Origin of the sequence: Stutzerimonas kunmingensis (genome assembly GCF_032106285.1) — a bacterium.
GTDB lineage: Bacteria > Pseudomonadota > Gammaproteobacteria > Pseudomonadales > Pseudomonadaceae > Stutzerimonas > Stutzerimonas kunmingensis_B.
Map to the genome: position 1 here is coordinate 115,344 of NZ_DAMCPO010000009.1, position 57,550 is coordinate 172,893.

Annotated in this window: 49 protein-coding genes (1 of these 49 running past the window's edge); 24 read left to right on the forward strand and 25 right to left on the reverse strand. The window is 65.1% G+C overall.

The window, feature by feature from the left end; all coding sequences use genetic code 11:
- A protein-coding gene (fdnG, locus tag RT582_RS09565) for a formate dehydrogenase-N subunit alpha (RefSeq protein WP_313477243.1) crosses the window boundary here: on the reverse strand, positions 1-2,687 show its 5' portion. The gene continues 388 nt to the left of window position 1, outside the view; the window shows 2,687 of its 3,075 coding nt (coding positions 1-2,687); its start codon is at positions 2,685-2,687; its stop codon lies off the left edge, out of view.
- 158 nt (positions 2,688-2,845) lie between these two features.
- Positions 2,846-3,682, reverse strand: coding sequence for an AraC family transcriptional regulator (locus RT582_RS09570; RefSeq protein ID WP_313477244.1), 837 nt, complete (start codon positions 3,680-3,682; stop codon positions 2,846-2,848).
- A 119-nt stretch (positions 3,683-3,801) separates the two neighbouring features.
- Here RT582_RS09570 and RT582_RS09575 point away from each other — a divergent pair, with 119 nt between their 5' ends.
- Positions 3,802-4,230: an organic hydroperoxide resistance protein gene (locus RT582_RS09575; RefSeq protein WP_313477245.1), complete on the forward strand. Its 429-nt coding sequence runs from the start codon at positions 3,802-3,804 to the stop codon at positions 4,228-4,230.
- A 38-nt stretch (positions 4,231-4,268) separates the two neighbouring features.
- Positions 4,269-5,219 (forward strand): alpha/beta fold hydrolase, encoded by a 951-nt coding sequence (locus tag RT582_RS09580; protein ID WP_313477246.1) that lies wholly within the window; start codon positions 4,269-4,271, stop codon positions 5,217-5,219.
- A 130-nt stretch (positions 5,220-5,349) separates the two neighbouring features.
- Here the strand turns inward: RT582_RS09580 and RT582_RS09585 are convergent, their stop codons facing one another.
- The 3 genes from RT582_RS09585 to uvrD all read right to left on the reverse strand — a co-directional run bounded on the left by RT582_RS09585 (position 5,350) and on the right by uvrD (position 9,733).
- Complete coding sequence (locus RT582_RS09585; RefSeq protein ID WP_312917551.1) at positions 5,350-6,192, reverse strand: Tim44 domain-containing protein; 843 nt, start codon at positions 6,190-6,192, stop codon at positions 5,350-5,352.
- A 174-nt stretch (positions 6,193-6,366) separates the two neighbouring features.
- The gene (locus RT582_RS09590; RefSeq protein WP_313477247.1) at positions 6,367-7,470 is read right to left on the reverse strand and encodes a TRAP transporter substrate-binding protein; all 1,104 of its coding nucleotides are present in this window, start codon (positions 7,468-7,470) and stop codon (positions 6,367-6,369) included.
- A gap of 73 nt (positions 7,471-7,543) precedes the next feature.
- Positions 7,544-9,733 carry a DNA helicase II gene (gene uvrD, locus RT582_RS09595; protein ID WP_313477248.1) on the reverse strand — a complete coding sequence of 730 codons (2,190 nt, stop codon included), beginning with the start codon at positions 9,731-9,733 and terminating at the stop codon, positions 7,544-7,546.
- 249 nt (positions 9,734-9,982) lie between these two features.
- Between uvrD and RT582_RS09600 the strand changes: the two genes are divergently transcribed.
- Positions 9,983-12,835 carry an EAL domain-containing protein gene (locus tag RT582_RS09600; protein ID WP_313477249.1) on the forward strand — a complete coding sequence of 951 codons (2,853 nt, stop codon included), beginning with the start codon at positions 9,983-9,985 and terminating at the stop codon, positions 12,833-12,835.
- Here the strand turns inward: RT582_RS09600 and trhP are convergent.
- The 8 genes from trhP to zwf form a co-directional block, all read right to left on the reverse strand.
- The gene (trhP, locus tag RT582_RS09605) at positions 12,832-14,202 is read right to left on the reverse strand and encodes a prephenate-dependent tRNA uridine(34) hydroxylase TrhP (protein WP_313477250.1); all 1,371 of its coding nucleotides are present in this window, start codon (positions 14,200-14,202) and stop codon (positions 12,832-12,834) included. The two genes, RT582_RS09600 and trhP, sit on opposite strands and share 4 nt — an antisense overlap.
- Positions 14,203-14,322: 120 nt before the next feature.
- Positions 14,323-14,541 (reverse strand): YdcH family protein, encoded by a 219-nt coding sequence (locus RT582_RS09610; RefSeq protein ID WP_110778448.1) that lies wholly within the window; start codon positions 14,539-14,541, stop codon positions 14,323-14,325.
- 166 nt (positions 14,542-14,707) lie between these two features.
- On the reverse strand, positions 14,708-16,138 hold the full coding sequence (locus tag RT582_RS09615) for an aspartate kinase (RefSeq protein WP_313477251.1): 1,431 nt from the start codon (positions 16,136-16,138) through the stop codon (positions 14,708-14,710).
- A gap of 154 nt (positions 16,139-16,292) precedes the next feature.
- Positions 16,293-17,201, reverse strand: a complete 909-nt coding sequence (gene thpD, locus RT582_RS09620; protein WP_045666734.1) for an ectoine hydroxylase — start codon at positions 17,199-17,201, stop codon at positions 16,293-16,295.
- A gap of 68 nt (positions 17,202-17,269) precedes the next feature.
- Positions 17,270-17,671, reverse strand: coding sequence for an ectoine synthase (locus tag RT582_RS09625; protein WP_090522665.1), 402 nt, complete (start codon positions 17,669-17,671; stop codon positions 17,270-17,272).
- A 10-nt stretch (positions 17,672-17,681) separates the two neighbouring features.
- Positions 17,682-18,959, reverse strand: a complete 1,278-nt coding sequence (gene ectB, locus RT582_RS09630) for a diaminobutyrate--2-oxoglutarate transaminase (RefSeq protein WP_313477252.1) — start codon at positions 18,957-18,959, stop codon at positions 17,682-17,684.
- The gene (gene ectA / locus RT582_RS09635) at positions 18,956-19,471 is read right to left on the reverse strand and encodes a diaminobutyrate acetyltransferase (protein ID WP_313477266.1); all 516 of its coding nucleotides are present in this window, start codon (positions 19,469-19,471) and stop codon (positions 18,956-18,958) included. The genes ectB and ectA overlap by 4 nt, the downstream gene beginning before the upstream one ends.
- 629 nt (positions 19,472-20,100) lie before the next feature.
- Positions 20,101-21,543: a glucose-6-phosphate dehydrogenase gene (gene zwf, locus RT582_RS09640; protein ID WP_031297446.1), complete on the reverse strand. Its 1,443-nt coding sequence runs from the start codon at positions 21,541-21,543 to the stop codon at positions 20,101-20,103.
- 142 nt (positions 21,544-21,685) lie between these two features.
- Here zwf and hexR point away from each other — a divergent pair, with 142 nt between their 5' ends.
- Together hexR and RT582_RS09650 are read left to right on the forward strand one after the other, a co-directional pair.
- Positions 21,686-22,552 (forward strand): transcriptional regulator HexR, encoded by an 867-nt coding sequence (gene hexR / locus RT582_RS09645; RefSeq protein WP_014822039.1) that lies wholly within the window; start codon positions 21,686-21,688, stop codon positions 22,550-22,552.
- Positions 22,553-22,653: 101 nt separating this feature from the next.
- Positions 22,654-22,866 (forward strand): PA3496 family putative envelope integrity protein, encoded by a 213-nt coding sequence (locus RT582_RS09650; RefSeq protein ID WP_041754611.1) that lies wholly within the window; start codon positions 22,654-22,656, stop codon positions 22,864-22,866.
- Here RT582_RS09650 and RT582_RS09655 read toward each other — a convergent pair.
- A complete protein-coding gene (locus RT582_RS09655; RefSeq protein WP_046618086.1) occupies positions 22,811-23,770 on the reverse strand; it encodes a LysR family transcriptional regulator in 960 nt (319 codons plus the stop codon). The two genes, RT582_RS09650 and RT582_RS09655, sit on opposite strands and share 56 nt — an antisense overlap.
- 239 nt (positions 23,771-24,009) lie before the next feature.
- Here RT582_RS09655 and RT582_RS09660 point away from each other — a divergent pair, with 239 nt between their 5' ends.
- From RT582_RS09660 to RT582_RS09685, 6 genes are all read left to right on the forward strand, one after another.
- Positions 24,010-25,425 (forward strand): acetyl-CoA carboxylase biotin carboxylase subunit, encoded by a 1,416-nt coding sequence (locus RT582_RS09660; protein ID WP_014822037.1) that lies wholly within the window; start codon positions 24,010-24,012, stop codon positions 25,423-25,425.
- 10 nt (positions 25,426-25,435) lie between these two features.
- Positions 25,436-27,253 (forward strand): sodium-extruding oxaloacetate decarboxylase subunit alpha, encoded by a 1,818-nt coding sequence (gene oadA, locus RT582_RS09665; protein ID WP_041015386.1) that lies wholly within the window; start codon positions 25,436-25,438, stop codon positions 27,251-27,253.
- Between the two features lie 199 nt (positions 27,254-27,452).
- The gene (locus RT582_RS09670; RefSeq protein ID WP_042922987.1) at positions 27,453-28,394 is read left to right on the forward strand and encodes a sodium-dependent bicarbonate transport family permease; all 942 of its coding nucleotides are present in this window, start codon (positions 27,453-27,455) and stop codon (positions 28,392-28,394) included.
- Between the two features lies 1 nt (position 28,395).
- Complete coding sequence (locus RT582_RS09675; protein ID WP_014822034.1) at positions 28,396-28,698, forward strand: P-II family nitrogen regulator; 303 nt, start codon at positions 28,396-28,398, stop codon at positions 28,696-28,698.
- Positions 28,699-28,764: 66 nt separating this feature from the next.
- A complete protein-coding gene (glsB, locus tag RT582_RS09680) occupies positions 28,765-29,673 on the forward strand; it encodes a glutaminase B (RefSeq protein ID WP_014822033.1) in 909 nt (302 codons plus the stop codon).
- Between the two features lie 52 nt (positions 29,674-29,725).
- Positions 29,726-30,424: a carbonic anhydrase gene (locus tag RT582_RS09685; protein WP_014822032.1), complete on the forward strand. Its 699-nt coding sequence runs from the start codon at positions 29,726-29,728 to the stop codon at positions 30,422-30,424.
- A gap of 41 nt (positions 30,425-30,465) precedes the next feature.
- On the opposite strand, the gene RT582_RS09690 is transcribed toward RT582_RS09685, so the two are convergent.
- From RT582_RS09690 to RT582_RS09700, 3 genes are all read right to left on the reverse strand, one after another.
- Complete coding sequence (locus RT582_RS09690) at positions 30,466-31,275, reverse strand: substrate-binding periplasmic protein (protein WP_313477253.1); 810 nt, start codon at positions 31,273-31,275, stop codon at positions 30,466-30,468.
- Between the two features lie 121 nt (positions 31,276-31,396).
- Positions 31,397-32,380: an asparaginase gene (locus RT582_RS09695; protein ID WP_044313960.1), complete on the reverse strand. Its 984-nt coding sequence runs from the start codon at positions 32,378-32,380 to the stop codon at positions 31,397-31,399.
- A 102-nt stretch (positions 32,381-32,482) separates the two neighbouring features.
- Positions 32,483-33,904 (reverse strand): alanine/glycine:cation symporter family protein, encoded by a 1,422-nt coding sequence (locus RT582_RS09700; protein ID WP_313477254.1) that lies wholly within the window; start codon positions 33,902-33,904, stop codon positions 32,483-32,485.
- A gap of 169 nt (positions 33,905-34,073) precedes the next feature.
- Here RT582_RS09700 and RT582_RS09705 point away from each other — a divergent pair, with 169 nt between their 5' ends.
- A complete protein-coding gene (locus RT582_RS09705; RefSeq protein ID WP_041015381.1) occupies positions 34,074-34,892 on the forward strand; it encodes a helix-turn-helix domain-containing protein in 819 nt (272 codons plus the stop codon).
- 4 nt (positions 34,893-34,896) lie between these two features.
- On the opposite strand, the gene RT582_RS09710 is transcribed toward RT582_RS09705, so the two are convergent.
- Positions 34,897-35,337, reverse strand: coding sequence for a GNAT family N-acetyltransferase (locus RT582_RS09710; RefSeq protein ID WP_125878197.1), 441 nt, complete (start codon positions 35,335-35,337; stop codon positions 34,897-34,899).
- A gap of 13 nt (positions 35,338-35,350) precedes the next feature.
- The gene (locus tag RT582_RS09715; RefSeq protein WP_125878196.1) at positions 35,351-35,983 is read right to left on the reverse strand and encodes an FMN-binding negative transcriptional regulator; all 633 of its coding nucleotides are present in this window, start codon (positions 35,981-35,983) and stop codon (positions 35,351-35,353) included.
- A gap of 95 nt (positions 35,984-36,078) precedes the next feature.
- On the opposite strand from RT582_RS09715, the gene pdxR reads away from it, so the two are divergent.
- Positions 36,079-37,548: a MocR-like pyridoxine biosynthesis transcription factor PdxR gene (gene pdxR, locus RT582_RS09720; RefSeq protein ID WP_313477255.1), complete on the forward strand. Its 1,470-nt coding sequence runs from the start codon at positions 36,079-36,081 to the stop codon at positions 37,546-37,548.
- A 21-nt stretch (positions 37,549-37,569) separates the two neighbouring features.
- Here pdxR and RT582_RS09725 read toward each other — a convergent pair whose 3' ends face one another.
- Positions 37,570-38,820, reverse strand: coding sequence for a dicarboxylate/amino acid:cation symporter (locus RT582_RS09725; RefSeq protein WP_313477256.1), 1,251 nt, complete (start codon positions 38,818-38,820; stop codon positions 37,570-37,572).
- A 90-nt stretch (positions 38,821-38,910) separates the two neighbouring features.
- Positions 38,911-40,335, reverse strand: coding sequence for an aspartate ammonia-lyase (locus tag RT582_RS09730; protein WP_313477257.1), 1,425 nt, complete (start codon positions 40,333-40,335; stop codon positions 38,911-38,913).
- Between the two features lie 162 nt (positions 40,336-40,497).
- Between RT582_RS09730 and RT582_RS09735 the strand changes: the two genes are divergently transcribed.
- From RT582_RS09735 to RT582_RS09775, 9 genes are all read left to right on the forward strand, one after another.
- Positions 40,498-41,430, forward strand: coding sequence for a LysR substrate-binding domain-containing protein (locus RT582_RS09735; protein ID WP_046618075.1), 933 nt, complete (start codon positions 40,498-40,500; stop codon positions 41,428-41,430).
- Positions 41,431-41,577: 147 nt separating this feature from the next.
- Positions 41,578-44,313 (forward strand): AMP-binding protein, encoded by a 2,736-nt coding sequence (locus RT582_RS09740; protein WP_313477258.1) that lies wholly within the window; start codon positions 41,578-41,580, stop codon positions 44,311-44,313.
- Positions 44,314-44,380: 67 nt separating this feature from the next.
- Complete coding sequence (locus tag RT582_RS09745) at positions 44,381-46,303, forward strand: bifunctional sugar phosphate isomerase/epimerase/4-hydroxyphenylpyruvate dioxygenase family protein (protein WP_313477259.1); 1,923 nt, start codon at positions 44,381-44,383, stop codon at positions 46,301-46,303.
- 171 nt (positions 46,304-46,474) lie between these two features.
- Positions 46,475-48,973 (forward strand): sensor histidine kinase, encoded by a 2,499-nt coding sequence (locus RT582_RS09750; RefSeq protein ID WP_313477260.1) that lies wholly within the window; start codon positions 46,475-46,477, stop codon positions 48,971-48,973.
- A 148-nt stretch (positions 48,974-49,121) separates the two neighbouring features.
- The gene (purE, locus tag RT582_RS09755) at positions 49,122-49,610 is read left to right on the forward strand and encodes a 5-(carboxyamino)imidazole ribonucleotide mutase (protein WP_014822018.1); all 489 of its coding nucleotides are present in this window, start codon (positions 49,122-49,124) and stop codon (positions 49,608-49,610) included.
- A 104-nt stretch (positions 49,611-49,714) separates the two neighbouring features.
- On the forward strand, positions 49,715-50,800 hold the full coding sequence (locus RT582_RS09760) for a 5-(carboxyamino)imidazole ribonucleotide synthase (RefSeq protein WP_023445445.1): 1,086 nt from the start codon (positions 49,715-49,717) through the stop codon (positions 50,798-50,800).
- A gap of 85 nt (positions 50,801-50,885) precedes the next feature.
- A complete protein-coding gene (locus tag RT582_RS09765) occupies positions 50,886-51,137 on the forward strand; it encodes a GlsB/YeaQ/YmgE family stress response membrane protein (RefSeq protein ID WP_003297756.1) in 252 nt (83 codons plus the stop codon).
- A gap of 51 nt (positions 51,138-51,188) precedes the next feature.
- Complete coding sequence (locus RT582_RS09770; protein WP_101276401.1) at positions 51,189-51,725, forward strand: DUF3299 domain-containing protein; 537 nt, start codon at positions 51,189-51,191, stop codon at positions 51,723-51,725.
- 10 nt (positions 51,726-51,735) lie between these two features.
- Positions 51,736-52,419 (forward strand): uracil-DNA glycosylase family protein, encoded by a 684-nt coding sequence (locus RT582_RS09775; protein ID WP_312944106.1) that lies wholly within the window; start codon positions 51,736-51,738, stop codon positions 52,417-52,419.
- Between the two features lie 145 nt (positions 52,420-52,564).
- Here RT582_RS09775 and RT582_RS09780 read toward each other — a convergent pair whose 3' ends face one another.
- Positions 52,565-53,554 (reverse strand): 2-hydroxyacid dehydrogenase, encoded by a 990-nt coding sequence (locus tag RT582_RS09780; RefSeq protein WP_313477261.1) that lies wholly within the window; start codon positions 53,552-53,554, stop codon positions 52,565-52,567.
- A 102-nt stretch (positions 53,555-53,656) separates the two neighbouring features.
- On the reverse strand, positions 53,657-53,881 hold the full coding sequence (locus RT582_RS09785) for a DUF2188 domain-containing protein (RefSeq protein WP_023445441.1): 225 nt from the start codon (positions 53,879-53,881) through the stop codon (positions 53,657-53,659).
- Between the two features lie 119 nt (positions 53,882-54,000).
- Between RT582_RS09785 and RT582_RS09790 the strand changes: the two genes are divergently transcribed.
- Positions 54,001-54,558: a nucleotidyltransferase family protein gene (locus RT582_RS09790; protein ID WP_313238923.1), complete on the forward strand. Its 558-nt coding sequence runs from the start codon at positions 54,001-54,003 to the stop codon at positions 54,556-54,558.
- 21 nt (positions 54,559-54,579) lie between these two features.
- On the opposite strand, the gene RT582_RS09795 is transcribed toward RT582_RS09790, so the two are convergent.
- Positions 54,580-55,008, reverse strand: a complete 429-nt coding sequence (locus RT582_RS09795) for a hypothetical protein (RefSeq protein ID WP_255848356.1) — start codon at positions 55,006-55,008, stop codon at positions 54,580-54,582.
- Between the two features lie 74 nt (positions 55,009-55,082).
- Positions 55,083-56,066, reverse strand: coding sequence for a LysR family transcriptional regulator (locus RT582_RS09800; RefSeq protein ID WP_313477262.1), 984 nt, complete (start codon positions 56,064-56,066; stop codon positions 55,083-55,085).
- Positions 56,067-56,163: 97 nt separating this feature from the next.
- On the opposite strand from RT582_RS09800, the gene RT582_RS09805 reads away from it, so the two are divergent.
- Entirely contained in the window at positions 56,164-57,198 is a 1,035-nt protein-coding gene (locus RT582_RS09805) for an MFS transporter (protein WP_313477263.1), read from the forward strand.
- Positions 57,199-57,550 lie beyond the last annotated feature (352 nt).

The following is a 57,550-nucleotide window of genomic DNA, read 5'->3' on the forward strand; positions in this document are numbered from 1 at the left end:
TCCTCCGCGGTGCCGAACAGCTCCATGTCGTTCTTGAACACCCGCGCGGCCGGATTGCTTATGGCCTGGACGTTATCCGGGTGCATGGGATTGCGGCCAATGGGCGTCTCGAACGGCTCGTAATGCTCGGGGAATGGCCCCTCGTTCATCTTGTCCACGGCGAACAGCCGCGCCACCCCTTCGGGGTTCATGATGAACGGGTTCATGCCTTCCTCTGGGCGCGAATCGACCTTGAAGTCCGGCACGTCGGTGCCGCCCCACTTGGTGCCGTCCCACCACACCAGGCGTTTCTTCTGCGGGTCCCACGGGTCGCCGGCCGGGTCGGCCGAAGCGCGGTTGTAGAGGATGCGCCGGTTGGCTGGCCAGGCCCAGGCCCAGCCCAGCGTTTGGCCCATGCCGTAGGGGTCGGCATTGTCGCGTCGGGCCATCTGGTTGCCGGCCTGGGTCCAGGAGCCACACCAGATCCAGCAGCCGCTGGAGGTGGTGCCGTCGGCACGCAGCAGACCGAAGCCTGGCAGCAGCTCGCCGGCCTTGGCCACCTGCGCTCCGGTCTGCAGGTCGAACACATCGCTCAGGGCCTTTCCGTTGTACTCCTGGGCGATTTCCTCGGCAGTCGGTTCTTCCGGCTGGCGATAGCCCCAGTCGATGTTGAGCAGCGGCTCGGCATAGGCGCCGCCCTCCTTGCGATACAGCTCACGCAGGCGATGGAACAGCCCGCCCATGATCACCACGTCGGTCTGCGCCTGGCCCGGCGGCTCGGCGGCTTTCCAGTGCCATTGCAGCCAGCGGCCGCTGTTGACCAGCGAGCCGTCCTCCTCGGCGAAGCAGGTGGTCGGCAGGCGGAACACCGTGGTCTGGATGCTGGCGGTGTCGACGTCGTTGTACTCGCCGGCGTTGCGCCAGAACTCCGAGGTCTCGGTGGCCAGCGGGTCCATGATCACCAGGTACTTGAGCTTGGCCAGCGCGGCGCTGACCTTGGCCTTGTTGGGGAACGAGGCGATGGGGTTGAAGCCCTGGCAGAAATAGCCGTTGACCTGCCCCTGGTACATCATGTCGAAGACCTTGAGCACGTCGTAGCCGGGGATATCCAGCTTCGGCAGCCAGTCGTAGCCCCAGTTGTTCTCCGCCGTGGCGTTCTTGCCGTACCAGGCCTTCATCAGGCTGACGTGGAATTTCTCGTAGTGCTGCCAGTAGGACAGCTGCCCCGGGCGCAGCGGCTTGGCGGTGCGCTTGGCGATGTAGGCCGCGTAGTCCTGCTCGGCTTCCAGCGGCAGGGTCATGTAGCCCGGCAGCAGGTTGGAGAGCAGGCCAAGATCGGTCAGGCCCTGGATGTTGGAGTGCCCGCGCAGCGCGTTCATCCCGCCGCCGGGCATGCCGATGTTGCCGAGCAGCAGCTGCACCATGGCGCCGGTGCGGATCATCTGCGAACCGGTCGAATGCTGCGTCCAGCCCAGGGCGTACATGATGGTCATGACCTTGCCCGGGGCCGAGGTTTCGGCGATGGTCTCCCACACCTGCAGCATCTTGTCCTGCGGTGTGCCGCAGATGTTGCTGACCACTTCCGGCGTGTAACGGCTGTAGTGCTGCTTGAGCAGATTGAACACGCAGCGTGGGTGGGTCAGGCTCTTGTCGACGCGGGCGAAGCCGTCTTCGTCCAGCTCGTAGCTCCAACTAGCCTTGTCCGTATAGGTACGCCGATCGCCGTCGTAGCCGTTGAACAGACCATTCTCGAAGCCGAAGCCTTCCTTCACGATGAACGAGACGTCAGTGTAGTTGACCACGTACTCGTGCTGGATCTTGTCGTTTTCCAGCAGGTAGTTGATCAGCCCGCCGAGGAAGGCGATGTCGGTGCCGGTGCGGATCGGCGCATACATGTCGGCCACCGAGGCCGAACGGGTGAAGCGCGGATCGACGACCACCAGCCGCGCCTTGTTGCGCGCCTTGGCCTCGGTGACCCATTTGAAGCCGCACGGGTGCGCTTCGGCGGCGTTACCGCCCATGATCAGGATCAGGTCAGCGTTCTGGATATCGGACCAGTGATTGGTCATGGCTCCACGGCCAAACGTCGGGGCAAGACTTGCCACCGTCGGGCCGTGTCAGACACGTGCCTGGTTATCGAATCCCAGAATGCCGAGTGAACGAACCACCTTGTGGGTGATGTAGCCAGCCTCGTTGGAGGATGCCGAGGCGGCGAGGAAACCTGTGCTTAGCCAGCGGTTGACCGTCTGACCCTGTTCGTTGCGTTCGATGAAATTGGCATCGCGGTCGTCCTTCATAAGCCGGGCGATGCGGTCGAGGGCGTCGCTCCACTCGATGCGCTTCCACTCGTTGCTGCCGGCTTCGCGGACCTCCGGATGGGTCAGGCGGTTGGGGCTATGGACGAAGTCGAGCAAGCCCGCGCCCTTCGGGCAGAGAGTGCCGCGGTTGACCGGGTGATCGGAGTCGCCTTCGATGTGGATGATGTTCTGCGCGACGTTCTTGCCGCCGCTGCCCTGGCTGTAGATGATCAGCCCGCAACCGACGGAGCAGTAGGGGCAGGTGTTGCGGGTTTCGCGCGTGTTGGTCAGTTTGAAATGCCGGATCGACTCGGCATACGCCGTCGGTGGGGCCATACCCAATGCCGCCATGCTCGACGCCCCAAGGCCCACACCGCAGACCTTGAAGAACTGTCGACGGTTCATATCCATCGGAGGTTCTCCTTCTTATCAGGCTGGTACGCCGATGCTTTGCCGGCGTCTGCTAAGCAGCTTAGTCAACAATCGGCAAAGTGAAGGACTAATTCCACGTTCCGCTGTGTCTGGCTGCACCGATGAAGGCGCCAGGGTCGAGGCAGGCATTCAGGCATTCAGGCATCGGCGGCCATGGCCAGCTGCTTTTTCCACTCCCGAGGCGAATGCCCGGCGTGCGCCTTGAACGCCCGGGAGAACGCGGCTTCGCTGCCGTAGCCCACTTCGAACGCGATCATTTTGATCGGCCGTCCGCGACGCAGGGCCTTCTGCGCCAGTCGGACGCGCCAGCCCTGCAGATACAGGCCCGGCGTGGTGCCGACGGTCTCGCGGAAGGCCGTGGCGAACACGCTGCGCGACATCCCGGCAACGCTGGCCAGCTCCTCGAGCGTCCAGTCCTGCGCTGGCGCCTCGTGCATCGCCACCAGAGCATTGCGCAGGCGCGGGTGCGCCAGCCCGGACAGCAGCCCACCATTCACCTCGTCGCTTTCCATCAGCTGGCGCAGGACCTGGATCATCACCACTTCGAGCAGCCGCTCGACCAATGCCACGCGCCCACAGCGTTGCTCGAAGGCCTCCTCGAACAGCAGCGAGAGGATCGGCTCGGCGCCCCAGACCTGATCCAGCGGCAGGCAGACCACATCGGCCAGCGCCGAGGCGATCGGGTTGCTGGTGCCGCCTTCGAACGACAGGTTTGCGCAGACCATATCGGCGTTCTGCCCGGGGGCGATGATGAAACGGTGCGTCAGCGGTCGCGGAAACAGTAACAGGCTGGGGCGCTCGACCTGCAGCGATTCCCTGCCATGGCGCACCTCCAGCGTGCCGCTGCGCACCAGGTGCAGCTGCCCGTGCACGCCATCGCTTTGCAGGGTGTTGATGCCGCACAGGGGGCCGGTATTGAACACCTGTGCGCTCATCGGGAAGTGGGTCATCAGCGCAGCGAGCCGGTCGGCCATCTTCGTACTCCTGATCATGTTTTCCGGATTATACGTCTCCAATAGTTTTTTCTGGTGAGCAGAATAGCTCTCACCGGGCAACAACGCCCTGGCCTACCAGCAGAACAGGAACCGTAGCCATGACCCTCGAAAAGATTCTCTACACCGCCACTGCAACCGCCACCGGCGGCCGTGAAGGTCGCGCCAGCTCCTCCGATCAGGCGCTCGACGTGCAGCTGTCCACGCCGCGTGAACTGGGCGGCGCCGGCGGCCCCGGCACCAACCCCGAGCAGCTGTTCGCTGCCGGCTACTCGGCCTGCTTTCTCGGCGCGCTGAAATTCGTCGCCGGCAAGCAGAAGGTCGCCCTGCCGGCCGACACCCGCATCACCGGCAAGGTCGGCATCGGCCAGATCCCCACTGGCTTCGGCATCGAAGCCGAGCTGACCATCAGCGCGCCCGGCATTGCCCGCGACGTGTTGCAGGAGCTGGTCAACCAGGCCCACGTGGTCTGCCCGTACTCCAATGCCACCCGCGGCAACATCGACGTAACCCTGATCCTCGCCGACTGATTCAGCCCACCGTACCTAACTAACAGGAGACACACGCCATGAATGCCATCATCCGCACCTTCACCCTCCCGCTGCTGGCCATCGCGATGCAGCCAGTTTTCGCCGCGCAGCCGGAGCAGATCACGCAACCGACATCCAGTATCGCCAGCGCTCGCACCGCCAGTACCATCACCACGGCCGATGGCGTGCAGCTGTACTACAAGGACTGGGGCCCGAAGGACGGTCCGGTGGTCACCTTCAGCCATGGCTGGCCGCTCAACTCGGATAGCTGGGAATCACAGATGCTGTTTCTCGCATCCGAGGGCTACCGAGTGGTCGCCCATGACCGCCGCGGTCATGGCCGCTCCAGCCAGACGTGGGAAGGCAACGACATGGATCACTATGCCGACGACCTGGCCGCGGTGATCGAGGCGCTGGACCTGAAGGACGTGACCCTGGTGGGCTTTTCCACCGGTGGCGGCGAGGTGGCGCGCTACATCGGTCGCCACGGCACCGAACGGGTGAAGAAGGCCGTGCTGGTCAGCGCCGTGCCGCCGATGATGCTGAAAACCGCGGATAACCCGGGTGGGCTGCCGCTGGAAGTCTTCGACGGCATCCGCAAGGCATCACTGGAGGACCGCGCGCAGCTGTACCTCGACCTCGCCTCCGGCCCGTTCTATGGCTTCAATCGTCCGGGGGCGAAGGTCTCCCAGGGCCTGATCGACAACTGGCGCGCCCAGGGGCTGCAGGCCGGGCACAAGAACACCTACGACTCCATCGCCGCCTTCTCGGCCACCGATTTCCGTGGTGACCTGAAGAAGTTCGACGTGCCGACGTTGGTGATCCACGGCGACGATGACCAGATCGTGCCGCTGGACAGCTCCGGCAAGGCGTCCGCTGCATTGGTCAAGGGTGCGAAGCTGATCGTCTATCCCGGTGCTCCGCACGGCCTGACCGACACCCACAAGGAGCGCTTCAACAACGATCTGCTGGCCTTTCTCAAGGAGTGATGCGCCGGGGCTCTATCGAGCGGCTCGCAGCACCGCGTCACTTGCCGCTCAGAAACGACAAACCCCGCCAGATGGCGGGGTTTGTCTGTGGACTGCGCTAAGGCAGACCAGATTTTCTACACGACGCCGATCAGGCGTTCTGGCGGATACCAGCCACGAGCCAAGGCTGGTTCTCGCCCTGGGCACGTTCCATGCGCCAGCTTTCGCTGAACGGCTCGCCCTGGTCGAAGCGCGAAGTTTTCGCGGTGCCGGTGAAGGTCAGGGTCGCGGTGGTCTTCTCGGCATCGTCGTCGACGCCGTCGAGCTGGATTTGCAGATCGTCGATGTAGGTCGACTGATAGGCATCACCGATCTCGGCGCGCTCCTGCTTGAGGAAGCCCAGCAGCTGTGGGGTGACGAACTCGGAGATCTTGTCCATCTCGTTGGCGTCCCAGTGCTGCTGCAGCGAGAGGAAGTGCTCGCGGGCTGCGGCGACGAAGCTCTGCTCGTTGAACCAGGCCGGGGCATTGATCACCGGAGCGGCGGCGACCGGGGCGGCGCTGCCACCGAAGATGGAGGTCGACGGCTGCTGCGGCATGTCACGCTGCATCGGCGCATGGCCGGCCATGGCAGGCTGCTGCTGGCGACGGCGTGCGGCGAGGAAGCGGAACAGCAGGAACGCGATCAGGCCGAAGATCAGGATATCCATGAACTGGATGCCCTCGAAGCCGTCGCCCATGAACATCGAGGCGAGCAGGCCACCGGCGGCCAGACCGGCCAGCGGGCCGAGCCAGCGCGAGGCACCGCTGGCGGCAGCGGGCGTCTGACGGCCAGCCAGATTCGGTGCGGCCTGGGTCTGCTGGGGCGCCTGGCGGGTCTGGTGGCTGGGCGCCGAGCCGAAGCTCTTGCCGCCGCCGAAACGCTTGGCGTGGGCGTCGAGCGCGAAGGTCAGGCTGATACACAGCGCCATGAAGATGCTAAGCACACGTTGCATTGAGTGTTCCCGCTAAAAAGAGTGGAGTACGCGCGCCATCCTGCCGAGGCAGGCAGGGGTTGGCCAGGGGCAGTATGTTACCGGCTTTTGCTTGCGACCGTTGGTCGCGCCAGGTCAGCGCTGGGCAAGATGCGAAAACGGAGCCTGACGGCTCCGTTCTGTGCTGCAGCGGGTTTAGCGCCAGTTGTACAGCTCCTTCTCGGAGATCTCGTGCATCGGCTTGACCTGTTCCTGGAAGGCTTTCATCGAGGCCCAGATGCGGCCGTTCAGCTCGCTCTGTTCGGCCAGCTCGCCGAGCACCAGCTCCGACTGCTCCTGCATGGCGCCGAGCACTTCGTCGGGGAAGCGCTTGAGCTCCACGCCTTGCTGCTTGAGCTGGTCCAGCGCCAGGGCGTTGTTGTAGACGTAGTCATCCATCATGTCGCGGCTGGCCGCGCGGGTCGCCTCGGTGAGGATCGCCTGCAGGTCCTCGGGCAGGGTGTCCATCGCCTTCTGGTTCACCAGCAACTCCAGCACCGCCTGCGGCTCCTGCCAGCCTGGGTAGTAGTAATACTTGGCGGCCTTGTGCAGACCGAAGGCCAGGTCGTTGTACGGGCTGACCCAGTCGGTGGCGTCGATGGCACCGGTCTGCAGCGCCGTAAACACTTCGCCGCCGGGCAGATTCACGGTGGTTGCGCCGAGACGCGCCAGCACTTCGCCGCCGAGGCCCGGCATGCGGATCTTCAGCCCGCGCAGGTCGTCCAGCGAACTGATTTCCTTGTTGTACCAGCCGCCCATCTGCATGCCGGTGTTGCCGACCACCATCGGCTTCACGCCGAAAGGTGCATAGGCCTCTTCCCAGAACTTCTGGCCTTCGCCCTTGCTCAGCCAGGCGTTCATCTCGATGGCCGACAGGCCGAACGGTACCGAGGTGAAGAACTGCGCGGTGGGCACCTTGCCTTTCCAGTAGTAGGCGGCGCCGTGGCCCAGTTCGGCGGTGCTGCGGGAAACGGCATCGAACACTTCCAGCGCCGGGACCAGTTCGCCGGCCGCATAGACCTTGATGGTCAGGCGGCCGTCGCTCATCACCTTGACGCGATCGGCCAGGCGTTCGGCGGCGGTGCCCAGGCCCGGGTAGTTCTTCGGCCAGGCGGTGACCATCTTCCAGGCGTAGGTCTTGGCGGGTTCGCTGGCGGCCTGCTGGCCTGTGGTTTCGACTTTCTTGTCGTCGTTGCAGCCGGCGAGGCCGAGGGTGGCAAGCAAGGCAGCGGCAGCACCGAACAGATGGCGGCGTTTCATGGGTCGGTATCCTTGGAAGACTCTTCTTATAGGAATGGCTTGTTGGTATGACGGGTTGACGTTAGCGTCAACCTCACAGGGCTTCAAGTTTCGCGTAGCTGAGCATCAGCCATTTGCTGCCCTCGTCCTCGAAATTCACCTGCACCCGTGCCTGAGCGCCGGCGCCTTCGAAGTTGAGGATGGTGCCTTCGCCGAACAGCGAATGGCGCACGCGCTGGCCAAGGTTGAACGGTGTTTCCGGCACGCCGGCGCCGTCGAACAGCGACGAGCCGCTCATGCTCTTGCCGCTGAACGAGCGCGTCACCGTGTTGTTCAGGCGCACTTCCTGCACCAGCGCTGGCGGAATCTCACGGACGAAGCGCGAGACCTTGTTGTAGGTCTCGCTGCCGTACAGCCGGCGGGTCTCGGCATAGGTGATCACCAGCTGCTGCATGGCGCGGGTGATGCCGACGTAGGCGAGGCGGCGCTCCTCTTCCAGGCGGCCGGATTCCTCCAGGCTCATCTTGTGCGGGAACAGGCCTTCTTCCATGCCGACCAGGAACACCAGCGGGAACTCCAGACCCTTGGCGCTGTGCAGGGTCATCAGCTGCACGCTGTCCTCGTGATCGCCGGCCTGCTGCTCGCCGGCCTCCAGCGAGGCGTGGTCGAGGAAGGCGGCCAGCGGCGACTGGACGTCGTCGTCCTCTTCGCTGTAGTTGTCGAAGGCGCGCGCGGCGGAGACCAGTTCCTCAAGGTTTTCCACCCGCGCCTGGGCCTTCTCGCCCTTCTCGTCGCGGTGGTAGGCGAGTAGCCCGGATTCCTCGATGACCAGCTGCGCCATGCTGTGCAGCGGCAGTTTCTCGACCTTCAGCGCCAGGGTGTCGACCAGCTCGACGAAGCCGTTCAGCGCGCTGGCGGCACGCCCGGACACCGCCTTGGTGCCGACCGCCTGGTGCAGCGCGGCCCACATCGACAGGCCCTGCTCACGCGCCAGCTGGCGCAGGCATTCAACAGTCTTCTCGCCGATGCCGCGGGCCGGCACGTTGATCACCCGTTCCAGCGCCGCGTCGTTGTCGCGGGTCTGGATCAGGCGCAGGTAGGCCATGGCGTTCTTGATCTCGGCACGCTCGAAGAAGCGCTGGCCGCCGTAGATGCGGTAGGGAATCTTCTCGCGCAGCAGCGCCTCTTCCAGTACCCGCGACTGGGCGTTGGAGCGGTAGAGGATGGCGATCTCGCTGCGGCTCATGCCGTCGCGGATGGCTTTCTCGATGCTCTCGACCACGTAACGCGCTTCGTCGTGCTCGTTGAACGCGGCGTACAGGCTGATCGGCTCGCCCTCGCAGCCGGAAGTCCAGAGCTCCTTGCCGAGACGACCCTGGTTGTTGGCGATCAGCGCGTTGGCGGCCTTGAGGATGCAGGCGGTGGAGCGGTAGTTCTGTTCCAGGCGGATGGTTTCGGCGTCCGGGAAGTCGGCGCTGAACTGGTGCAGGTTCTCGATGCGCGCGCCGCGCCAGCCATAGATCGACTGGTCGTCGTCGCCGACCACCATCAGGCTCTCGCCGCCCTTGGCCAGCAATCGCAGCCAGGCGTACTGCACGGCGTTGGTGTCCTGGAACTCGTCCACCAGCACGTGGCGGAAGCGCCGCTGGTAGTGATCGAGCAGGCCCGGATGGTCGCGCCACAGGTCCAGGGCGCGCAGCAGCAGCTCGGAGAAGTCGATCACCCCGGCGCGGGCGCAGGCCTCTTCATAGGCTTCGTAGATCTTCAGCTGGGTGGCGAGGAACAGGTCACCGCCTGCCTGGATGTTGCGCGGACGCAAGCCTTCGTCCTTCTGCGCGTTGATCCACCACTGCGCCTGGCGCGCCGGCCAGCGTTGCTCGTCGAGGCCGAGTTCGCGGATCACCCGCTTGACCAGCCGCTGCTGGTCGTCGGAATCGAGGATCTGGAAGTTCTGCGCCAGCTTGGCCTCCTGCCAGTGCGCGCGCAGCAGGCGGTGGGCCAGGCCGTGAAAGGTGCCCACCCACATGCCCTGCGGGTTCACGTGCAGCAGCTGCTCGATGCGCTGGCGCATCTCGGCGGCAGCCTTGTTGGTGAAGGTCACCGACAGGATCGAGTGCAGCGAGGCGCGTTCGACCTGGTGCAGCCACGCGATACGGTGCACCAGAACGCGGGTCTTGCCCGAGCCGGCGCCAGCCAATACCAGCTGGCGGCCAAGCGGCGCGGCCACGGCCTGGCGCTGAGCATCGTTGAGGGAATTCAGGAGGAGAGAGAGATCGTCATGCATCGCGGCATTCTATTGGAAATGCCTGCGCTGCGCTCGCCCTGTGGTCCGTTTGGCCGAGCGCCATGCCTCGCGGCGGGAGTCTGCTTCGCCTTATGGCTTATGCCGGAACTCCGTTGGTCGGTGAGCACGGCCCACAGACCAATTTCCGATGCAGCATGTATGACGCGAGACTAGCAACGTGCCATTATCGGCCGTGTTTTGGTTCCGAGAGAGCCTGATTCGGGTGCAGTTATTACTAGAACAACAGACATGACCGATTCCATTCGAACCGCCTTCCCGGGGGCTGCGACCGCTGTTGCAGATGGGATGGCGCCCTCCGACCACATTGCCGAACGCACACGTTTGCTCTATCTGGGGTCGCGCGTCCCGGCGCTGTTGCTATTGCTCTCGACGCTGATCTGCGGCGTGGTGCTATGGGAGGACAACGGCGGCATCGAACTCGGTGGCTGGATCGGCTGGATGCTCGCGCTGGGCCTGCTGTGGCTGCAGCAGGTCATGGCGTTCGGCAAGGCTAGCCCCGAGGGGCAGGCCGATGCGCACTGGCGCTGGCGGTTCTTTCTCGGCAGCAGCATATGTGCGGTCAGCCTGAGCTATGCAATGGTCGCGCTGATACCCGCCGATGCTTTCGCCACGCAGGCGCTGCTGTACGGTTTGATCGGTTCGGTCGTCGTCGCCGCCAGCGTCGCCTATGGCGTCTGCCTTCCTGCTTTTTTCTGTTTCGCCGTGCCCAGCCTGCTGCCGACCGGTTTGCTGTTGATGACCAGCGGTCATCCGCTGCAGCAGGGTTGGGGGCTGCTGGCGATGATCGTGCTGGCGACCTTGAGCCTGACCGCCTGGCAGATCAGCCGGCTGGTGAACGACGGGCTCGAACAGCGGCTGCACAAGCAGCAGCTGATCGAGCGGCTGGAAACCGCCGGCCGCGAAGCCGACCAGCTCAATCGACGTCTGGCCTCGGAGGTGGAGCAACGCCGCCATGCCGAAAAGCAGCTGCGCAGTGCCTACGATGGCCTCGAGCAGCGCGTCGCCGAGCGCACCGCGGAACTCGCGCAGCTCGCCGAAGAGCTGGGGGAAAGCGAGGCGCGGTTGAATCTGGCGCTGGATGCCAGTGGCCTCGGGCTGTGGGACTGGGATCTGCAGAACAACCATGTTCACCATTCCCGTCTGGAAGTGGTCTTCGGCATCGGCCGGCAGCACCGCTACGACGAGGATGGCTCGCCGTTGCCGGACATCCATCCCAAGGATCTGGAAGGCGTGCGCGCCATCCTGATCGCGCACCTGAAGGGCGAAACCGAGCAGTTTGCCGTCGAGTACCGTGCGTTGCGCGCCGACGGCAGCGAAATATGGCTCGAGGATCGCGGCCGGGTGATCCAGCGCGACGCCGCTGGCCGTGCCCTGCGCATGATCGGCACCCGTCGCGACATCAGCGAGCTGCGCCGCCAGGCCGAACAGCAGCGCCTGGCAGCGACGGTGTTCGAGGCGGCCAGCGAAGGCATGGTGATCATGAACGATCACTACCGCGTGCTGGCGGTCAACGACGCCTGCTGCGCGCTGTCCGGCTACAGCCGCGAGGAATTGCTCGGGCACAGCGTGGCGCGCATCGCCGGTTCGCCGGAGAGTCAGCGCCAGTACCAGACCATGCGTGAAGCGCTGGAACTGCACGGTCACTGGCAGGGCGAGCTGATCGAAACCCGCAAGAGCGGCGAGGTCTACCCGCAGTGGGTACAGCTGCGCGAAGTGCGCGATGCCAACGACAGCGTCACCCATGTGGTCGCGTTCATCTCCGACATCAGCGTGCGGCGCAAGATCGAAGAGCGTCTGCGCTACCTGACCCATTACGACGACCTCACCGGGCTGGCCAACCGTGGCCTGCTCAAGGAGCGTCTGCACGAGGCCTGCCAGCGGGTGCGCCGCAACGGCCGCAACATGGCGGTGCTCTACATCGACCTGGACCGCTTCAAGCTGCTCAACGAAAGCCTCGGGCACGAGGCCGCCGACGCATTGCTGCGCGAGATGTCGCGGCGCATCACCCAGACCCTGGCAGATGCTGACACCATCGCGCGGCTGTCCGGCGACGAGTTCGTCGTGCTGTTCGACGCCTACGGCAGCCTCAGCAGCCTCGCGCATCTGGGCAGCCGGCTGCTGCAGCGAATCCGCAAGCCGCTGATCATCGATGAGCAGGAGCTGGTCATCAGCGCCTCCATCGGCGTCAGCCTGATGCCGGACAACAGCCGTGACGCGGAAGTGCTGCTACGCCAGGCGAACATGGCCATGCAGCAGGCCAAGCATCTGGGCGGCAACACGCTGCAGTTCTTCACCGACCGGCCGCAGGCGTCGAGCATGCAGTACCTGCAGCTGGAGAATCAGCTGCGCAAGGCGCTGGAAGTCGGCCAGCTGGAAGTCTTCTATCAACCACGTCTGAGCTTGGCTGACGATGCCCTGGAGGCCGCCGAAGCGCTGGTGCGCTGGCGTCATCCGCAGCGCGGGCTGGTCGCGCCGGCGCACTTCATTCCGCTGGCGGAAGAAACCGGTTTGATCATTCCGCTCGGTGAGTTCGTCCTGCGCGAGGCCTGCCGCCAAGCACGCCAGTGGCTGCAGGACGGGCTGGCGGAGATTCGCGTGTCGGTGAACCTCTCGGTCAAGCAGCTGCGCCAGGGCAACTTCGTCAGCCTGGTGCGCCAGGTGCTCGAGGAAACCGGCCTGCCGGCGACCATGCTGGAGCTGGAGCTGACCGAGAGCCAGTTGCTGGACGATATCGACAATGCCATCAGCATCAGCGAGCAACTTCGCGCGCTAGGGGTCAGGCTGGCGATCGACGACTTCGGCACCGGCTTCTCGTCGCTGAGTTACCTCAAGCGCTTCCCGGTGGACTACGTGAAGATCGACCGCTCGTTCATCAGTGAGCTGGAGCATTCCAGTCAGGATGCGGCGATTACCCGGGCGATCATCGCCATGGTCCACAGCCTGGAGCGCAAGGTGGTGGCCGAGGGGGTGGAAACCCAGGCGCAGATGGATTTCCTCAAGGCCAACCAGTGCGACGAGATTCAGGGCTACCTGCTCAGCCCGCCGGTGCCGGCCGAGCAGTTCGCCGAGCTGCTGCGCTAACCGCGAGTGGTGCTGCCGTCGAGTTCGCGCATCAGCAGGGCGTAGCGCAGATCGACGTCTTCCGGCACCGGCAGGTAGACCGTGTGACCGTCGCCCGGAGCCACCTCGATGGCTTCGCCGCGCTTGTTCTCCAGCTGCTCCAGGCGCAGGTTGAGGTTGCCCTGCGGCGTCATTAGCTCCAGCCGGTCACCGACCGCGAAGCGGTTCTTTACCTTCACCTCGGCCAGGCCGTTGCGCCGCTCGCCGGTCAGCTCGCCGACGAACTGCTGACGCTCGGAGAGCGAGAAGCCGCGTTCGTAATTCTGGTATTCGTCGTGCACATGGCGGCGCAGGAAGCCTTCGGTGTAGCCGCGGTGGGCCAGCGATTCGAGGGTGTCCATCAGAGACTTGTCGAACGGCCGCCCGGCGAGGGCGTCGTCGATGGCCTTGCGGTAGACCTGCGCAGTGCGCGCCACGTAGTAGTGGCTCTTGGTGCGGCCTTCGATCTTCAGCGAGTGCACGCCCATCTGCACCAGGCGTTCGACGTGCTGCACGGCGCGCAGGTCCTTTGAGTTCATGATGTAGGTGCCGTGCTCGTCCTCGAAGGCGGACATGAATTCGCCCGGACGGCTGCTGTCTTCGAGCAGGAATACCTTGTCGGTGGGAGCCCCGACGCCCAGGGTCGGGTCGTCCTGCGCCGCGACCTGCTGTACGGCAATGGGCTCGTAGAGGTGAACCGAGTTGCCCAGTTCGTTCTCCTTCGCCTCATGGGTCTTGTACTCCCAGCGGCAGGCGTTGGTGCAGCTGCCCTGGTTGGGGTCGCGCTTGTTGATATAGCCGGACAGCAGGCAGCGGCCGGAATAGGCCATGCACAGCGCGCCGTGGACGAACACTTCCAGCTCCATGCCCGGCACCTGTTCGCGGATCTCGCCAATCTCCTCCAGCGACAGCTCGCGGGAGAGGATCACGCGGCTGACGCCCTGGCTCTCCCAGAACTTCACCGTCGCCCAGTTCACCGCATTGGCCTGCACCGAGAGGTGGATGGTCTGCTGCGGGAAGTGCTGGCGCACCAGCATGATCAGCCCGGGGTCGGACATGATCAGCGCATCCGGTCCCATCGCCACCACCGGCTCCAGATCCTTGATGAAGGTCTTCAGCTTGGCGTTGTGCGGGGCGATGTTGACCACCACGTAGAACTGCTTGCCCAGTGCATGTGCTTCGTCGATGCCAAGCTTGAGGTTGGCATGGTCGAACTCGTTGTTGCGCACGCGCAGGCTGTAGCGCGGCTGCCCGGCATACACCGCATCGGCGCCGTAGGCGAAGGCATAGCGCATGGATTTCAGCGTGCCGGCAGGCGACAGCAGCTCGGTGCGGTAGGGGGTGCTCATGGCGCGGGACTCGCAGGGGTATCGAAAGCGCGGCATTTTACTGCGCTTGCCCGGCGATTGCGCGTCGTCTTCGATGGTTGCAGAGCGTGACGGCGCCCCGCGGGGCAGGGCGCCGGGCCGTCAGGCCGCGGATGCTTCCTTGAGCATCTCGTAGAGACGGTCCTTGAGCTGCAGCTTCTGCTTCTTCAGATTCTCCACCTCGCTGTCGGTACCTGGCACGATGTGCGCTTCGATGTTCTTTACGTGCTGGTCGAGCTCGTTGTGCTCGTCGAACAGACGGGCAAAGGTCTTGTTTTCCGCCTTGAGACGAGTGATCAGGTCGCGGTACTCGGGAAACATGGCAACTCCTGCGTTGTGGATGAGCGGGCGAGCCGGTCAGGCGTAAGCCGTGACCGGCCTCTTGTCTCCATAGTCATCCTGCGCGGTGCCGGCGGTATTGATCGGTGTCATGCGTCCAGACAGCAAAACGCCGGGACGAGCCCGGCGTTTCGGTCCTGCACCTGGATCAGGCCGCGGCGATCACGTCGCCGTGGTTTTCCGGCTCGATCAATGCGCGGTGCAGCGCAGCGATCGCGGCATCGTAGTCCTCTTCGTTGACCACGCACTGCATCTCCACCTGGCGGATCGACTGGTGGATCGCCTGGATGCTGATGCCCGCTCCAGCCAGAGCCGCTACGGTCTTCGCCAGGATGCCCTTGACCTTGAGGTCCGAACCGATCGCCGAGACGATGGCCAGGTTGTGCACCGTGACCTCGGCGGCCGGGTACTTCTCCTCGATCAGCTTGGCCGCGCGGTTGATCAGCTTGCGCGAGCCGGAGGCGTAGTAGGTGATGCTGTTGGCATCGGAGTCCTTGTTCACCACGTAGAGCTTTAGCTGCTTGAGCAGCTTGCTGATCTCCATGTCATGGCTGATGTCGCCGAGCATGTCCTGGTCGAACACCTCGATGCCGAAGACGTCCTTGCGCCCGGCGATGATTTCCACGCAGGGCTTCTCGGACTTGTAGTCCTGGCTGATCAGCGTACCGCCGTGCTCGGGCTCGAAGGCGTTCTTGATGCGCAGCTCGACGCCGGCGCGACGCAAGGTCTTGGCCGCGCGCGGATGGATCGCCTCCATGCCGAGGTTCGACAGCTGGTCGGCGACGTCGTAGTTGGTGCGCCCGATGGTCACCACCTTGTCGGCACCGACCAGGTTCGGGTCGGCGGAGGAGAGGTGGAATTCCTTGTGGATGATCGCCTCGTGGGCACCGGTGGCGGCGGCGATCTGGGCGAAGGTGATCTCGCTGTAGCCGCGGTCGTAGGTGTTCATCAGGCCTTCGGCGCAATGCGTGTAGCCGGTGGCGACCACCAATTCACGGTTCAGGTCGAAGCCGGCGAAGTGGCTGGCGATCATCTCCTCGAACGGCAGCGGCGCTTCCTGCTGCCAGCCGGTGAGGTCGGCCAGGCGCGCGTTGACGCCGCGCTGCTTGAGCGCCAGCACCGAGTTGAAGGCGCTGTGCGCTTCACCGAGGGAGGCGAGCATCTCGCGCACCTTCATCAGGTGCTCGGAGAGCTGGAAGTGCCCGTAGGCACAGAGCTTCTGCAGGCTGTGCATGCACTCGCTGGCATCGTCGATGCGCGAGTTGATGAACTGGTTGGCGGCGTGCAGCTCGTACTCGGAGCTGAACAGCTCGGCGTTCTTGCTCAGCATGCGCTGGCGCACGTGCTCCAGCGCCTCGCGCCAGGCGCCTTCGCTCTGGGCGTCGGCGAAGCGCTGATAGACGCCGGGTTCGCCGGTTTTCTTGTGTTCCAGCAGCAGGTTGGTCATGCCGCTGTAAGCCGAGACGACGAAGATGCGCTGGTACAGCGCTGCGCCTTCCCGGCGGCCGATGAAGATATTGTCGAGGACTTCCTCGAAGCGGCTCATCGACGTGCCGCCGATCTTTTCTACGGTATGCATCTTTTTATTGCGTCCGAATCTGGCAGGCCGTTGACGGGCCCGGCGCGGCTGGCGCACCTGTCGATCAACGAGCTGGAAGTGAGTTCATCCCTGGGCCAATAAGCGATCGGCCAAGCCGGGGGATCGGGCCCGTCATCAGACGCGCCCGATCGCCTCAGAGATACTGTTGCGGCTGAATGTCCAGCGGCTTGAAGTTCTCACGCTCGGCGACGAAGGCCGGGCGGGGTTTCTGCTCGCAGAACGGCGGCTGCACGGCATTATCCACGTGGTTGTAGACGTAGAACAGATTGCTCCGCGCGCTGGGTGTGATGTTGCCGTTGGAGCCGTGCATGGTGTTGCAATCGAAGAACACCACGCTGCCGGCCGGGCCGGTGGCGCAGTCGATGCCGAAGCGGCTGGCCAGCTCGCTCAGGCTGTTCTGGTCGGGCACACCGAACTCCTGCTTGCGCAGTGACTTCTCGTAGTGGTTCTCCGGCGTGGCGCCGACGCAGCGCACGTAGTGCTTGTGCGAGCCGGGCATGAGCATCAGCGGGCCGTTGTGCGGCTCGTTGTCGGTCAGCAGGATCGAGCAGGACAGGCAGCGCATGCGCGGCATGCCGTCCTCGACGTGCCAGGTCTCGAAGTCCGAGTGCCAGTAGAACTCCTTGCCGGTGAAGCCGGGCTTGAAGTTCATCCGCGACTGATGCACGTACAGATCACCGCCGAGAATGTAACGGGCGATGCCGGCGGTGCGCTCATCGGCGGCCACGCGGGCGAACAGTTCGTTGTCGCTGTGAATGTCGAACACCGAGCGGACGGCGCCGCTGTCGGGTTCCTTGATGGTCTTGCCGGAGCCGGCGACGGCCGGGTCCTGGCGCATGCGCTCGAGTTCGGCGCGGAATACCGCCACTTCGTCAGCGCTGAACAGGTTGGGGATGACCAGGTAGCCGTCGCGCTCGAAACGCTCGATCAGCTCCGCCGCTATCGGCGCATTCTCCAGGTCGCTGCGGTAGACGACCGGATCCAGGCGTTCCTGCCAGCTGGGCTGGTCTTCCTGGCGCGAGGGATACAGGTCGGCTTGCATAGGGTTCACGCTTACCTCCTTTTCTTGTGATGGTGGGGCGGCTTCATGGCCGCCCCGGTAAACCGGTATCAGACGGTTTCGGCCTCCAGCGGATAGACGCCGCTCTCGTCATGTACTTCCTTGCCGTTGAGCGGCGGGTTGAAGACGCAGGCCATCTTCATGTCCTCGCTACCGCCCCGCAGCAGGTGCTCGTCGTGCTTGTCGAGGATGTACAGCGTGCCGGGTTCGATCTTGTAGATCTTGCCGTCGGCGATGGTCTCGATCTCGCCGTTGCCGCTCATGCAGTACACCGACTCCAGGTGGTTCTGGTAGTGGATGTGCGTCTCGGTGCCGGCGTAGATGGTGGTTATGTGGAACGAGAAACCCATATTGTCGTCTTTGAGCAACAGACGGGTGCTGTCCCAGGTGCCGGTCTTGCTGTGTACCTTGCGGTTGGTCTGCTCGCACTCGGCGAGGGTTCTGACGATCATTGCAAATACCTCAGGAAGCTTGGTTTTCGGCCTGCTCGCTCATCACGGCAGCGAAGGCCTTGTCGAGGATGGCGAGTGCGCGGTCGATCTGCTCGTCGCTGATGATCAGCGGGCAGAGACACTTGACCACTTCGCTGTGGGCGCCGCTGGTTTCGATCACCAGGCCGTTCTCGAAGGCGTGACGGCAGACGGCGGAGGCGATATCGCCATCCGGGCAGCTGATGCCGATCATCATCCCGCGGCCCTTGAGGAACAGCGAATCCGGGCCGTGGCGGCGGACGATGCGCTGCATGCCGTCGGCGATGCGCTTGCCCTTGGCCTTCACGCTGTTGGCGAACTCGTCGTTCTGCCAGAAGTGCTCGACGGCTGCGGCAGCAGTGACGAACGCATGGTTGTTGCCGCGGAAAGTGCCGTTGTGCTCGCCCGGCTTCCACTGGTCCAGCTCGGGGCGCAGCAGCACCATGGCGAATGGCAGGCCATAGCCGGACAGCGACTTGGACAGGGTCACGATGTCCGGATGGATGCCCATTTCCTCGAAGCTGAAGAAGGTCCCGGTGCGGCCGCAACCGGCCTGGATGTCATCGACGATCAGCAGCATCTCGTGCTTGCGGCAGAGCTTCTCGAGCTTGCGCATCCACTCGGTCGACGCAGTGTTCAGTCCGCCTTCGCCCTGCACCACCTCGACGATCACCGCAGCCGGCTTGTCGATGCCGCTGGAGGGGTCGGAGAGCAGCTTGTCCATCATGCCGATGGTGTTGGTCTTGTCGCCGAAGTAGTTGGCGTACGGCATGCGGCTGACATCGGTGAGGCTGATGCCGGAGCCGCCGCGGTGATGCTGGTTGCCGGTCGCGGCCAGCGCGCCGATGCTGCAGCCGTGGAAGCCGTTGGTGAAGCTGATGATGTTGTTGCGCCCGGTGACCTTGCGCGCCAGCTTCATCGCCGCTTCGACCGCGTTGGTGCCGGTCGGGCCGGTGAACTGCATGCGGTAGTCGCCCATGCCGCGCGGTTCGAGGATCAGGCGGTTGAAGGTTTCGAGGAAACGCTCCTTGGCCGCGGTGTACATGTCCAGGCCATGGGTGATGCCGTCGTTCTGGATGTACTCGAGCAGCGCCTGCTTGAGTACCGGGTGGTTGTGCCCGTAGTTGAGCGTGCCGGCACCGGCGAGGAAGTCGATGTAGCGCTTGCCGTCCCTGGTGACCAGTTCGGCACCCTGGGCCTGGTTGAAGACCACGGGGAAGGAACGGCAGTAGCTACGAACCTTGGATTCGTTCAGTTCAAAAGTTTTCATGCGTGCTCCTTGAGCTCTTCTTCTAGATGGGAAACGGTGAACGGGCCGGCGCGGTAGAGCACCTCGTCCTCGTGCTGACCGCCAAAGTGCGCGGCGCGGGAGAACAGCGTGCGCGTGGTGCAGTCGGCACCCAGCCGATCGAATGTCCGCTTGAACAGTGCCTGCGACGCCGCGTTGTCCGGGGAAATGGTGGTTTCCATGAAGCGCACGTCGTGCTCACGGGCCACACGGGCCGTCAGCGCCAGCAGCATGCGCAGGGCCAGGCCCTGACCGCGCATCGAACTATCGACGGCGACCTGCCAGACGAACAGGGTGTCCGGGCGGGCAGGGGGGCGGTAACCCGAGATGAAACCAACCAGTTCGCCCTGGGCGTTCTCTGCGGCGATGGCGGTGTCGGCGAAATCGGAGCACTGCAGCAGGTTGCAGTAGACCGAATTGGTATCGAGGGGCTGGCAGCGCGCCACCAGCTGATGCAGGTTGTAACCGTCGCCGTCGGTTGGGCGACGGAGCACTACGGTAGGGAAACTCAAAACAATGCCTTTGGGGTTGTTGATTGAATTCCTTTTTAGGGTAGGCATATCCGGAGAAGTTTCTCAACCCGAACTTCTGAATATGCGAAGTTAAGAGCGCTGCATATATCGCTCGATCCCGCGTAATTACGGCGATTGCGCCGTGGATGTTTCAGTCTGTTTCATTTCGCCAAGCTGGCGGTGAAGGCTGATAGTTGCGGGGAAGTTTCGGGAGTGCCGCAGGAAGTTCGATGGCAGTGATGCACAGAAGTTCGCCTTGAGTGGCCATGACGTAGCTGAAAGCTGCATGAATGCTGGATTTGCGGTGGTTGAGCGGTGCCCGAGTCGTTCGCCATGCACGCGCTGTTGGGCATGGGGTGCTGCGGATAAGTGTGCAGGGAAGAATCAGGCTGAGAATCGACGCGGAAATAGCACTAAATGGCGGCGTGAACTACCGATGATATTCCGCTGATGTGACGTCTGTATGTCGGCGCGATATGGCCACGGCCGAGCTAGTTGCTCGGCGTAGTTGTGGTGGTCGCGATCGATGATTTCGGAAAGTCTACCGATCCGCTCTATCTCGCGTTATACGGGGGCTGTGGCGAAGTTGTCGGAAGTTGTGCCAGACAACTTCATTGCCACCAGCGATGACCCTGGCGTTCGATGAATTGATGGGCCTGTTCCGGGCCGTCCTCGCCGGCCGGATAGGGGCGCGGCTTGCGGTAGTAGCTGTGCCAGCCGCGCAGGATGGGATCGACCCAGTTCCAGGCCGCCTCGACCTCGTCACGGCGCATGAACAGCGTGGAGTCGCCTTCGATCACATCCAGCAGCAGCCGCTCGTAGGCTTCCCAGCGACGGGTGCTGCTGAAAGCGTGCGCCAGGTTCAGATCCAGCTCCACCGGTTCCAGCTGCATGCCCTTGCCGGGTGCCTTGGCCATCAGCTGCAGACTGATGCTTTCTTCCGGCTGCAGGCTGATCACCAGGCGGTTCACTTCACCCTTGCTGAACAGCAGGTGCGGCACCTGTTTGAAGGTGATGATGATCTCCGAGCGCTTGCGCGCCATGCGCTTGCCGGTGCGCAGGTAGAAGGGCACGCCAGCCCAGCGCCAGTTGTCGATTTCGGCCTTCACCGCGACGAAGGTTTCGGTGTCGCTGTCGTTGTCGATGTTCGGCTCGAAGTAGTAGGCCTGCACGTCGTGGCCACCGATGCGGCCGGCGCCGTACTGGCCGCGCACGGTCTTGTCCAGCACGTCGTTGCCCGTGATCGGCTTCAGCGCCTCGAGCACCTTCACCTTCTCGCCGCGGATGTGCTTGGCATCGAAACGCACCGGCGCCTCCATTGCCACCAGGCAGAGCAGCTGCAGGAGGTGGTTCTGCAGCATGTCGCGCATCGCGCCAGCGTTGTCGTAGTAGCCGCCGCGGTTCTCCACGCCGAGGGTTTCGGCGACGGTGATCTGCACGTGGTCGATATGCCCGGAGCGCCAGATCGGCTCGAACAGCGCGTTGGCGAAGCGCAGCGCCATGAGGTTCTGCACCGTTTCCTTGCCCAGGTAGTGATCGATCCGGTAGATCCGCGACTCGGGGAACACGGCGCCGATCGATTCGTTGATTTCCAGCGCCGAGTCCAGCGAATGGCCGATCGGCTTTTCCAGCACGATGCGCGCATCGTCACCGGCCAGCCCGGCGCTTTCGAGATTGGCGGCGATGGGTTCGAACAGATCCGGCGCGGTCGCCAGGTAGTACACCCGCACACGGCCGTCGGCCTGGCCAAGGTGATGGGCAAGGCGCACGTAATCGCCGCGCTGGTTGGCGTCCATGGCGAAATAGTCCAGGCGCTGGGCAAAGGCCTGCCAGGTGTCAGGGCTGAAGTCGCTGCGGGCGACCTGCGCGCGGCAATGCCGCTCGGCCAGGGCCAGGTAGCCGTCGCGGTCGAGCTTTTTGCGCGCCAGGGCGAGTATCCGTACGTCGGCGTGCAGGCGTCCGTCACGGTGCAGGTGGTAGAGCGCCGGAAGCAGTTTGTGCAGCGTCAGGTCACCGGTCCCGCCGAACACGAGCATGTCACAGGATATCGACATCGATTCTCTCCCAGGGCCAAAAAATGGGCGTCGTGGCGAGGCTTGTAGTATAACTACCGCCCCACTACAACCCGTTGACGGCTGAGTGGCGCCGATCGCGCCCGAGCAAAGCCATCAGACGAGAGCATAGCGAGTCCGGAACGTGAATCTGCTGCAGCACATCGCCCAATCCAGAAGCCTGCTACGGAAGTCGGAGCTGAAAGTGGCCGACCATGTCCTGCTCGATCCGGCGTCGGTGATGCACAGTTCCATGGCCGACCTGGCTCACGTGGTCGGTGTCAGCGAACCCACCATCGTGCGCTTCTGCCGCGCCATCGGTTGCCTGGGTTTTCAGGATCTCAAGCTCAAACTGGCGCAGAGCCTGGCGGCTGGCGCCAGCTTCGGTCAGTTCGCCATCAGCGAGAACGATTCGGTGGCCGACTTCGCCTTGAAGATCTTCGACACTACGCTGCACACGCTGATGGAAGTGCGCGAGCGGCTCGACCCCGAAGCGCTGCAGCGCGCCATCGCTGCCATGGCCAAGGCCGAGCGCGTGGAGTTCTACGGTTTCGGCGCATCCGGCGCGGTGGCCACCGACGCTCAGCACAAGTTCTTCCGTCTGCTGCTGTCAGCTGCCGCCTATTCCGATCCGCACATGCAGGCCATGTCGGCGGTGACGCTCAAGCCTACCGACGTGGCGATCTGCATCTCGCAGTCCGGTCGCTCGAAGGATCTGCTGATCACCGCCAACGTGGTGCGTGAATCCGGCGCGACGCTCATCACCCTGTGCCCGAGCCAGACGCCGCTGGCCGAGCTGGCCACCATCAACCTGGCAATCGACGTACAGGAAGACACCGAGATCTACACCCCGCTGACCTCGCGTATCGCTCACCTGGTAGTGATCGACGTGTTGGCGATGGGTGTTGCCATGGCGCGTGGACCGAGTCTGGTCAATCACCTCAAGAGCGTGAAGCGCAGCCTGCGCAGCCTTCGTCTGTCGCCGCAGAAGGTCAAGACGCACGACGACTGAGGCGCCGCTGCACCTTCACGGTCGCGTAATCGCCCTGACTTCAGTTTGTCATCCATGACGTCGATGCTGATCTCTCCTTACCTGTTCTGGGAGATCGCCTCATGCTCCGGCACACCGACGACAGCAGCCAGCTCGACAGCAAGTCCCGTCGCAAACAGCAGGATGAGCGGCGCATGCGTTTCCGCCGCGCCATCGAAAGCTATACCGAGCAGCGTCAGCTGCATGCCGAGTTGAACGACTACGCCGATGCGCTGGTGATCAGCTCGCTGCGCTCGTCGTCGGCGAGCCGGCGAAGCGCTCCGCCAGCGCACTGATCTGCGCGCGCTCTTCACGGAGGAAGGCGAAGAACGCCTGGGCCACCGGACTCAGGCGCTTGCCGCGCGAATGCACCACGCACCAGCTGCGATACAGCGGCAATTCCTCGACCGGCAGCTCGCGTAGCAGCCCGTTGGCCAGCTCCAGATGCACCGCATGGCGCGGCAGCAGCGCCAGGCCGAGCCCCGCCACCACGCATTCGCGCAGCGCATCCAGCGAGGCGACCTGAATGGTCTGGGCGAAATGCGCGCGCTTCTGGCGCAGGTAGTCCTCGCCGGCCCGTCGGGTGCCCGAGCCGGGCTCCCGCACCAGCAGGGGATAGTCCGTGAGGTCCTGCAGGGACAGTGTGGCGGCGTTGCACAGCGGATGGTCAGGTGGCGCCACGGCGATGATCGGGTTGTTCAGGAAGGGCATGAACTCCAGGTCCATGTCGGTAGGCACCTGAGACATGATCAGCAGGTCGTCACGGCTCACCGACAGGCGCTTGACCGCCTGGGCATGGTTGACCACCACCAGTTGCAGGCTCACCTCAGGGTGCAGGCGCTTGAATGCGGCGAACAGGTGCGGCGTGACGTACTTGGCGCTGGATTCAACCGCCAGGTTGAGCTGGCCCTGCAACGAGCCCTGCAGATCCGAGAGCTGCATGTCGAGGCTGTCCAGGCGACCGAAGATGTCGGTACTGGCGCGCTGCAGCGCTTCGGCCGCATCGGTCAGGTAGAGCTTCTTGCCGAGGTACTCGAAAAGCGGTTGACCGACCAGTTCCTCGAGCTGCCGAATCTGCAAACTGACGGCGGGCTGGGTCAGTGCCATTTCCTCGGCGGCACGGCTGTAAGAGTGCGTTTCGCACACGGCGCGAAATACCTGAAGCTGGCGCAATGTCATGCGCATCAGCGATTTTCGCATCACGTTCTCCGCAATATTATTGAAGCGCAGCCCCGTTGCACCGTTGTCGGCGGCGCTGACCGTTCGGCCAGATTAATGCTGCTCAGGGTGTATCTATAAGTAATTGCTTATTCTCAAGCAAACAATTATTCATTTTCAGTAATCACCCCAGCGGGCGTAGGGTGAAACGGCTCGTTGCAAATGCGAGTGATCATGACCCGCACACGGGTCGCCTGCTCAACGATCCGAGGGAAGACAGCGTGATCAAGAAGCTGCTGATCGCCAACCGCGGGGAAATCGCGGTGCGCATCGTCCGCGCCTGTGCCGAAATGGGTGTCCGCTCGGTGGCGGTATTCTCCGAAGCCGACCGCCACGCGCTGCACGTCAAGCGCGCCGACGAGGCGCATTTCATTGGCGAAGACCCGCTGGCCGGCTACCTGAACCCGCGCAAGCTGGTGAACCTGGCTGTGGAAACCGGCTGCGATGCGCTGCATCCAGGCTATGGATTTCTTTCTGAGAATGCCGAACTGGCGGAGATCTGCGCCGAACGTGGCATCCGCTTCGTAGGCCCCAGCGCCGAAGTCATCCGCCGCATGGGCGACAAGACCGAAGCGCGGCGCAGCATGATCAAGGCCGGCGTGCCGGTCACGCCGGGCACCGAGGGCAACGTCGCCGATCTTGCCGAGGCGCTGCGCGAAGCCGAGCGTATCGGCTATCCGGTGATGCTCAAGGCCACCTCCGGTGGTGGCGGTCGTGGCATTCGCCGCTGCAACTCGCAGGCAGAGCTGGAATCGGCCTTTCCGCGAGTGATTTCCGAGGCGACCAAGGCCTTCGGCAGCGCTGAAGTCTTCCTGGAAAAGTGCATCGTCGAACCCAAGCATATCGAGGCGCAGATCCTCGCCGATTCGTTCGGCAACACCGTGCACCTGTTCGAGCGCGACTGCTCGATCCAGCGCCGCAACCAGAAGCTCATTGAGATCGCCCCGAGCCCGCAGCTCACCCCCGAGCAGCGCGCCTATATCGGCGACCTGGCCGTGCGTGCGGCCAAGGCGGTGGGTTACGAGAACGCCGGCACCGTGGAGTTCCTGCTCGCCGATGGCGAGGTGTACTTCATGGAAATGAACACCCGGGTGCAGGTGGAACACACCATCACCGAGGAAATCACCGGGATCGATATCGTCCGCGAGCAGATCCGCATCGCCTCCGGCCAGCCACTGTCGGTCAAGCAGGAGGACATCCAGTATCGCGGCTTCGCCCTGCAGTTCCGCATCAACGCCGAGGAGCCGCGCAACGACTTCCTGCCCTGCTTCGGCAAGATCACCCGTTATTACGCGCCGGGTGGCCCCGGTGTGCGCACCGACACGGCGATCTATACCGGCTACACCATTCCGCCGTATTACGACTCCATGTGCCTGAAGCTGATCGTCTGGGCGCTGACCTGGGAAGAGGCGCTGGCCCGCGGTTCGCGTGCACTGGACGACATGCGCGTGCAGGGCGTGAAGACCACCGCCACCTATTACCAGCAGATTCTCGCCAGTCCGGATTTTCGTAGCGGCCAGTTCAACACCAGCTTCGTCGAGAACCATCCGGAACTGCTGAACTACTCGATCAAACGCAAGCCGGGCGAGCTGGCCCTGGCCATCGCTGCCGCCATCGCCGCCCACGCAGGACTGTGAGGAACGAACCATGACTGCTCAGAAGAAAATCACCGTTACCGACACCATCCTGCGTGACGCCCATCAGTCGCTGCTGGCCACCCGCATGCGCACTGAAGACATGCTGCCGATCTGCGAAAAGCTCGACCGTGTCGGCTACTGGTCGCTGGAAGTCTGGGGCGGCGCCACGTTCGACGCCTGCGTACGCTTCCTCAAGGAAGACCCCTGGGAGCGCCTGCGCCAGCTCAAGGCGGCGCTGCCCAACACCCGACTACAGATGCTGCTGCGCGGGCAGAACCTGCTCGGCTACCGCCATTACAGCGATGATGTGGTCGAAGCGTTCTGCGCCAAGGCGGCGCAGAACGGCATCGACGTGTTCCGCATCTTCGACGCTATGAACGACGTGCGAAACCTGGAAACCGCGATCAAGGCCGTGAAGAAGACCGGCAAGCACGCCCAGGGCACCATCGCCTACACCACCAGCCCGGTGCATACCGTCGAGTTGTTCGTCGAGCAGGGTCGGGCGATGCGCGACATGGGCGTCGACTCCATCGCCATCAAGGATATGGCAGGCCTGCTCACGCCGTTCGCCACCGGCGAGCTGGTGCGCGCGCTGAAGGCCGAGATCGACCTGCCGGTGTTCATTCACTCCCACGACACGGCTGGCGTCGCCAGCATGTGCCAGCTGAAAGCCATCGAGAACGGCGCCGACCACATCGACACCGCCATTTCCTCCATGGCCTGGGGCACCAGTCATCCCGGCACCGAATCCATGGTCGCTGCGCTGCGTGGCACGCCCTATGACACCGGCCTCGATCTGGAGCTGCTGCAGGAGATCGGCCTGTACTTCTACGCGGTGCGCAAGAAGTACCACCAGTTCGAAAGCGAATTCACCGGCGTCGATACCCGTGTGCAGGTCAACCAGGTGCCGGGCGGGATGATTTCCAACCTGGCCAACCAGCTGAAGGAGCAGGGTGCGCTCAACCGCATGGATGAAGTGCTCGCCGAGATTCCGCGCGTGCGCAAGGACCTCGGCTACCCGCCGCTGGTAACCCCGACCTCGCAGATCGTCGGCACCCAGGCGTTCTTCAACGTGCTCGCCGGCGAACGCTACAAGACCATTACCAACGAGGTGAAGCTCTACCTGCAGGGCCGCTACGGCAAGGCGCCGGGCACCATCGACGCCAAGCTGCAGCGCCAGGCCATCGGCGGTGAAGAGATCATCGACGTGCGCCCGGCCGACCTGATCAAGCCGGAGCTGGACAAGCTGCGCCAGGAAGTCGGTGCGCTGGCCAAATCCGAAGAAGACGTGCTGACCTACGCCATGTTCCCCGACATCGGCCGCAAGTTCCTCGAGGAGCGTGAGGCCGGTACGCTGGTACCGGAAACACTGCTGCCGATCCCTGACGGCAGCACCGCGACCGCTGCAGGCGGGCAGGGCGTGCCGACCGAGTTCGTCATCGACGTGCATGGCGAAACCTACCGCGTGGATATCACCGGTGTCGGCGTCAAGGGCGAAGGCAAGCGGCACTTCTTCCTTTCCATCGACGGCATGCCGGAAGAGGTGGTGTTCGAGCCATTGAACAACTTCGTCGGCGGCAGCGGCGGCAGCCAGCGCAAGCAGGCCAGCGGTCCGGGCGACGTCAGCACCAGCATGCCGGGCAACGTGGTCGACGTGCTGGTCAAGGAAGGCGACGTGGTCAAGGCTGGCCAGGCCGTACTGATCAGCGAAGCGATGAAGATGGAAACCGAGATTCAGGCGCCCATGAGCGGAACGGTCAAGGCCGTGCATGTCGCCAAAGGTGACCGGGTGAACCCGGGCGATGTCTTGATAGAGATCGAGGGCTGAGTGAAGGGTGGCGTGGCGGTCTGATCACGCCACGCCAGCGTCGTTTCGACTGTTTTGGCCGCGCTGCGCAAGCATGCGCGGCAGTCAGCGGAACGGACGGCGCGGGCAGTGTGTCCCCTTTGGGAGCCCTTGCGGCTCCTTTTTTTCGAGCCAATGTCTGCCAGGGATCGGTCCATTGTCCAAGCTGTGGAGACTGTAGATGGGTATCGACCCAGTAGTGCTGTTCTTCGTGTTCGGCCTGTTTGCGGGCCTGGTGAAGAGCGAGTTGAAGCTGCCGCCGGCGCTCTACGAGACGCTGTCGATCATCCTGCTGCTGGCGATCGGTCTGCACGGTGGTGTGGAACTGGCCGAACAGGCCAGTGCGGCGCTTCTGGGGCAGTCGCTGCTGGTGCTGGGGCTGGGCGTGTTGCTGCCGATCCTGGCCTTCATCCTGCTGCGCGGGTTGCGCTTCGACCGGGTCAACGCGGCGGCGGTGGCGGCGCACTACGGTTCGGTGAGCGCCGGTACCTTCGCCGTCGTGGTGGCCTATCTGGCGGCGCGGGAAATCTTCTTCGAAAGTTACATGCCGCTGTTCGTGGCGATTCTCGAAATCCCGGCGATCCTGGTCGGCATTCTGCTGGCCAAGGGCGTGTCGCGCGATACCGACTGGAAGGAACTGGGCCGCGAGATCTTCCTTGGCAAGAGCATCATGCTGCTGCTCGGTGGCCTGCTGATCGGTGCGATCGCCGGCAAGGAGGCCATCAAACCGCTCGAACCGCTGTACACCAGCATGTTCAAACCGGTGCTGGCGTTCTTCCTGCTGGAGATGGGCCTGATCGCCTCCGGCCAGCTCGGCTCGCTCAAGCGCTACGGCTTCAAGCTCGCTGCCTTTGCGCTGCTGATGCCGCTGATCGGTGCGCTGATCGGCGCGCTGCTGGCGCGCTTCATGGGCCTGTCGCTGGGCGGTACGGCAATGCTCGCCACGCTGGCGGCGAGTGCTTCGTACATCGCGGTGCCGGCGGCGATGCGCCTGGCGGTGCCAGAAGCCAATCCGTCGCTGTCGCTGACTGCGTCGCTGGGCATCACCTTTCCGTTCAACATCCTGATCGGCATTCCGCTCTACCTGGCCCTGGCCGAGCGGCTGATCGCCTGGGGGTTCTGAGATGAACGCGCACAATCGTACGCTGCTGACCGTGATCTGCGAGGCAGCGCTGGAACACAAGCTGGAAGCCGACCTGAAAAACCTGGGCGCTCCGGGCTGGACCCTGTCGGACGCCCGTGGCAGCGGCAGCCGCGGGGTGCGCAGCGCCGGCTGGGATACCGACGGCAATATCCGCCTGGAGGTGATCTGCAGCCGCGAGATCGCCGAGCGTATCGCCGAGCACCTGCAGGCGCGCTACTACGAGAACTTCGCCATGGTCTGCTACCTGGCCGAGGTGGAAGTGCTGCGGCCCGAGAAGTTCTGACCGCGTGCTGTGATGCCCCTCGGCCGGCGGGCGTCCACCCTGGACTCAGGACCGATGGAGCCTTCGATGCACGCCCTGCTGCAGGAAATTCTCGACGATGTACGCCCGCTGCTCGGGCAAGGTCGCGTGGCCAGTTACATCCCGGCGCTGGCCGACGTGCCGCCCAACCAGTTGGGTATTGCCGTGTGCAGTGCCGAGGGCGAGATTTTCGAAGCCGGCGACGCGCAGACGCCGTTCTCGATCCAGAGCATTTCGAAAGTGTTCAGCCTGGTGCAGGCCATCGCCCATCGCGGCGAGTCGTTGTGGGAACGGCTGGGCCACGAGCCTTCGGGGCAGCCGTTCAATTCACTGGTGCAGCTCGAGTTCGAGCGCGGCCGCCCGCGCAATCCGTTCATCAACGCCGGGGCACTGGTGATCTGCGACGTCAACCAGTCGCGCTTCGCCACCCCGGAGCTGTCGATGCGCGATTTCGTCCGGCACCTGTCCGGCAACCGGCAGATCGTCTCCGACACCCGCGTCGCCGAATCCGAATATCAGCACCGCGCGCGCAATGCGGCCATGGCCTATCTGATGCAGGCCTTCGGCAACTTCCACAACGATGTCGAAGCGGTATTGCGCAGCTATTTTCATCACTGTGCGCTGCGCATGAACTGCGTCGACCTGGCCCGCGCGTTCGCCTTTCTCGCCCGCGATGGTGCCTGCCCGCAAAGCGGCGAGACGGTGCTGGCGCCGCGCCAGGCCAAGCAGGTCAACGCGATCATGGCCACCAGCGGCCTGTACGACGAGGCGGGCAACTTCGCCTATCGCGTCGGCCTGCCCGGCAAGAGCGGGGTGGGCGGCGGCATCGTCGCGGTGGTGCCGGGCCGCTTCACCGTCTGCGTCTGGTCGCCGGAGCTCAACGCCGCGGGCAATTCGCTGATCGGCATGGCCGCCCTCGAAGCGCTGTCGCAGCGTATCGGCTGGTCCATCTTCTGACGCGCCGTCACGGCGGCGCCTACCCTTCGAATTCCTCTGGAGAGAACCAAGCATGAATGACGGCAAGAAGAGCGAAACCGCCCAGGAGGCCCTCGAACACATCGTCTCGGGCGTCAAGCGCTTCCGCGAAGAGGTCTATCCCGAGCAGCGCGAGCTGTTCGAGAAGCTCGCCTACGAGCAGACCCCGCGGGCGATGTTCATCACCTGTGCCGATTCGCGAATCATCCCCGAGCTGATCACCCAGAGCTCGCCCGGCGACCTGTTCGTCACCCGCAACGTCGGCAACGTGGTGCCGCCCTACGGGCAGATGAACGGTGGCGTGTCGACCGCCATCGAGTTCGCCGTGATGGCGCTTGGCGTGCAGCACATCATCGTCTGCGGCCACTCCGACTGCGGCGCGATGAAGGCGGTGCTCAACCCGGCTCAGCTGGAACGCATGCCGACGGTCAAGGGCTGGCTGCGGCATGCCGAGGTGGCGAAGATCGTCGTCGAGCAGAACTGTGGCTGCGCCGACCACAACACCCTCGGCATCCTTACCGAGGAGAACGTGGTGGCCCAGCTCGACCACCTGCGCACGCATCCCTCGGTGGCAGCGCGGCTGGCCAGCGGTCAACTGTTCATCCACGGCTGGGTGTACAACATCGGGACCAGCGAAATCCGCGCCTACGATGCCGAGAAGGGCGAGTTCCGCCTGGTCGGCGACGGCCCGCTGCCGATGGCCACGCCGCGGGCGCGCTATCAGGTGAGCTGAAGCGCTTCCGGGCGGTTTCGGTCTGCTGACGAGGCGCGGGGTCAGCGACCGCCGGCCAGCGTCGTGCCGCGCTCCTGAATCAGATAGCACAGGTCAGGGGTCTTGCTGCAGCCGGCGTAGCCTTCGGCGATCACGTCCTCGAGCGCCTTCTGCAGGCGATTGACCACTTCGTCCGGCGTATCAGGGCTCAGTGCCAGATACAGCGGTTCGCTGCGATAGCTCAGCGCTATGCGCAGCTGGCTCTCGTCGACGCCCTGCAGCCGCGCGTAATGACGCCACACTGGGTCGGCCACCGCCCACAGGTCGATGCGCCCGGTCAGTAGTTTGCGCAGGTTTTCAGCGTCGTTGAGGCTGTTGCTGGTGCGGATGCCCTGGCTTTCCAGGAACAGGCTGACACTGCCGTTGGCGTGGCCGCCGATCTGGTAGCCCTGCGCCTGCTCCAGGCTGTCGAACTTCAGGCCACTATTGGCCGGCGCCAGCAGCACGCTGGCGTGATGGGCCAGCGGCCCGACCCACTTGAACTGTCCGGCGTTCTGCGGCGTGCGCGCCACCGAGAACAGCCCGTGGGCGGGCTGCTGCCGGGTCTGCTCGTAGAGCCGGCTCCAGGGGCCGCGCAGGGTCAGGTTGTAGGCGATGCCGGCGCGGCGAAAGATGTCGCGCACGGTATCGGCATCGATGCCCTGCACATCGTCGCCGCGGGCGAAGCCCTTGCTGTTGGGGCCCATGTTGAATGGCGGGAAGCTGTCGGTTTGCAGGGTGATCTGATAGTTGGCAGGCAGTTCGGCCTGGGCGGCGCATGCAGCGCTGATGAGCAGGGCGAACAGCGCCCCGGCAGTTCGGGATCTGGCCATGGCATCGGCTCCTTGACGCTTTTCTTGTTGTTGGCGTGAGCAAGGGTAGCGGTGCTGCAGGTACATCGCCAGCCGGCCGCGCTGCCCTGCGGGACAGCGCGCATTTTTGCCGGTGTCGTTTTCAGTCGGCCATTTCGCCGCAGAGGTCGCGGCAAAACCAGTGTTCCACCTCGGCGTGGTCGAGCCCGGCGGCGAGCAGGGCGAACAACTTGCCCAGCGCTGCTTCACGGGTCATACCGCCGCCGGAGACCAGACCGGCATCGCGCAAGCCGCTGCCGGTGGCATAGACGTCGAAATCGACATGGCCGCCCGGGCACTGGCTGATCGCCGCCAGCACCACGCCCTGTCGATGCGCCTGGCGCAGCGCTTCGATGAACGGGACGTCGTCCGCCGGGCCGGTGCCGCTGCCATAGCACTCGAGCAGTAGCGCCTGAGCGCCGCTGGCGACCAGTGCCCGGACCTGCGCGGCGCCGACGCCGGGGTACAACGGCAGCACCACGACCTGCGCCGGTCGCTGCGGCAACAGCGCCGGCGGACGTTCGCTGGCCGCTGCGGCGAGGCGCTTGCGCGGCGCCTCGGCAAAGGCGTCGAAGGCGTCGCTGCGCAGTTTGCTGACCCGCGCGCCGTGCAGCAGCACGCCGTTGAAGAACAGTTGCACGCCGTGCACCTGCCCGGCCTGCAGGGCGCGCATGGCGCCGAACAGGTTGGGCCAGGCATCGCTGCCCGGGCTTCCCGCCGGCAGCATGGCGCCGGTGAGCAGCACGGGGATCTCAAGATCCAGCAGCAGGAAGGACAACGCAGCGGCGCTGTAGGCCAGGGTATCGGTGCCGTGCAGCAACAGCACCGCATCGCAGTCGCCCTGCGCCACGGCATCGCGGACGGCGGACGCCATCTGCAGCCAGTGGGTCGGCTGCATGTTGGCGCTGTCCAGCAGCGGTTGCAGTTCGCGGAAGGTCCAGCTCGGCAGCGGCCCGGCTTCCAGCGCCTGCTGCGCGCGCAGGCGAGCTTCGAAGCCGGAGGCTGGCATCAACCCGGCGGCGCTCTGTTGCATGCCGATGGTGCCGCCGGTGTAGAGCACCAGCAGGCGTTCGATTGATTGATTCACACGCGCTCCTCGCTCGTTCGGCGCAGACCATCAGAAATACAGGCGGATGGGGCCAGCCCCGTGCGCGGTTGCGCAGAGGGCTGGCCGGTCGCGTCGGAGCGCTTAGCGGCGCTCGGTGGTGTCGGGTGTGGCGGGCATGTTCGCCTTCCACACCGCCGGGTCGAGATCCAGGTCGGCGAAGTCCTTCGGATCGAGCACGGGTTGCTCGATGCCGGCGCGGATCTGGCGATCGTAGTCGCGCATCAGGCGCAGGCCGACCTTGAACAGCAGGGCCACGGCGATCAGGTTGGCGATGGCCAACAGACCCATGGTCACGTCGGCGAAGGCGAACACGGTGCCCAGGTCCTGCACCGAACCCCAGAGCACAAGGATGACCACCAGGATGCGGTAGATCACCACCGGCAAGCGCTTCTCGGTGAAGAAGCCCAGCGCGTTTTCACCCAGATAGTAGTTGTAGATCAGCGTGGTGAAGACGAACAGCAGCAGCGCGATGCTGATGAATACCCGACCCCACTCGCCAACCACGGCCGCCATGGCGGTCTGGGTCAGCACCACACCGGCCTGGTCCATACCCGGCTCGTAGACGCCCGAGAGCAGGATGATCAGCGCCGTGCAGCTGCACAGAATGATGGTGTCGATGAACACCGAGAGCGACTGCACGATGCCCTGCGCCACCGGGTGCTTGACCTCGGCGACCGCGGCGACGTTCGGCGCACTGCCCAGGCCGGCCTCGTTGGAGAACAGGCCACGCTTGACGCCCATCAGGATCGCCGCGCCAATGCCGCCGGCGAAGGCCTGCTCCAGGCCGAAGGCGCTGCGGAAGATCAGGCCGAAGGTTTCCGGCACGGCACCGAAGTTGCTGCCGATGACGAACAGCGCCATGCCCAGGTAGGAGAAGGCCATGACCGGAACCAGTACGTCGGCCCACTTGGCGATACGGCGGATGCCGCCGAAGATGATGCCGGCAATGACCAGCGTCAGCGCGATGCCGCTGGCCACGGTCGGCACGCCAAAGGTGTCATGCAGCGAGCTGGCGACGGTGAACGACTGCACGGCGTTGAAACCGAAGCCGAAGGTCATCAGCAGCAGGATCGAGACGACGATGCCCAGCCAGCGCTGGCCGAGTCCGTGCTGGATGTAGAAGGCCGGGCCGCCGCGGTAGGTGCCGTCCGGCTCGCGACGCTTGTACAGCTGCGCCAGCGAGCACTCGAAGTAGCTGGTCGCCATGCCCACCAGCGCCACCACCCACATCCAGAAGATCGCGCCCGGGCCGCCGAGCATGATTGCCACCGAGACGCCGGCGATGTTGCCGGCGCCGACGCGGCCGGCGACCGAGAGCATCAGGGCCTGGAAGGAAGAGAGCTGTCCCGGCTGACGCTCGAAGGCGTGGCCGAAGATGCTGAACATGTTGCCGAAATAACGGAACTGGACGAAGCCGGAGCGAATCGTGAAGAGCAGACCGAGGCCGATCAGCATGACGATCAGCAGCTTGCTCCAAATGAGGTCATTCAGAAGGTCGAGCATGGCAATGTTCACCTTGTTGTCGTTGTTAGGGTGCCGGCGCGCGCCGCTGCGCCGTGCAAGCGGGGGATGTTTCAACAGTAGCGACGACAGGACAATTTCGCGGGTGGCCGCGATGTGACGCGACCTGATGCTAGAATGGCGACACTCGCGCCAACCGTCAGGGCATCCCATGACCTCCCACCTCGCCGAAAACCTGAAGTTGCTCTGCAGTCACTACCGCTCGATTGCCGAGGTGTGCCGCAAGCTGGCGATCAATCGGGCGCAGTTCAACAAGTACCTGGGCGGGCAGAGCCGTCCCACGCCGTTCAACCTCAAACGCATCGGCGACTTCTTCGGGGTCGAGGGCTACGAGCTGGAAATGCCGCCCGAGCAGTTCGCCCGGCTGGTCGGGGCGCGCCATCCGGAAGCCCAGGCGCTGCCGCGGACCGATCCGCTGCTGGCCCTGCTGCAGCCGTTGCGCGAGCACGCCGCGAGTCTGTCGCGCTATTGCGGCTACTACTTCGAATACGCCAACTGCATGTCGGTGCCGGGCAGCATCCTGATCTCGCTGGTGCATCTGCGCGAGGAAAACGGCCTCTACCTGTTCGAGCGTCAGGAGCGCCAGGAACGCGCCAGCCCTACCCTCGGCCACGCCGAGGACTGGGTACGCTGCCGCTACCTCGGCGCGGCGTTCGGCCTGCAGGACCGACTGTTCCTGATCGACTACGAGTCGCTGACGCTCAACGAGATGAGCCAGACTATCCTCATTCCCAGCTTCAAGAGCCGCATCACCCGTCTTAACGGAATGAAGACCGGCGTCTCTTCGGGCGACCGCCGCACGCCAGCGTGCACCTCGGTTGTGTGGGAATACCTGGGCCGCGAGATCAACCGTGTCAGCGCCTATCGCCAGGTGATGCTCTACAGCCCGGACGACCCGCGCATCGACCTGGACATCCGCGAGCGCCTGGCGACGCCGCATGTGGAGAACGGGCTATTCGGCATCGAGTGAAGGCTCAGAAGATCTTGCGGTACTGGATGAAGCCCGAGCGTTCGGCGATGCGGTCGTAGAGGATGCGCCCCGTATAGTTGGTCTCCTGGGTCAGCCAGTGGACGCGCGAGGCGTCAGCGGCTGCGGCCTGGGCGTAAACGTGCTCGATCAGCGCCCGACCGATGCCTTTGCCGCGGGTGCCCTCGGCCACGTAGAGATCCTGCAGGTAGCAGTAGTCACCGCGGGTCCAGCAGCTGCGATGGAAGATCCAGTGCACCAGGCCGATGGCGTGGCCGTCATGCCAGGCCAACGCGGCATGCATCGGCTCGGCTGGATCGAGGAAGCGCTGCCAGGTGAGGTCGCTGGTCTGCTCCGCAATCGCAGCGGCGTAGAAGCGTTGGTAGTTCTGCCAGAGTTCTCTCCAGACAGCGTGGTCGGCAGCGGTGATAGGGCGGATCTCAGGCACAGAGCATTCCTCTTCAGTCGGTGATGGGCATGCGCGCGGCCAGGGCCTGGTCGTGTGGATCGAGCGAAGCGGCCAGGCCCTGGCGAACCCCGGCCTGGTCCGCCGGCGAGCGGTTCTGCCCGAGCTTCCACTTGCCCTCCAGCCGGCGAATCGGCAGGGCGAAGCCGACGATGGCGCGCAGCATGGCGTCCAGGTAGTCGTCTGGTGCATCGCTTACGGCCCAGGGCTGTTGGCGGCTGGCTTCATGCTGATCGCTGAGACGGCTGACGATCTGCAGCAGGCTCTTGCGATCCTCGATCAGCCGCACCGGGCCGCGGGCATGCACGGCAATGTAGTTCCAGGTCGGTACGACCTTGCCGTGCTCCGCTTTGGTCGGATACCAGCTGGGGCTGATGTAGGCGTCAGGGCCGCTGAACACGGCTAGCGCTTCGCAGCCGTCCGGCAGCTCGCGCCAGTGCGGATTGGCCTTGGCGAAGTGCCCGTAGAGCGTGCCGAACTCGCCTTCGTCCGGTTCCAGCAGCAGCGGCAGGTGGCTGGCGAGAACACCGTCCGCTCCCACGCTGGTGAGCAGGGCGAACGGCGTGGCGCGCATCTGACGATGCAGTTCATCACGATCATCCTGGCGAAAGGCGGCGGGCAGGTACATGGCGATAGTCTCTGGCGTGGTGGCGTCATGCTAGGCAGGATATTGGCCCTCTGTAAGATCCATTACTTGTGACTTTGATAGAGCCAATGCGACCTATGCCGACCACACCCCCATTGCCCGTCGATCTCTCCGGCATTTGTCTGGAGCGCAGTCAGGGGCTGACACGCCAGCTCTATCAGGCCCTGCGCGAGCGCATCCTCGACGGGCATCTGGCTGGAGGAAGTCGGCTGCCGGCCGGTCGCGATCTGGCGGCATTGCTGGCGGTGTCACGCAACACCGTTACCCGGGCGTTCGATCAGCTCTACGCCGAGGGCTACATCGAAGGCCGGGTAGGCGATGGCACCTACGTGGTGGAACTCGGCAGCGCGCGGCCGCTGATGCAGCCGCCTGCTTCCGGGGTGGCGTCGACCGAGGCGCTGTTGCGCCTGCAGCGTAATCACTTGGCGCCGCCGGTGAGCGGTGCGCCGCGTGCCTTTCGCATCGGCGTGCCGGCCTTCGATCTGTTCCCCTTCGAAACCTGGGCGCGGCTCACGGCGCGTTTCTGGCGCAAGCCATCGCCGGCGCGCCTGGGTTATGGCGACCCGGCGGGTGAGCCTGCCTTGCGCGAACTGGTAGCGGCCTACCTGCGCAGCAGCCGCGGGCTGAACTGCGATCCGTCCCAGGTGGTGATTACCTGCGGCGCGCAGCAGGGCATCAGCCTCTGCGCCCAGCTGCTGGTGCAGCCTGGCGATCGCGTGGCGCTGGAAAACCCCGGCTACCGCGCCGCCGGCCATGCCTTCGCCGTGGCTGGCGCCGAGCTGTGTGGGGTCGCGGTGGATGGCGAGGGACTGGATACCGCCGCCCTCGCGCAGATCGAAGGCTGTCGGCTGGCCTATGTCACTCCCTCGCATCAGTACCCGACCGGCGTGACCCTGTCGCTGGCGCGGCGCCTGGAATTGCTCGCGTGGGCCGAACGCAACGAGGGTTGGATCGTCGAGGACGACTACGACGGCGAGTACCGTTACAGCGGCACGCCGTTGACGCCTTTGGCGGCGCTGGACCGGCAGGGGCGGGTGCTCTACGTCGGCACCTTCTGCAAGATCACCTTCCCCGCGCTGCGCCTCGGCTACCTGGTGTTGCCTCCCGGCCTGGCCGAGGCCTTCGCTCGTCGCCGCGCATTGGATATGCGTCACTCGGACATTGGCAGCCAGATGGTGATGGCCGAGTTCATCGCCGCCGGCCATTTTCAGCGTCACGTGCGCCGTATGCGCCAGGCCGCCCGGGTGCGCCGCGACACCCTGTTGCAGCACTGGCCAGAGGCGATCCCTGGCTGCGCGGAGTTGCCGGCGGTGGATGCCGGGCTGCATCTGTGCGTGCCGGTGCACAGCCACGCCCGCGAAGCCGAGCTGGTTGCCGCGGCGCGAGCGGTCGAGGTGGAAATGAACGGGCTGGCCGACTACTGGCTGGACGGTCAGGCGCCGAGAGGCGCACCGGGCGGCCTAGTGCTGGGTTTTGCGGCGGTTCCGGAAGTGGAAATCATCGCCGCGCTGCAACGCCTGCGTCACGCCTGGGACCTGCCGAGCTAGCGGCAGGTCTTCGGACGGCGCTCACTCCTTGTTGCTGGCGTCGTACACCGCTCGGTCGAGTTCCTGCTCGCTGCGACCGACCAGCGTGGTGGTCATCAGGTCGCCGGCGACGTTCACCGTGGTGCGTGCCATGTGGTCGATCCCGGCGATCAGCGCCACGCCTTCGAGCGGCAGGCCGGCAGCGGTGAGTACCAGCCCGAGCATGATCAGCCCGGCGCCGGGGATGCCGGCGGTGCCGATGGAGGCCAGCGTCGCGGTGAGGATGATCATCGCGTACTGCCCGGCACTGAGGTCGATGCCGAAGGCCTGGGCGATGAACAGTGCGAGCACGCCCTGATAGATCGCCGTGCCGTCCATGTTGATGGTCGCGCCCACTGGCAGCACGAAGCCCGCCACACCTTCGGATACGCCGAGGTTCTTGCGCGCGCATTCGATGGACACCGGCAGGGTGCCGGAGCTGCTTGAGGTGCTGAAGGCCACCGCCAGCGCCGGGGCGATGCCCTGGAAGAAACGCAGCGGATTGAGCCGCGCCAGCAGGCCGAGCAGGCCGCCGTAGACCAGCAGCACGTGGGCGATGCTGGCCAGGTAGATCACCCCGATCACGCCCGCCAGTGGCAGCAGCACCTCGGCACCATGGTTGCCGACGACGCCGGCGGTGAGGGCGAAGACTCCAATCGGCGCGACGCGCATCACCAGATCGGTGAGCTTGTAGAAACTCTCGGCCAGCGCATCGAACAGGCGCACCGCCGGCGCGCCGCGTTCGCCGATCAGGTTGATGCTGACGCCCAGGGCGATGGCGAAGACGATGATCTGCAGGATGTTGCCCTCGGCGAAGGCGGTGACCGGGTTGGCCGGCACCAGGCCGACCAGAATCGACACCAGCGAGGGCGCCTGCTTGGCCTGTTCGCTGCCACTGGCGACCATGTTCATGCCTTCGCCCGGGGTGAACAGCGCGCCGAACAGCAGGCCGATGCTGACCGCGAAGGCGGTGGTCACCAGGTAGATGGCGATGGTCTTCAGACTGATGCGGCCGAGCTTGGCGCTGTCCTGCATCGAGGTTATGCCGGCCACCAGCGAAACGAACACCAGCGGCACGATGAGCATCTTGATCGCATTGAGAAACAGCGTGCCGATCGGTGCCAGCAGCTGCGCGTCTGCGCCAAAGGCCATGCCGGCGGCGACGCCGAGGGCCAGGCCGATGAGGATCTGCTGCCAGAGCGGCAGGCGGACGAGCAGGCGCAGGGGAGCGGAGAGGGTCGTACTCTGAGTCATGGGTTTTCCTGTTGTTTTTATTGTGCGAACGAGCCGGGCTGGTGGCTCGTAAAGCGAACGCCCGGCATGGGTGCCGGGCGCTTGGGGCGATCACACCACCAGCGGTGCCAGGCGTGGCGCGATCATATTTTCCGGGCGCAGGATCTCGGCGAGCATGGCGTCGTCGAGCAAGCGCTCCTCGCGCACCAGCTCCAGCACACTGCGGCCGCCGAGCAGCGCCTCACGAGCCAGGCGGGTGCTGTTGTCGTAGCCGATGTAGGGGTTCAGCGCGGTGATCAGGCCAATGGAGCTTTCCATCAGCTCGCGGCAACGGTCTTCGTTGGCGGTGATGCCTTCGATGCAATGCTCGCGCAGCATGTCCATGGCGCGCTGCAGCAGGCGGATCGAATCGAACAGCTTGTAGGCGATCAACGGTTCCATGACGTTGAGCTGCAGCTGTCCGCCCTCGGCGGCCATGGTCAGCGCGAGGTCGTTGCCGATCACTTCGAAGGCTACCTGGTTGACCGCTTCCGGGATCACCGGATTGACCTTGCCCGGCATGATCGAACTGCCCGGCTGGCGCGGCGGCAGGTTGATCTCGTTGAAGCCGGTGCGCGGGCCGCTGGAGAGCAGGCGCAGGTCGTTGCAGATCTTCGACAGCTTCACCGCCAGGCGCTTGAGCATGCCGGAGAACAGCACGAACGAGCCCATGTCCGAGGTGGCTTCGATCAGGTCGGCGGCCTGGCGCAGCGGCTGGCCGCTGATCTGCGCCAGGCGCTGCACGGCAATGGCCTGGTAGCGCGGGTCGGCATTGATGCCGGTGCCGATCGCGGTGCCGCCGAGGTTCACTTCCAGCAGCAGCTCCGGGGCGAAGCCGCGCAGATGGTGCAGATCCTCACCGAGGGTGGTGGCGAAGGCGTGGAATTCCTGGCCCAGGGTCATGGGCACGGCGTCCTGCAGCTGGGTGCGGCCCATCTTCAGCACGTGGGCGAAGGCATGGCCCTTGCCGGTCAGCGACTGGCAGAGGCTCTCCAGGCTGGCGAGCAGGGTGTCGTGACCGAGCAGCAGGCCCAGGCGAATCGCCGTCGGATAGGCGTCGTTGGTGGACTGCGCCATGTTCACGTCGTTGTTCGGGTGCAGGTACTGGTACTCGCCCTTGGCGTGGCCCATCGCTTCCAGGCCGAGGTTGGCGATCACTTCGTTGGCGTTCATGTTGGTCGAGGTGCCGGCGCCGCCCTGGATCATGTCCACCACGAACTGCTCATGGAATTCGCCGCGAATCAGACGTGCACAGCCCTGGCTGATTGCCACGTGCTTGGCTTCGGGCAGGTAGCCCAGCTCGCGGTTGGCGTCTGCGGCGGCCTGCTTGACCATCGCCAGGGCGACGATCAGTTTCGGGTAATGCGCCAACGGCACGCCGGAGAGGCGGAAGTTGTGCAATGCGCGCAGGGTCTGGATGCCGGAGTAGGCGTCGGAAGGAACGGGGAGGGTGCCAAGCAGGTCTTTTTCGACTCGCGATGATGCAACTTCGGACATGATGGTAATGTGGCTTCGGTAGGCGCAGGCAGTGCTGCAGTGCGCCTAAAATAAGGCTTTCAGGGGTTTTGCGGCCAATGCCGTTGCTGGCTGCCCTATGCCGAAACGGCATAATGTCCGTGTGACTTTGTGCCGGTCGCAATCGTATCGAGGAATGTTCAGGTGAATCTGGAAACCAAGTGGCTGGAGGATTTCGTGGCGCTGGCGGCGACCCGGAGCTTCTCCCAGGCCGCGCAACGCCGCTTCGTCACGCAGCCGGCCTTCAGCCGGCGGATACGCTCGCTGGAAGAGGCGCTCGGCCTGCAGCTGATCAACCGCTCGCGCACGCCGATCGAGCTGACCGAGGCCGGCCAGCTGTTCCTAGTCAGTGCGCGCAACATGGTCGAACAGCTCGGCGAAGTGGTGCGCCATCTGCACCACGTCGAGGGCCAGCAGGGCGAGGTGTTGCAGATATCCGCCGCGCACTCGCTGGCGCTGGGCTTCTTCCCTGCGTGGATCGCCGGCCTGCGCCACGACGGGCTGAACATCGCCACCCGGCTGATCGCCACCAACGTCGGCGAAGCCGTGCATGTGCTGCGCGAAGGCGGCTGCGACCTGATTCTCGCCTACTACGACCCGGATGCTGCCTTGCAACTCGACCCGGAGCTGTTCCCCTCGCTGCACCTGGGCCGCACCGAAATGCTGCCGGTCTGCGCGGCGGGTGATGACGGCACGCCGCTGTACGACGTCGACAGCGGCCAGACGGTGCCGCTGCTGGCCTACAGCGCTGGCGCCTTTCTCGGTCGCTCGGTGAACCTGCTGTTGCGTCAGCGCGCACTGCGCTCGACCACCGTTTACGAGACGGCGATGGCCGACAGCCTGAAGAGCATGGCACTGCAGGGGCTGGGCATTGCCTGGGTGCCGCGCCTGAGCGTCGAGCCCGAGCTGCAGCGTGGCGAGCTGGCGATCTGTGGTAGCGAGCAATGGCGCGTACCACTGGAAATCCGCCTGTATCGCTGCTCGCTGATGCGCAAGGGTGCAGTGCGCTTGCTCTGGCGAAGGCTGGAAAACCGTGCCGCGCAAGCGCAGCGACAGGCGGGCGAAGCGGCAGGTTAAAGCACCCCACGCAGCCAAATGTGCGTAACAAGCGGTTAACTGCACACATTTTGTTGCTTCGCGCGAGGCAACTTTTTCGGGCGACGCTGTCTTAGCTGAGCAATCCGTGCCATGGCCAGGCCGGACTCTAGCCAAGGACAGACAGCCGTGAATTACGACTCCGACGCCGCCGTGCCCCCTGCGGGCTCGGTCTTTGCTGTGCTCGACCCGGCGACCGCCGGCATCGAGCCCGTCACTTTGCATGCCGCGCTGAGCCGCGTGGCGCATGGCGCGCCTGATCGATCGGCGGTGCTTTCGACACGCTTCGCGCCGCTGGACCATCGCGGCCTGCAGCAGATGATCGAGCAGACCCGTCGCCAGTTGCGCCTGGCCGGCTTCGGCCGCGACGCGCGCATCGGCGTATTGCTGCCAGAAGCCCCGCAGGCGGCGGTCGCGATCATTGCCGTCGCCTGTTCAGCGGTTGCCGTCCCGCTCGATCCACGTCTTGGCCCGGCCGAGTTGGACCAGTTTCTCCAGCAGCTGCCGCTCGATGCCCTGCTGATCAGCCGTGACGGCGATCAGCAGGGCCGGGCGGCAGCCGAGCGCCACGGGCTGACGCTGATCAGTGCCGAAGCGGCCGCGGACGGCAGCCCGGCGTTGCAGTTCGACATGCCGCTGGCTGCACAGCCGGCCGCCGATGACCTGCCCGAGGCAGACGCCCCGGCGTTCATCCTGCGCAGCTCCGGCACCACGGCGTTGCCCAAGCTGATTCCCTTCACCCATCGCAACATGCTGACCGCCGCCCGCAAGTGGCAGCGCTGGTTCGGCCTGGATGTCGGTGACCGCTGCCTGTGCGTCTCGGCCCCCTATTACTCCCACGGGCTGAAGGTCACCATCCTCACGCCGCTGCTCACCGGCGGCAGCGTCGCCTTTCCGCTCAGCCCGGCCGTGGTGGACCTGCACGAGTGGTTCGAAAGCCTGCGGCCGAGCTGGTATTCCGCCGGCCCAGCATTGCACCGCGCAATTCTCGAAGCGGCCAGCGCGCACCCCGAAGGGTTGGGCACGCAGCGGCCGCGCTTCGCCTCATCCGGCGGCGCGCCGCTGGGACAAGACATCATCGATGCCTTCGAGCAGACCATGGGCTTCCCGCTGCTGGAGCACTACGGCTCCAGCGAGGCCGCGCAGATCGCCGTCAACACCCCGACTGAGCGCAAGGCGGACACGGTCGGTCGGCCCTGGCCGGAAACCCTGAGCATCGTCGACGAGAACGGCATTCCGCTGGCGGCGGGCGAGCGCGGCGAGATCCGCGTGCGTGGCGCGACGGTGATGCCTGGCTATCTCGGCGATGACACGCTCAACCGCGAGGTGCTGCGCGACGGCTGGTTCCACACCGGCGACATCGGCAGCCTCGACGAGGACGGCTTCCTGCGCCTGCATGGACGCCTGCGGGAAGTGATCAACCGCGGCGGCGAGAAGGTCAGCCTGTCGGAAGTCGATGCGGTGCTGTTGCGCCATCCGGCGGTGGCCGATGCAGCGGCGTTCGCCGTGCCGCATCAGCGCCTCGGCCAGGACGTCGCCGCCGCCGTGGTGCTACGCCCTGGCGTGCAGGTGGCGGCCGAGGAGCTGCAGCGCTACCTGCGGGGCGAGCTGGTGTACTTCAAGGTGCCGCGGCGCGTGCAGATCATCGACGCCTTGCCGCGCGGCTTGACCGGCAAGGTGTTGCGGCATCGGCTGGCGGATGCCTACCTCGAGCAGCGCAGCGCGCGGGCCCGGGCCGCGGCGGTGGCCGAGGCGGCGTCCGAACTGGAGCAGCAGGTGCTGGCGCTCTGGCGGCGACTGCTGAAAACCGAGGCGGTCGGCCCGAACGACAACTTTCTCGATTGTGGTGGTGACTCGCTGCTGGCCACCGAAATGCTTGCCGAGCTGGAGCAGATGCTCGGGCGGGTGATCCCCGAGTCGTTGCTGGTCGAGGCGGAGACTGCCCGCGAGCTGGCAGCACGCCTGGAGAATCTTGCCAACCACATCATTCCGGTCATCGATTTCAACGCTCAGCCAGGGCGCACGCCGTTGTTCTGGTTCCACGGCGATTTCGCTCATGGCGGCTACTACATCCGTCGCCTGGCCCGGCTGCTCGGCCCGCAGCAACCGCTGACCGCCATCGCCCCGCATGGCATGGACAACGAGCCGATACCAGAGTCGGTGCAGCAGATGGCGCGTGAACGTCTGCCGCTGATCCTCGCGCGCCAGTCGCAGGGACCGTACCGCATCGGCGGCTACTGCAACGGCGCGCTGGTGGCCTTCGAGGCCGCTCGTTTGCTCATCGAGGCGGGCCATGAGGTGGAGATCGTCGCTCTGATCGATCCGCCCACCGCCAATGTTCGCCCGTGGTCGCGGGCCATCCTGCGTACCCTCGACCGGGTGCTGCCGGACATGCACCTTGCCCGCGCCTACGAGGCGCTCAGCCGTTTCGGTGAAACCAGCAAGTGGCCCTATCCCAAGCGCTTCGCCAACCTGGCCTGGAAGCTGTCGCGGCGCAGCGTGCGCATGGTGCAGCAGCGGCTGGCCGGTCACGTGCCGACACCACCCACCGCGCGTGATCGTGAGGTGCGCGTGCGCTTCCTGCAGTACTCGCTGGTAATGGCGCGCTACCTGCCCCGGCGCATCGACGCGCCGGTGGTGTATTTCTCCGCCGATTACACCAGCCGGGCCTGGCGCGGCATGGGGGCGAGCTTCGAGAGTTACGACGTGCTCGGCGGCCATCATCGCTGTGTCAAGGACTACACCGCCTCCATCGCCACGCCGCTGCGCGCGCTGCTGGAGGATCCGGCTGCGGCAATGCCTGGTCAGAGCGGCTTGATGTTGCCGCTGGCCGAGCCGGGCGAGCGCGATGGTCTGGTGCCCTGATCATGCTCGCGTCGACCCCAGCGCTGCCGCGCAACTTCCCGAGTCACCCGGTAACAGGAGTAACCGCATGAAACGCTCGATCGCCACCGTGTCGCTGAGCGGCACCCTGCCGGAGAAGCTGGAGGCCGCCGCGGCGGCTGGATTCGATGGCGTCGAGCTGTTCGAGAACGACCTGCTCTATCACTCCGGCAGCCCGCAGGACATCCGCCGCCTGTGCGAGGACCTGGGCATTGCCGTCACGCTGTTCCAGCCGTTCCGTGATTTCGAGGGCTGCCCGCGGGCGCGCGTGCAGCGCAATCTCGATCGCGCCGAGCGCAAGTTCGACCTGATGCACGAACTGGGCGTCGACCTGATGCTGCTCTGCAGCAACGTTCAGGCCGACGCATTGGGCGACAGCGAAACGCTTGTGGGTGACCTTGGCCAGATCGCCGAGCGCGCCGGTGCACGCGGGCTGCGCGTGGGCTACGAGGCGCTGGCCTGGGGTCGCCACGTGAAGACCTGGCGGCAGGTCTGGTCACTGGTACAACAGGTCGACAATCCTGCACTGGGGGTGATTCTCGACAGTTTCCATACGCTGGCGCTGGGCGATGACCCGAGCGGCATCGTCGATATCCCGGGCGAGCGGATCTTCTTCGTACAGCTCGCCGATGCGCCGCTGCTGGCAATGGATGTATTGCAGTGGAGTCGGCATTTCCGTTGTTTTCCCGGTCAGGGCGAATTCGACTTGGCGGGCTTTCTCGCACCTGTGCTGCAGGCCGGCTACAGCGGCCCGTTGTCGCTGGAAGTGTTCAACGATGGCTTCCGCGCTGCGCCGCCGCGGGGCATCGCCGCTGACGGCCTGCGTGCGCTTCAGCACCTGGAAGAGAAAACCGGGCAACGTCTGAGTGCCTCGACCAGCCCGGCGCTGGCGCAAACGCTGTTCGCGCCACCGCCGGCACCGCGTTACGAAGGCATCGATTTCCTCGAGTTCGCGGTGGACGAGCCGCACGCCGTGCGCCTCGGCAGCTGGCTGCAGCGTCTTGGCTTCGCCCATGTCGGTCAGCACCGCTCGAAGGATGTGCAGCTGTTTCGCCAGGGCGAGATCAATATCGTGCTCAACGCCGAGCCCTATTCGTTTGCCCACAACTACTTCGAGGCGCATGGCCCTTCGGTGTGCGCCATGGCGCTGAAGATCGACGAAGAGGGGCCGGCGCTGGCGCGTGCCTGCGCCTTTGGCGGCCAGCCCTACCGTGGCCTGATCGGGCCGAACGAGCGGCAGATTCCGGCCGTGCGCGCGCCGGACGGCAGCCTGATCTATCTGCTCGAGTCCGGCGCGCCAGGGCAGAGCAACTACGACATCGACTTTCGCCTGCATGCGGTCGGCCCGAAGGATGCGGGCTTGCAGCGTATCGATCACATGGCTACCGCGCTGCCGGCCGAAAGCCTGGCCAGCTGGGTGCTGTTCTATCGCAGCCTGTTCGATTTCGAGGCTGACAACGAGCTGCTGCTGCCCGATCCCTATGGGCTGATGAAGTGCCGCGCCATGCGTAGCCCCTGCGGCCGCGTCCGGCTGCCGCTGAACACCTCGCAGGATCGCGACACCGTGATCGCCCAGGCGCTGTCCAGTTATCGTGGCGCCGGGGTGCACCACGTGGCGTTCGCCTGCGACGACATCTTCGCCGAGGTAGCCCGGGCGCAGGCGGCCGGGGTGCCATTGCTGGAAATCCCGCGCAACTACTACGACGACCTGGCGGCGCGGTTCGATTTCGACGACGCGCTGCTCGCCGAACTGGCGCGCTACAACGTGCTCTACGACCGCGATGCCGAGGGTGGCGAGCTGTTCCACGTCTACACCGAGCCGTTCGAAGGCCGCTTCTTCTTCGAGATCCTGCAGCGCTGCAATGGCTACACCGGCTACGGCACCGCGAATGTCGCGGTGCGCCTGGCGGCGATGGCCAAGCAATGCCGCCGTTCGGTCTCCGGCACCACCAGCGTCGCCAGCGCCTGCTGAGATGGCGGCGCCCGCGCCGCAAGGCTCCAGCGCCTTGTTTCGTAGCCATCTATATTCCGAACTGCCTCACCGCGCAGGCCACTAGCTCGACGCCGCGAGCGCGATGGTATGATCACGGCCTCGCCGCGCCTACTGCTGATTATTCGCCTTGCGCGGCCGCTGGAGCCCATCGTGCCCACCTCAAAGCCAATCGGCCTGCGTCAATGGATCTGGCGGGCCTTCGTGCGCAGCGCGCTCATCCCACTGGTGCTAGTGGAGACCGCGTTGATCGCGATCTATCTGCTGACCAACAACGCCATTCGCGACGCTCAGGTCGAGCATCTGCGCGAAACCGCGCTCAACGACCTGCAGGCGGCGGTAAGTCTTGAGTCGCGTCTGATCAGCGAGCAGCTCAGCCAGGTCAGCTCCCTGACCCAGTTGTATCGCAATCTCACAGCGCAGGCGCTGCAGAGCGAAGCGCCGCAGCAGACGCCCAATCTAGCGCTGAGCGACGACGGGGTGCGCTACAGCCCCAGCGATGACGGCGGTGCCGCCGTGTTCTATTCCAACGCCACTGCCCCCGAGCGGCATGACCTGCAGAAGATCGCCAGACTGCGGCAGCTGGAGCCGCTGATGAAGGAGATCGAGGCGCGCAATCCGCTGGTCGCCAGCCTCTACTTCAACAGTTGGGATAGCTTCAACCATATCTATCCGTGGTTCTTCACGCTCGATCAGTACCCGGCGGACATGGATATCCCCAAGTACAACTTCTATTACCTGGCAGACGCCAAGCACAACCCGTCGCGCGGCGTAGTGTGGACCGATGTCTACCTCGACCCGGCCGGGCACGGCTGGATGATGTCGGCGACCGCGCCGGTGTACCGCGGCGATTTTCTCGAAGGCGTGGTCGGCATCGACATCACCGTCAGCGGCATCCTCGAGCAGATTGGCCAGGTGCAGGTGCCCTGGGGTGGCTACGCCATGCTGGTCAGCGATGATCTGTCGATCATGGCGCTGCCCGAACCTGGCGAAGCGGATTTCGGCCTGGCCGAGCTGACCGAGCATTCCTATCTTGATGCCATCCGCCGCGAGGTGTTCAAACCGGAGGATTTCCAGCTCGATCGCCGCCCGGAAACCGCTGAGCTCGCCGCGGCGATCTCCGGGGCCAGCAGCGGCGTACAGCAGGTGATGCTTGGCGGCCGGCCGCAGCTGGTGGCCTGGACCACTGTGGCGCAGACCGGCTGGCACCTGCTGGCGGTGGTCGATGAGGCCGCGGTATTTCGCCAGACCAATGCCCTGGCGAGCCGTTATCAGCAGATCGGCTATCTGCTGATTGCCGGGTTGGTGCTGTTCTATATCGGTTTCTTCGCCCTCATGTGGCTGCGCGCACGCCAGCTCAGCGGCGCGCTGCTGACGCCCATCGCTGGCATCTCGCGGATGCTCGGCGAGATTGGCGTCGGCCGCTGGCAGCCGCAGCCGCAGCCGGCCCAGTCGCAGATCCGCGAGCTGGACGAAATGTGCCGTCACACCCAGGACATCGGTAGCCGCCTGGCCTACAGCGAATCCGAGCGCTGGGAGGCGCAGCGACGACTGGAACTGGTGCTGGAAAGCGCAACCGAGAGCCTCTGGGAATATGACATGCCCAACCACCGGCTGCGTATACGCGGCGGTATGGGGACGCGCTTCGGCCTGCCGTCGGGGCAGCTCAGCGATAGCGAGTTCCGTCGCCGTATCCACCCCGACGACTTGCCGCAGGCGCTGGCGCAGATCGAACGCGTCAGCCGGGGACTGCAGCAGCGCTACGAGGCCGAATACCGCTTCGCCGATACCCAGGGCCACTACCACTGGCTGCTCAGCCGCGGGCGTGTGCTTGAACATGATCCGGATACCGGCGTGGCGAAGATACTCGCTGGTACTCATGTGGATATCGACGCGCTGAAGCGGGTCGAGGAAGAACTACGCGCGGCGACCCTGCAGGCCCAGGCTGCCAGCGAAGCGAAGGGCCGGCTGCTCTCGGGTATCAGCCATGAACTGCGCACGCCGCTCAATGCGATTCTCGGTTTCGCCCAGCTGATGCGCATGGACTGCGACGACGAGAGCCAATCCGAGGCGGCGGAATACCTCGACGAGATCCTGCTTGCCAGTCGCCATCTCAACCAGCTGCTGGGCGAGATTCTCGAGTGGTCCAGCCTGCAGAACGAACCGGCGCAGCTCGAACTGCAGGCGGTGGACGTCTGCAAACTGATGCGCGAGTGCGCCGAACTGGTCTCGCTTGAGGTTCAGCAACGCGGCCTGCATCTGCAGTTGCAGTTGCCGGATGAGCCACTGCAGGTGCTTGCCGAGCCGCGTCGGTTGCGCCAAGTGCTGCTCAACCTGCTGTCCAACGCGATGAAGTACAACGTTCCCGATGGCCACATCAGCCTGCGTACCGAAACCAGCCCGGGGCATGTGCGGCTGTTGGTCGAGGATACGGGATTGGGCATCGAGCCCGCGCAGCAGGCGCAGGTGTTCGAACCCTTCCAGCGGCTCGGGCGCGAGAACAGCATGATCCAGGGCACCGGCATAGGGCTGTCGCTGTGCCTGGAGTTCGCCCGCCTGATGAACGGCCAGCTGGGACTGCACAGCGAACCTGGCGTCGGCAGCCGTTTCTGGATCGAACTGCCACGCCTGGCGCCTGCTGCGCTGCAGTAGCGCGGGGTACTGGCTGGTCACGCCTTGCGCTATACTGCGCGGCTTTCGCGCGGGCGGCCAAGGTCGGTCCGCGACTGTCCAGGCCACGCTCTTTTGCGTGGTTTGTTGTTCTTGACGCGCCCGCGGGCGCCCAATGAGAGGCACGACGATGAGCGCACTGGTAGGCGTGATCATGGGCTCCAAGTCCGACTGGTCCACCCTGAGCCACACCGCCGACATGCTGGAAAAGCTGGGCATCCCCCATGAAGTGACGGTGGTGTCCGCCCATCGCACCCCGGACCTGCTCTTCCAGTACGCCGAACAGGCCGAAGCCCGCGGGTTACGCGTGATCATCGCCGGCGCCGGCGGTGCCGCCCATCTGCCGGGCATGTGCGCCGCCAAGACGCACCTGCCGGTGCTCGGCGTGCCGGTGCAGTCCTCGATGCTCTCCGGCGTCGATTCGCTGCTGTCCATCGTGCAGATGCCGGCGGGCGTGCCGGTCGCCACCCTGGCAATCGGCAAGGCCGGCGCGATCAACGCCGCGCTGCTGTCGGCGAGCATCCTCGGTCACGAGTTTCCCGAGTATCACCAGGCACTGAAGAAATTCCGCGACGAGCAGACCCAGACCGTTCTGGACAGCCCGGACCCACGCGTCTGAGCCGAGCCTGCCGGCGCGGCGACGCCCGCTGGCCGGTATAAACTTGCTTTCCTGCGCCGCGCGACGCGCGCGCTCGATCTGCCGCCTACTGAAGGGCCGTTGATATGAAAATTGGTGTGATCGGTGGCGGCCAGCTGGGCCGCATGCTGGCCCTGGCGGGCACTCCGCTGGGCATGAGCTTCGCCTTCCTCGACCCGGCGCCGGACGCCTGCGCCCAGGCCCTCGGCGAGCACATCCGCGCCGACTACGACGACAAGGACCACCTGCGCCGGCTGGCCGACGAGGTGGATCTGGTGACCTTCGAGTTCGAGAGCGTGCCGGCCGAGACGGTGGCCTTCCTCTCGCAGTTCGTGCCGGTCTACCCGAGTGCCGAATCGCTGCGCATCGCCCGAGATCGCTGGTTCGAAAAATCCATGTTCAAGGACCTCGGCATTCCCACCCCGGACTTCGCCGACATCCAGTCCCAGGCCGATCTCGACGCCGCGGTGGCCAGCATCGGCCTGCCGGCGGTACTCAAGACCCGCACCCTGGGTTACGACGGCAAAGGTCAGAAGCTGTTGCGCAAGCCGGCGGATGTGAGCAATGCCTTCGCCGAGCTGGGCAGCGTGCCGTGCATCCTCGAGGGCTTCGTGCCGTTCACCGGCGAAGTCTCGCTGATCGCCGTGCGCGGGCGTGATGGCGAGACCTGTTTCTATCCGCTGGTACACAACAGCCACGAGAGCGGCATCCTGCGGCTGTCGGTGGCCAGCAGCAACCATCCGCTGCAGGCGCTGGCCGAGGACTACGTCGGTCGCGTGCTCAAGCAGCTCGACTATGTCGGCGTGCTGGCCTTCGAGTTCTTTGAGGTCGATGGCGGCCTGAAGGCCAACGAGATCGCCCCGCGCGTGCACAACTCCGGGCACTGGACCATCGAAGGCGCCGAGTGCAGCCAGTTCGAGAACCACCTGCGTGCCGTCGCCGGTCTGCCGCTGGGCTCGACCGCCAAGCTGGGCGAGAGCGCCATGCTCAACTTCATTGGTGAAGTGCCGCCGGTGGAAAAGGTCATCGCCATCGAGGATTGCCATCTGCATCACTACGGCAAGGCCTTCAAGGTCGGACGCAAGGTTGGCCACGCCACCCTGCGCTGCCCCGATCGCGCCACCCTCGACCGGCAGATCACCGCCGTAGAGACGCTGATCCCGCATTCCTGACGCCCGGCCGTCAGGCTTCGGCGAACGGTGACAGAGCCCTCGGGTCCGATTGGTTACCCACCTTTCGGACCTCAGGAACTTATCCATGGGCATCATCGGCACCATCATCATCGGCCTCATTGTTGGCCTCATCGCGCGTTTCCTCAAGCCCGGCGACGACAGCATGGGCTGGATCATGACCATCCTGCTCGGTATCGGCGGCTCGCTGCTGGCGACCTATGGCGGCCAGGCTCTCGGCCTGTACCAGGCGGGCGAAGGCGCGGGCTTTATCGGCGCGGTGGTCGGTGCGATCATCCTGCTGGTCATCTACGGCATGGTCACCAGCCGCAAACATTGATCCACCGGGGGCCGCGCCCAGTGGCCCCGTTCTCTCTCATGTAGTTGCCTTATGCGCACATTCGTCCTCTCGCTGCTCTGCTGTCTCGCACTTGTTTCCCACGCCCAGGCCACGCCGCCCGAACTCGACTGGCTCGAGCTGATGCCGCCCGAGGACCGCCAGGCGCTGGAGGAAATGCCCGAAATCGACCACTCGACGCCGGAAGATGCCGGCTTCAGCGATCAGGGCGGGCTGAAGCAGGACGCCGGGCTGCCGGCGGTGATGTACTCGGCCAAGACCGTCGCCGAACTGAATGGCCGCGAGATCCGTCTGGGCGGCTATCCGGTGCCGCTGGAGAGCGACGCGCGCGGGCGCAGCACCGAATTCTTCCTAGTGCCCTATCCGGGCGCCTGCATCCACGTACCGCCGCCGCCGCCGAACCAGATCGTGCTGGTGCGCTACCCCAAGGGCATCGCCCTTGAGGACATCTACGCCCCGCTGTGGGTCGACGGTCGCCTGCAGATCGAGCCGGTCAGCAACGAGCTGGCCGATGCCGCCTATGCACTGGAAGCGGCGGCAGTCGAACTGGTCGACGAAAGCGACCTCTGAGGCACCGGTCATGGCGCTGCCCACTGAACTCCGTCAGGCGCTACGCGACCTCGCCGCGCACACCGATGGCATCGATCTGCCGGTCTACCAGGCATTCGAACGTGATCCACAGGAGCCGATCATCGGGCTTGGCGAAGCCGATGCGGCTATCTGCTTCTTCGGACGCGACCCCGGCCGCGAAGAGATACGCCATGGCGAGCCCTTCATCGGCTCCGGCGGGCAGATCGTCCGCCGCGTGCTCTATCGCCACCTGCATGGCGAGGAGATGCCGGATTTCGAGGCGGGGCGGGCGCTGGGGCGGCACTACTTCTGGATCAACACCGTGCCGTACAAGCCGGTCGGCAACAAGGCCTGGTCGATGGCAGTCAAGCGCCGCTTCCATCCACTGATGCGCCAGTTGCTGGTGGACAGCTGGCGCGGGCGGCACATCATCACCCTCGGGCGCGAGGCGTTTCTCTGGTTCGGCATCGACCAGCCGCGTGAGACGCGCCAGCGTCTGGAAGACTTCTGGCAACGTGAGGACCGCTTCACTGCCAGCGTCGACGTCGAGCTGCAGGACGAACAGGGGCAGGCCCAAACCTTCACCCTGCACCCGCTGCCGCATCCCTCGCCGTTGAACCAGACCTGGTTCAAGCGCTTCCCGGACCTGCTCGAGGCGCGCCTGCGCCAGCTCGACGAAAAACCAGTCCGTTAGTGGCCTTTGCCAAGTTTAGTTGGTCAATTTCGGTGCCTATGGCCCCGATACTGTGTTGCTGCTCCTTGTCACAGCCCGGCTATGACTCGTCGCAGCGCCTTGCCTCTCATCCGAACTTGCCTCAACCAACCCACCGCACAGGCCGCTAGCCGCTGACCTGATTGCTGATCTGCCCGGCCTGCCAGGCAGCGACATTGCCCAGCGTGGTGCCGGCGATCGCAGCCAGCGCCTCGTCGGTGAGAAATGCCTGGTGCGCGGTGACGATGACGTTGGGAAACGACAGCAGCCGCGCCAGCACATCGTCCTGCAGCGGCAGGCCGGAGTGGTCCTCGAAGAACAGCCCGGCCTCTTCCTCGTAGACGTCCAGGCCCAGGTAGCCGAGCTGACCGCTCTTCAGCGCGCCGATCAGTGCTGGCGTGTCGATCAGCGCGCCACGGCCGGTGTTGATCAGCATGGCGCGCGGCTTCATGGTCGCCAGGCTCTGCTGGTTGATCAGGTGGCGGGTCTGCGCGGTCAGCGGGCAGTGCAGGCTGACGATATCACTGCTGGCGAGCAGCTCGTCGAGTGCCACATAACGCATGCCGACGCGCTCCAGTTCCGGGTTGGGGAAGGGGTCGTACAGCTGCACCTCACAGCCGAAACCGAGCATGATCCGCGCGAACACGGCGCCGATCTGCCCGCTGCCGACCACGCCGACGCGCTTGCCCACCAGATCGAAACCGGTCAGCCCCTGCAGCGAGAAATTGCCCTCGCGGGTACGGTTGTAGGCCCGTGGCAGGCGCCGGTTGAGTGCCAGGATCAGCGCCACGGTGTGCTCGGCCACCGCGTGCGGCGAATAGGCCGGCACCCGTACTACTGGCAGGCCGAGGCGGTGGGCACAGGGCAGATCGACGTGGTTGTAGCCGGCCGAACGCAGGGCGATCAGCCGCGTGCCTCCAGCGGCGAGCCTCTCCAGCACGGGCGCCGACAGCACGTCATTGACGAACGGGCAGACCACCTCAGCGCCCGCGGCCAGCGCCACGGTGTCGGGATCGAGGCGCGATTCGAGGAATTGCAGCTCGAAGCCATGTGCCTGATTGGCGGCCCGGAAGCTGTCACGGTCGTAGGGCTTGCTGCTGAACAGGGTGATACGCATCGGGAGCCTCGTTGAATAGGGCGACTGCCCACAGGGTGCGGCAGTTGTCGGCCGAGGCCAAGTCGCTTCTGCCTACGGGCTCTGCCTGGACTGGTTCGACGCTCAGCCCTCGCTGCGCCGCGGGTCGGCACTGCGCGGGTAGGTGCGCTCCTCCTGGATGGTGCCGTCCTTCTTGTGAATCTTCACCGAGGCCGTTTTGCCTTCGAGGAAGGTTGCGGTCACCTGCAGCATCTCATCCTTGGTCGCAGCGGTCTTCGATGCGCGGGTCGCCCCCTGCTTGCGCAGTTCCCAACCGTTATCGGTGGCGTTGATGTGGTAGTTGTCCATGCGTGCCTCCTCTGACGTGATGCGGGTTTAGAGGGGCGTCGGCCGGGGCGGTTCACCGAGTCGCGCACTGGTGGCGTGCAGGCTGATAGCCTGTGCGGCCAGCCCTCGCGGAGCATCTCATGCACACGCACGCCCGATTGCGCGCCATCATCTCGGCCGACCCGCTGCGCATGCGGGTGCTCGATCTTGTGAAGGCGCTCGCCCTGCCGGATTGCTGGGTGGCTGCAGGTTTCGTGCGCAGTGCGGTGTGGGATCACCTGCATGGACGTGACAGCAGCCCGCTGCCTGCGGATATCGATGTCATCTGGTTCGACCCCGACCGGCCCGACAAGTCGCTGGATACCGGGCTAGAGGCGGCACTGCGGCGCTCGGACGGCTCGCTCAACTGGTCGGTGAAGAACCAGGCCCGCATGCACCTGCACAACGCGGATCAGCCCTACCGGTCGGCAGTGGACGCGATGACCCACTGGCCGGAAACGGCCACTGCAGTCGGGGTGAGGCTGGGAGCGCTGGAAGAGATCGAGGTGGCGGCCCCGCTGGGGCTGGACGATCTGTTCGATCTGATCGTCCGACCCACGGCGGCCTTTCGTGCCGGCAAGCGACAGGTCTATCTGGAGCGCCTGGCCGCGAAGGGCTGGTCTGAAACCTGGCCAGGCCTGCGCATTCGGCAGGACTGACCGGCAGCGCCGTTCTGCGGGCTAGATGAACGCCTGCCGCGCTACGCCACGGGGCAGGCGATTGCGCCCCGGCAGCTGCTCCAGGCGCTTCTGCCATTCGGCGCGTGCAGACAGGACTGAAGCCGGCTTCGCTGTCGTTGCGGGCGCAGTCGGGGCGGTCTTTACCGGCGCTGCGGGCGCACTCGCTGCAGTTTTCGCTGCCGCTGCGGGGGCCGTCGTTGCCGTCTTCGCCACGGCTGCAGGTGCACCCGCCGTGGTCTTCGCCGCCTTCGCGGCAGCCCTCAGTTCGGCGAGGCTCGGTGTCTTGCGTACAGGCTCGCTCACAGCCTTTTCCACGCTGCGCAGGCACAGCTTGCAGGAAACCTGAGCGGCATCGCCGGAACTGTTGAGGCTTGAGCCGGTGCGCCCGCATGCGACATTCCCATTGGGCGCGGAATAGTGAATCACCACCGTACTGTCTCCTGAATTTCGGGGCGCGGGATTCTACACGCTCGGTCCAACCAGGCAATGCCGGTGGTAGAAACTCAGGGGGCAGCCGTCCGTGCGCCGACGCCAGCCGGTTGCAGCGCGTCGATGCCCGGTGAGGTCATGCCGACGAGGTTGGGCATGTCCGTACGGATGATTTCGGCGAACAGGCGCAGCTTGGCGGGATAGCTGCGCGCGTGCGGGTAGATGAGGTAGACGGGCAGGGGAGCGGCTCGCCACTGCGGCACGAGCTGAATCAGCCGGCCTTCTTCGATGTCCTGCGCAACCACCCAGGCGGAGCTGGCGCACGCGCCAAGCCCTGCCAGTGCCGCACTGCGCAGGGCGTAGAGGCTGTCCGTGCTCATGCGTGGCTGGATAGCGAAACGATGCGAGCGCCCGTCCGCCTGGCAGGTCAGTACGACCTCGTCGGTGTAGTAGGTCCGCAGGGCCAACCAGGGCAGACGCTCGAGTTGCTCGGTGGTACTCGGCAGAGGGCCGTCGCCAGCCAGCGACGGATGGGTCACTACAATGCGCGGGACTTCGCCGAGGCGGATGGCAACGACGGACGGGTCCTCGATGACGCCCACCTGGATGGCGCAATCGATTCCCTCGGCCGTGAAGTTGGGCGAGCGATCATGCAATACCCATTCGACGCTGACGTTCGGGTAGCGCGACAGGTACTTGCCGAGCGGAGCGATCAACTGGTCCTGGCCGAAGGCGTGCGGGACCTGCACCCGAAGCGTGCCGCGCGGGTCGTCACGCGCGCCGAGCAGCTCGGCTTCCATCTCGCTCCAGCTTTCAAGGACCTGTCGGGCGAAACCGTAGCAACGTTCACCATCACCGGTGAGCTGCATGCGGTGGGTCGAGCGATTGAGCAGCTGCAGGCCGAGCGACCGCTCCAGCGCCTGCAGCCGGCGGCTGACCGTGGGTTGGGTGGTGCCCAGTTGCGCCGCCGCCGCCGAGAGACTGCCGGCATCGACGATTCTGATGAACGTGCGCAAGAGATCGATGCGATCGATGCCAGCCGTCGAGTAGTCGTTCATACGTGTCTCGCATAAGGGATCTGCAGATGAGCCTACTACAGCAGTCGATCATGCACATGGAGAATGACCAGACACTGTTCGGACCAGGACCCTTCTCATGACTTCCTCATATTCATCCCCGGCGCTCGCCAACAGCTCGGGTCTGCTCTCGCCTGGGCTTGTTCTGCTCCTGGCATCAGGCGCCGGCTTCAGCGTCGCGACGCTCTATTACAGCCAGCCGATCCTCGGTGTGCTCGGTGCGGAGATCCAGGCCAGCGAAGGCGCTGTCGGCATGGTTCCGATGCTGACGCAGCTTGGCTATGCGTTCGGCATTCTGCTCCTGGCGCCGCTGGGTGACCGTTATGACCGGCGCGGAATCATTCTGGCGAAGGCGGTGCTGCTCATGCTGGCTCTGCTGCTCGGCAGCATCGCGCCGGGCGTCGGTACATTGCTCGCTGCGAGCCTGGTGATCGGCCTTGCCGCGACCCTGGCACAGGACATCGTTCCAGCGGCCGCGACCCTGGCGCCCGAATCGCAACGCGGCAGGGTCGTGGGCACGGTCATGACCGGCCTGCTGCTGGGCATTCTGCTCTCGCGGGTCATGAGCGGCCTGATCGCCGAGCAACTCGGCTGGCGTGCCGTTGCCTTCAGTGCATTCTGGTCGACGCTTGCTGTCATGCTGCATGCCGATTTCGGACTCGGTAGCGCCGCGGCCGGCGCGTTTGGCCTGGCAGGTGCCGCTGGCGCACTCGCCGCACCCTTGGCCGGTCGCCTGGCCGATCGCCGCGGACCGGAGCGCGTGACACGCCTGGGCGCGGCGCTGACTGCCGCATCCTTCGCTGCCCTCGGCTTGGTCGGAGTGGTGCCGCCGGAGATCCAGTTGGGCGTGATCGTGGTGGCCGCCATCGGCTTCGATTTCGGCATCCAGGCGACCTTGGTCGCTCATCAGACCATCGTCTACGGCATCGACCCGCCGGCGCGCAGTCGCTTGAATGCTGTGCTGTTTACCGGTGTTTTCGTAGGGATGGCGACCGGCGCGGGACTGGGCAGCCTGGCGCTTGGACAATGGGGCTGGAATGGCGTGGTCGTGCTGGCGACCCTGGCATCCATAGGCGCACTGGCGGCGCGTCTTGTACGACGGGTTGCACCTTGACCGCCACCGAGCTCGGCCGATGCCACGAGAGGCGCGTCGCTACGTGCATCTGCGGCATCTCCTCGCAAGCTGCTCGGCTGAATTGGTCGCCGGAGTATTGCGAGCTCAGCCTAAAACGAAAAAAGGCCCGCATTTCTGCGAGCCTTCAAATCGTGGTGCCGGCACCAGGAGTCGAACTATGGGTCCCTGGGTGGCATGAAACCTAGGAATGTGGTGATCTCAGAGTTAGAGATATACCAAAACGTATACCCATAGCTTGGTCTACCCTGCGTCTCTTCTAAGCTGGCTCCTCAGTATCTAGTGGCCTGAGCGGTTAGTTCAATAATCTATTTTTCATCGCGCCAAGTTTAGC

Excerpts from the sequence above, each read along its gene's own strand:
- RT582_RS09570 (WP_313477244.1), bottom strand. The coding sequence starts at position 3,682 with ATGGCCGACCGGCTCGCTGCGCTGATGACCCACTTCCCGATGAGCGCA.
- RT582_RS09575 (WP_313477245.1), top strand. The coding sequence starts at position 3,802 with ATGACCCTCGAAAAGATTCTCTACACCGCCACTGCAACCGCCACCGGC.
- RT582_RS09580 (WP_313477246.1), top strand. The coding sequence starts at position 4,269 with ATGAATGCCATCATCCGCACCTTCACCCTCCCGCTGCTGGCCATCGCG.
- RT582_RS09585 (WP_312917551.1), bottom strand. The coding sequence starts at position 6,192 with ATGCAACGTGTGCTTAGCATCTTCATGGCGCTGTGTATCAGCCTGACC.
- RT582_RS09590 (WP_313477247.1), bottom strand. The coding sequence starts at position 7,470 with ATGAAACGCCGCCATCTGTTCGGTGCTGCCGCTGCCTTGCTTGCCACC.
- uvrD (WP_313477248.1), bottom strand. The coding sequence starts at position 9,733 with ATGCATGACGATCTCTCTCTCCTCCTGAATTCCCTCAACGATGCTCAG.
- RT582_RS09600 (WP_313477249.1), top strand. The coding sequence starts at position 9,983 with ATGACCGATTCCATTCGAACCGCCTTCCCGGGGGCTGCGACCGCTGTT.
- trhP (WP_313477250.1), bottom strand. The coding sequence starts at position 14,202 with ATGAGCACCCCCTACCGCACCGAGCTGCTGTCGCCTGCCGGCACGCTG.
- RT582_RS09610 (WP_110778448.1), bottom strand. The coding sequence starts at position 14,541 with ATGTTTCCCGAGTACCGCGACCTGATCACTCGTCTCAAGGCGGAAAAC.
- RT582_RS09615 (WP_313477251.1), bottom strand. The coding sequence starts at position 16,138 with ATGCATACCGTAGAAAAGATCGGCGGCACGTCGATGAGCCGCTTCGAG.
- thpD (WP_045666734.1), bottom strand. The coding sequence starts at position 17,201 with ATGCAAGCCGACCTGTATCCCTCGCGCCAGGAAGACCAGCCCAGCTGG.
- RT582_RS09625 (WP_090522665.1), bottom strand. The coding sequence starts at position 17,671 with ATGATCGTCAGAACCCTCGCCGAGTGCGAGCAGACCAACCGCAAGGTA.
- ectB (WP_313477252.1), bottom strand. The coding sequence starts at position 18,959 with ATGAAAACTTTTGAACTGAACGAATCCAAGGTTCGTAGCTACTGCCGT.
- zwf (WP_031297446.1), bottom strand. The coding sequence starts at position 21,543 with ATGTCGATATCCTGTGACATGCTCGTGTTCGGCGGGACCGGTGACCTG.
- RT582_RS09650 (WP_041754611.1), top strand. The coding sequence starts at position 22,654 with ATGCTCCGGCACACCGACGACAGCAGCCAGCTCGACAGCAAGTCCCGT.
- RT582_RS09655 (WP_046618086.1), bottom strand. The coding sequence starts at position 23,770 with ATGCGAAAATCGCTGATGCGCATGACATTGCGCCAGCTTCAGGTATTT.
- oadA (WP_041015386.1), top strand. The coding sequence starts at position 25,436 with ATGACTGCTCAGAAGAAAATCACCGTTACCGACACCATCCTGCGTGAC.
- RT582_RS09670 (WP_042922987.1), top strand. The coding sequence starts at position 27,453 with ATGGGTATCGACCCAGTAGTGCTGTTCTTCGTGTTCGGCCTGTTTGCG.
- RT582_RS09675 (WP_014822034.1), top strand. The coding sequence starts at position 28,396 with ATGAACGCGCACAATCGTACGCTGCTGACCGTGATCTGCGAGGCAGCG.
- glsB (WP_014822033.1), top strand. The coding sequence starts at position 28,765 with ATGCACGCCCTGCTGCAGGAAATTCTCGACGATGTACGCCCGCTGCTC.
- RT582_RS09685 (WP_014822032.1), top strand. The coding sequence starts at position 29,726 with ATGAATGACGGCAAGAAGAGCGAAACCGCCCAGGAGGCCCTCGAACAC.
- RT582_RS09690 (WP_313477253.1), bottom strand. The coding sequence starts at position 31,275 with ATGGCCAGATCCCGAACTGCCGGGGCGCTGTTCGCCCTGCTCATCAGC.
- RT582_RS09700 (WP_313477254.1), bottom strand. The coding sequence starts at position 33,904 with ATGCTCGACCTTCTGAATGACCTCATTTGGAGCAAGCTGCTGATCGTC.
- RT582_RS09705 (WP_041015381.1), top strand. The coding sequence starts at position 34,074 with ATGACCTCCCACCTCGCCGAAAACCTGAAGTTGCTCTGCAGTCACTAC.
- RT582_RS09715 (WP_125878196.1), bottom strand. The coding sequence starts at position 35,983 with ATGTACCTGCCCGCCGCCTTTCGCCAGGATGATCGTGATGAACTGCAT.
- pdxR (WP_313477255.1), top strand. The coding sequence starts at position 36,079 with ATGCCGACCACACCCCCATTGCCCGTCGATCTCTCCGGCATTTGTCTG.
- RT582_RS09725 (WP_313477256.1), bottom strand. The coding sequence starts at position 38,820 with ATGACTCAGAGTACGACCCTCTCCGCTCCCCTGCGCCTGCTCGTCCGC.
- RT582_RS09730 (WP_313477257.1), bottom strand. The coding sequence starts at position 40,335 with ATGTCCGAAGTTGCATCATCGCGAGTCGAAAAAGACCTGCTTGGCACC.
- RT582_RS09745 (WP_313477259.1), top strand. The coding sequence starts at position 44,381 with ATGAAACGCTCGATCGCCACCGTGTCGCTGAGCGGCACCCTGCCGGAG.
- purE (WP_014822018.1), top strand. The coding sequence starts at position 49,122 with ATGAGCGCACTGGTAGGCGTGATCATGGGCTCCAAGTCCGACTGGTCC.
- RT582_RS09760 (WP_023445445.1), top strand. The coding sequence starts at position 49,715 with ATGAAAATTGGTGTGATCGGTGGCGGCCAGCTGGGCCGCATGCTGGCC.
- RT582_RS09765 (WP_003297756.1), top strand. The coding sequence starts at position 50,886 with ATGGGCATCATCGGCACCATCATCATCGGCCTCATTGTTGGCCTCATC.
- RT582_RS09770 (WP_101276401.1), top strand. The coding sequence starts at position 51,189 with ATGCGCACATTCGTCCTCTCGCTGCTCTGCTGTCTCGCACTTGTTTCC.
- RT582_RS09775 (WP_312944106.1), top strand. The coding sequence starts at position 51,736 with ATGGCGCTGCCCACTGAACTCCGTCAGGCGCTACGCGACCTCGCCGCG.
- RT582_RS09780 (WP_313477261.1), bottom strand. The coding sequence starts at position 53,554 with ATGCGTATCACCCTGTTCAGCAGCAAGCCCTACGACCGTGACAGCTTC.
- RT582_RS09785 (WP_023445441.1), bottom strand. The coding sequence starts at position 53,881 with ATGGACAACTACCACATCAACGCCACCGATAACGGTTGGGAACTGCGC.
- RT582_RS09790 (WP_313238923.1), top strand. The coding sequence starts at position 54,001 with ATGCACACGCACGCCCGATTGCGCGCCATCATCTCGGCCGACCCGCTG.
- RT582_RS09800 (WP_313477262.1), bottom strand. The coding sequence starts at position 56,066 with ATGAACGACTACTCGACGGCTGGCATCGATCGCATCGATCTCTTGCGC.
- RT582_RS09805 (WP_313477263.1), top strand. The coding sequence starts at position 56,164 with ATGACTTCCTCATATTCATCCCCGGCGCTCGCCAACAGCTCGGGTCTG.